We start from the raw sequence: 57,671 nt of genomic DNA on the forward strand, positions 1-57,671 counted from the left end.
CGAGCTAAAAGACAAACTCACCGCCCCGATAAAGTTCAAGGATCCAGAAACAGGGCAGATAGTCACCTTTACCGAGGAATACGCCAAGAAAATCAATGACAGGATCTCAAAGGACAGGAACTTCCAGGATCAGCTTATACAGATATGGCACCAGGCCGCGGTAAACAAGTACAACGAAGTCCTCAACGAAATAGGCGGCTGATTTTAACATTTTCATAACTTTTCTTTACCCTATTCCGCTGGACTTCAACTAGAGAATTTCAAAAACTTTTAAATAGTCTTCACAGAGACCGAGATGAGATGAAGAACCAAGGGAGGTAGCACCCAATGAAGGTCAGCAAGTGGAGCGAGAACTTTTTTGGGACACCTGTGTTCGACCCCGTAGTCGTGATTTCGTTCCTGTTCCCACTCCTCTACTTGATAGCATTCCTAATAATCCCCGTTCTGGCCATGCTAACCATAGCCTTCGAGTACAACGGCCATCTCTCTCTCCACTGGTTCAGTAGCCTGCTGAACGAGTACTACATAAACCTCCACCCCAGCGGAGAGTTCGCCAAGATCATCACCACAGGCACAGGGGAGAAGATATACTACATTCAGGGCATCGACTTCGGTGTCATCCTGAACTCCCTAATCGTCTCGATCAGCGTCATGATCCTCACAACCATACTTGGAACAATCTTCGCATTCGTCATGGCAAGGTACGACTTCCCAGGCAAAAATATCGTCAGGATTCTGCTATTCGTGCCCCTCCTCGTGACCCCCTTCGTCAACGTCTTCATCGTGAAGAAGATGTTCCTCCCCGAAGGGATAATCAACTGGCTGTTCTACGAGGTTCTTCACCTGTTCCCATACAGGATTTGGATAGACGGTCTGGTCGGTGTTGTAATAGCTCAGACCCTGACGTACTACCCGATAGTCTACCTCAACGCCTACGCGAGCTTCATCAACATAGATCCTACCCTTGAGGAGCAGGCGGAAAACCTTGGAAGCAGCGGCTTCCACCTTTTCAGAACGGTCACGTTCCCGCTCGCCCTTCCAGGAATAGCTGCCGGTGCCACACTCGTTGGAATATTCAGCCTTGAGGACCTCGCCGCCCCGATACTTTTCCAGAGCAACGGCCTTGCCAGAAAGCTCATGTCGTTCCAGATCTACAGCGCCTTCACGAGCGTTTTTAACGTTGGCAGTCCTCAGCTCGCTGCGCTTGCACTCGTAATGCTAGCCATAGCGATCCTCATGTTCCTTGGTATAAGGAAGTACGTCAGCATGAGACAGTACGCGATGCTGAGCAAAGGCGGCAGATGGAAGCCCCGCGTCGCCAAACCCAAGCCCTGGCAGGCGGTTCTCATATACTTCGTTGTGCTCCCAGTGCTCCTCCTCTCGATATTCCCCCAGGTCGGAGTCGTTCTCCTCGCATTCAGCGAGCACTGGGACGGAACCTGGCCTTCTGGCTTCACGACGAAGTACATAGAGAGCATCCTTACCCAGCCCGATATAGAGAGGGTCATAATAAACAGCGTGACGTACTCAACGATAGCCGTCATCGTCATAATCCTCCTCTCGCTGACTGCATCCTACGCCGCCAGCAGGTTCAAGAAGAGCAAGCTGGGCCCGGTCTTAGACAGCCTCTCCACGATACCCATAGCAGTCCCCGGAATCGTTATAGCGATGAGCTATTTCTTCTTCTTTGCGAAGGTGTTCCCGAACACACCGCTCGACCCGACCAACCTGCTCGGATTCAACCCGGCAATGGTGCTCATCCTGGCGTATTCGATAAGGCGTCTTCCCTTCGCCGCCCGTTCAATCGCCGCGGGAATACAGCAGATACACGTCTCCCTGGAGGAAGCTGCGCTGAACCTCGGTGCCAGCAGGTGGAAGGCGTTAACGGGAATACTGATACCTCTCATCCTCCTGAACCTCCTCGGTGGTGCAATGCTGAGCTTCGTCTACTGTATGAGCGAGACCAGTGTGGGCATCACCCTCGGTTCCATCAACCCTGAATACTACCCGATAACGGCGAGAATGGTCGAGCTCATGACGAGCGCCGTTGGAAGCGCCAACCTGGCAGCGGCCCTGGGCGTGTTCCTCATGACGGTCCAGATAATCGCAATAGTCCTTGCCAACGTGATAACCAAACAGAGGTACTCCTTCATTGGTATTACATGAGGTGGTTGAGATGGTGGAAGTCAGGATTGAAAACCTCGTTAAGACCTTCGGAGAGACCGTTGCACTCAAGGGCATAAACCTTCACATAAAGCACGGGGAGCTCTTCACGCTCCTCGGACCGAGCGGCTGCGGAAAATCAACGACCCTCAGGTCGATAGCTGGCCTTGAATACCCGGACAGCGGGCACATCTACTTCGGAGACGAGGATGTCACATATCTGCCCCCCAGCAAGAGGGGTGCAGTCCTCGTCTTTCAGAACTACGCCCTCTGGCCCCACATGACGGTATTTGACAACGTCGCCTACGGGCTTAAGATTAGGAAGGTCCCGAAGGCTGAGATAGAGAAGAAGGTCAAGTGGGCCCTTGAGCTGGTCAAGCTCCAGGGGTTCGAGGACCGTTACCCGACCCAGCTGAGCGGTGGTCAGCAGCAGCGTGTGGCCATAGCTAGGGCTCTCGTTGTTGAGCCGAGGGTTCTCCTCCTCGACGAGCCGCTCAGCAATCTCGACGCAAAGCTAAGGCTCGAGATGCGCTCGGAGATAAGGCGCATACAGCGCGAGCTCGGAATTACCGTCATCTACGTTACCCACGACCAGGAGGAGGCAATGGCCATAAGCGACAGGATAGCGGTCATGAACGTCGGAACGGTGGAGCAGGTAGGTACCCCCAAGGAGATATACGAGACGCCCAAGACCGAGTTCGTTGCCAGCTTCATGGGCAAGACCAACGTCATCCCGGCCAAGGTAGTGGAAAGGAATGGGGATAGGGTCACCGTTGAGTTTGAAGACATAAGGATTGACGGTCTCCACTACACAGAGAAGAGCGACAATGTGGTCGTGGTGATCAGGCCGGAGAGGATAAAGCTCAAACCCGTTGAAAACGCTGTCTCGTTCACCGGGACGGTTGACCTCATTGAGTACTACGGATTCTTCATAGAGGTCGTCGGCCTCTTCGGAGACACCAGGATCATCGCCAGAACCATAAGTGACAGGGAGATCTCGCACCTCAAGCCACTCCAGGAGGTCACGTTCTACGTCGACAGGGATGACATCATAGTCCTTCCGAGGCAGCAGCTTTAAGCTCGCTTTTCTATTCCCTTTGGGTGCCATGGGGAGCTCCTGAATACGCTCCAGGATGGGAAAGCCTACCAGGTTCTGCTCATAACCCATCCAACCTTCTCTTAAGCTGTGCCGATTTCTATATGATGGAGATAGAGATAGGTGTAACAAGGCTTCGGGTAGCAGCTAGAAGAGGGTTCGATGAGGTTGTCAAAAGGTTGCGGAAGCACATACTCGCAAATTGCTGAAGGTATTCTTACCTCGGAGGAAAGTCATAGCTCACAGAGGTCATTCTCAAAATAGCGACCAATCCTTTTAACACTCAAGTTGGTCCACCAAAAGAAGACTTATAACCTTCTCTTTTAAATTCATCCTGGTGATACCATGCTTGGGAGAAGAGCCTTGGTCTTCCTTCTGGTACTGATGGCAATAGCAGCAGCTTTTGCAGTTCCTCAAACCAGCGTCCAGGCCGCTAGCAATGTTGTGGTCCCGGGCCAGATAGTGCTTGACCCTCTTCCGGGAACACCGGCAGTAGGCCTCCCGGGCGATATAATCGAGGTTCATCCGGCTGAGGGCGTTAACATTCAGTCCCTCCAGATCGTATCGATACTCCACGGTCCCTACGACCTCCAGATCGTCGGAACCGAAGACGGTGTGGTCAAGGCCAAGATACCCGATGAGACGGTTCCAGACGTCTACTTCCTCGTCGTTAAGAGCGACAAGGGCGATGTAACTATTCCCAACGGGGTCTGGGTTATGGAGAAGGCCCCCACAGTACTCAGAATAGCCCACGGAAGCGACCTCCATGTCACAAGCGGATTCAAGATGGGCTTCGTGTGTGGGGACTACTTCCAGAAGAGCATCCCGGAGATACTCAACTACTGCAAGAACCCCATAGGAATGCACAGCTACACCGCCGCAGAGAGCTTCATGACGTACTACGCTATGACTGGCATTAGGGGTCAGAACGTTATAAACCTCATAATCAGTACGGGCGACGACGTGGACACCAGCGGTGACCAGGAAGGATACAAAATGTTCGACAAGGCGATCCTGCATGCCACGGCCGCAGGGACGCCCTTGATAAGCATAAAGGGTAACCATGACCATCCACCAACCTACTACAGCAAGTATGTCGGCCCCAGATACTTCTACAGGGTCATTGGGGACTTCCTTATCATAGGTCTGGACAGCAGGGGTGAAGAGAGACATCCAGAAATGGAGCAGCTCCAGTGGATGGAGGACGTTCTCAAGAGCCACCCGAACAAGACCGTCATCGTCCTCGTCCACCACCCGTTCTGGTACAGTACCCCCGATGGAAACTGGGGCGGAACTATAAAGGGCTACACCGCCTTTGACGATAACGACTGGAATGCCCTCACCAAGTTCGTCAGCTGGGACTGGGAGGGAAGGAACGGCGAGTACGACGACATAGCGAGGTACTTCCTCCAGATGGTTGAGAAGTACAACATCAGGCTCGTCCTTGCCGGCCACATTCACAGAGACAAACCGGTTTTGTACATAGATAAGAATGGTAACGAGCACTGGTTCTGGACCGTTACAACAACTGGCGCCCCGGACAAGACCAGCAACCCGCCGAGCGAAAAGGACAAGGCAAGGGGATACACCACACCGAGCTGGTATGGATCACAGGTCATCTACGTGTACTCCAACGGCACCGTTGAGTTCCCGCTCGCTGGAAACGTTCTCCACGAGGGCATAAGCTCCCTGCCTGTACCACAGAAGTTCGTAGTCTTCAGGCAGGAGGGACTGGAGGGCACGGCTGTCCAGTTCTTCAACGAGCTCAACGAGAGCGTCAGCGGCCCGCTTGTCATAAAGATACCCGCGGGCGCCAGTGTTGACCCGGAGAGCACGAACATAACGTACGAAGTTGTCGCCGAGAGGGAAATAGGCGGGGAGAACTACATGCTGCTGAACGTCACGATCCCCAGGGGGATCAGCCAGATAACCGCCGTCACAAAGAAGGACACCAAACCGCCGGAGGTCTCAATAGGGTACATTACCCCGAGTAAGCCCCAACCGGGCCAGAGGTTCTCGGTTTACATAAGCGCCAACGACAACGTCGGCATAAAAACTATGAAGGTCCAGATAATCGTCGGCGGAAAGGTTGTGAAAGAGCTTCCTGCCTTCTCCGTTAAGCCATCTGAGGTCAAAGCGACTTACTTCACTGAAGTAGATGGCGTCAACGCAACCACGTTCACCATAAAAGCCATCGCAACGGACTTCTACGGTAACACCAAGGAGGCAACCTATCAGGTGGGCACAGCCGCCACAACCAAGTCTACAGCTGAGACTTCAAACAATGAAGGAAAAGGGATCTGCGGGCCAGCCGCTATCGTTGCCCTCGCCGCAGTTCCCGCCCTCTTCCTGCGGAGGAAGTGAAGCCCTTCCTTCCTTTTCTTTCTCCCCCGTTGCGTATCGTCCTGGCCTCCTCAATCTCCCTCTTCAGGACTTTTGCTTCTTCCTCCACATTCCTGAACCTGAAGACCCTCGCTATCCTCTCTATTGCCTCAAGCTTCCTGACTATGCCGTCGAGCCACGTGAAGACGTCGCCGGGATAGACTATCAGGCCATAGACCTTCCTGAAGTGCTCGGCTATTTGAGTGGGATGCTTCCCGCTCCGTCTCAGCTCGATTATCAGGTTGCTCACCTTTTCCATCGCGTACTCGGTGCAGTCGTCTTCACCGCACATAAAGAAGTCCTGGTAGATGGTGAAAAGCCTCTCCGCCGCGTTGGGGCTTAGTTCGGGGATAACTCTGTCAAGCTCCTCAAGTATGGATGCAAAGCTCGAAGAGAAGACGTTGGCGCTTATCCTCCCCCTTACTGCCCCTTCAAGCTCCCTCTGAAGTGTTCCGCTCAGATAGAGGTTCTCAAAGGGCAGAAGCTTCACCGCTATCCACCGGGCGGGCTTTTTCCCGAGGCTGATCCTTATGAACTCGGCCTCCTTTGGCAGGAGAAAGCTCATGCTCACGGCCCTTCCATAGGGGGTTACCTCGACGAAGGGCCTCTTCAGCCTTACAAGCCCGAACTCCTCAAGTTTTTCCAGAACTTTTTCAGCGCTCTGGTTCGCCCCAAGACATCTGGCCTGAACTTCCTCGATGACCTCAAGCCTGTTGAAGACGCAGGAATGGGCAAGAACGTTGTCCTGTTCAAGTTCATCGCTCCACTCAACGGTTACCGGCTCTATCGGAGCCGTCAAAAGCTTAAACGCCACTTCATCCTCCGCCCCCTCCATCTGGGCAGAATACTTCCTCCCGGGCTCGACTATGAGGTAGACCTTTCCCTTCTCATGGTAGAGTGGCCTTCCGGCCCTTCCAAGCATCTGGTGGAACTCCCTAACGCTGAGCCACTTGTTGCCCATCGCGAGGCTCTCGAATATGACCTGAGATGCAGGGAAATCAACTCCAGCTCCGAGAGCCGCAGTCGTAACAACGACGTCAAGTCTCTGGGCCAGAAACTCCATCTCCGTGAGTTTTCTCTGCTTATAGGGCAGACCCGAGTGATAGGGCTTCGCTTTGAGGCCTTTGCTCGTGAGGTAGGCTGAGAGTTCGTGGGTTCTCTTCCTTGAGAACGTGAAGACTATGGTCTGGCCTTTGTAGCCCTGCTTCGACTTTCTCATTGCCTCCGCTTTGCAGAGGTTCGCTACGTGCCTCCACTTCTCACTCTCGTTTCTCGCTATTATCACGTGCCTCTCGAGATCAACGGGCCTCTCGTCGTAGAGGACCAGTTTTAACCCGAGTTCCTTGGCCAGTTCCTCCGGATTCCCAACGGTTGCGCTCAGACCTATAAACTGGGCGTGAGGATAGAGTTTTCTCAGCCTCGCGATGAGGCCATCTAGACGGGGCCCGCGCTCCTCGTCGTCCAGCGTGTGGATCTCATCTATGATAACCGTTCCGACGTTTCCTATCTTTCTCCCAGCTCTGAGCAGGTAGTCTATTCCCTCATAGGTTCCGACGATTATGTCTGCATCAATGTCGGTATCAACAACCACAAGCTCATCCTTCGTCTTTATCCTGCTCATGCCAACGCGTATGGCCACCCTGAGGCCGAGTTTGGAATACCTTCTCTTGAAGTCCTCGTACTTCTGGTTTGCGAGGGCCACCAGCGGCACCAGGAAGAGCATCTTTTTTCCTTCCATCGCCTTCGGGATTCCCGCGAGCTCGCCGATGAGCGTCTTACCGCTGGCAGTGGCGGAAACCACCAACAGGTTTTCGCCGTCAAGGAGGCCGTTCTTCACGGCCAAGCTCTGAACCGGAAGGAGTTCGTTTACGCCCTCCCCCTTCAGGACTTCCTTAAACCTCTCAGGGAGGGGTAGCTCATCGACCTTAAGCCTCTCAACCTTAACGTGCTTTGCCTTGAGCTCGTCCCACTTGGTAATCTCTGGATGCTTCGTCGGGTCAAAGCGCGGGTCGAAAGCGTATAGGACTTTGTCGAGGTCTCTAAACCTCTCCAAAAGCTTTTTAGCCTGGTCGAACATAGCTATGCTGTTGAAGCGGAAGCGGAGTTCTCTCTTGAGCTCGTCCTCGGCACAGCGCTCGCAGATGTACTCGTTGCGGTACTTAATCCTGTTGCCCTCTGTCAAAACCGTAATCTTGTCCTCAAGTAGGCAGAGGCGACACAGCTCGGCCTTCTCGACGTTCTTGTTCTGGAGCCTCCTTTTGAAGTAGTCCTCCCACTCGTCGGCGTTTACAAGCACTATCCTGGCCTGGCGGAGGAGTTTCTCTATCTCCTTTGGGTTCCGGTATTGGCTCCCCTCAAGAACCTTGAAGAGTCTTCCCTCGCGCATTATGAAGCGGTAAACTCTGTCAGCCTTAAGCCCCTGCATCTGGGAAAGCTTTTCGGACTCTTTCTCAATGAAGAAGGCCTCAAGCTCGTTCTTCTTTCTCCCTGGTCTCACAACGAAGAGCATTCACCCACCCTCCCACCGTTGAAGGTAGGAAAAGCTTATAAACGCACCTCTCAAAGTGGCGTTAGGTTTAGTGAGTTAAGGTCATAAGAGGTGATAATGATGGCTATCTGGCAGGGAAGATCACTTAAAAAGCCTTCAGGTGGAAGGATTGTCCTCGCTAGGAAGAAGAGGAAGAGGGAGCTCGGTAGAGAGCCGGCTAACACCAGGGTTGCCGAAGAAAAGGAGAAGAGGAAGATAATCAGAACCTACGGTGGCAACAGGAAAGTCCGCCTTATTGAGGCCCTCTACGCCAACGTCTTCGAGGGCGGAAAGGGTAAGAAGGTTAAGATCCTCAACGTCGTCGAGAACCCGGCCAACAGGCAGTACGCGAGAAGAAACATCATCACCAAGGGAGCCATAATAGAGACCGAGATAGGAAAGGCCATCGTAACCAGCAGACCGGGTCAGGACGGCGTTGTTAACGCAGTTCTCATCAAGGAGGAGAACGCCTGATTTTTCTTAACTTTTGAGTTCTCTTCTCAATTCAATTCAGCCCCGTGGCTTTTTATTTGCGGTTAGCGGGATAAAAAGCAAAATGTTAAAGGATTTAGAGCCTGCACCTTCCGTCAAAAAACGATGGCCTCTGGTAGGTCTTTCTCACAACCGGAAAGTCCTCACGGTAGTGGCTTCCCCTGCTCTCCTCTCTGGCAAAGGCACATTCCAAAACTCCTCTAGCCAAAAGTTTGAGCCTTGGATCAGCTTCCACAGACTCGAGCTTTTTAATGCCCTCTTTCAGCCTTCTGCCACTTCTAACGATCCCAGCATGATCCCAGAGGATTTCCCTCAGGGATTCAACGTCTCCAGCCTCGTAGCCGTGGTAGGGGACATCCCTGACTTCCCTAACGCGCGGCCTCTCCCTGGCAATCGTTCTGGCTATTTCCAGGCCGGAAACCACGCACTCAAGAAGGGAGTTACTGGCCAGCCTGTTTGCACCGTGAAAACCGTTACTGGCGGCTTCGCCTATTGCATAGAGGTTCTTTATGTTGGTTCTGTACCACAAATCCGTGGCCATCCCTCCTATTGTGTAATGAGCAATGGGTGAAACGGGGATTAAGTCCCTTGATGGATCAAGCCCTTCCTTAACCAGAAAAGCGTAAACCTGAGGGAACTTCCTCTTGAAGCTGGTTATGCTCCTCGCATCAAGGAAGACGCGTTTTCCTTCGAGCGTTTTCAGGTATATAGCCCTGGCAACAATATCCCTGGTTGAGAGTTCGTTCACGAAGCGTTCCCCGTCTTCGGTCACCAGCTTCGCACCGGCACCGCGGACTGCCTCGCTTATGAGCTTAACGCCGTTCTTCCCAATGAAACCAGTCGGATGAAACTGAACGAACTCAAGATCCCTTGCAAGGGCCCCCTTCATAATCGCGTCCCCAATAAGAAAGCCCAAGTTGAGTGGCGACCCCGCCGTGTACTTGAATAAACTGGTGAAACCCCCCGTTGCTATAACGGTCGCGTCAAACTTCATAAATTCTCCGTCAACGAAAACACCATAGGCTCTTTTGTGCTTAACGGCAAGTTCCTCAGCCCAGCCTTTGACGAAGTTAATTCCCGACTCCTTTGCGTGAAGGTAGAGGGTTTTCATCATGTGCTTTCCGGTCTCGTTCTTTATCGTGAACACCCTCGGAAAGGAGTGACCGCCTTCAGTTTCGTTCTCCTCAAACTTCAGGCCGAGTGAGAGAAAGAAATCATAAACCTCGGGGGATTTTGAAATGACGTTCCAGACCACTTCCTCGTCGTTGAGGTATTTTCCGGCTCGCATTGTGTCAGAGACGTGAAGGCCGGGAGAATCGCCCTCCAAGATGGACAGCGCTATTCCAGCCTGAGCCAGGTAAGAGTTCGTAGACTTTATCCCGGAATGAATTACAGTGACTTCATAACCTCTATTAGAGAGAACCAAGGCAGCAGTTAAGCCGGCTATTCCACCCCCGATTATACCGACTGAAACCATCGAACCACCGTTCACGAGTCAGGAGAACACCTTAAAAATTTGCCTCGGTGATGCGAAGTTGGATTTACAAACGTAAAGCTTATAAACAAATGAATACAGTTGTGCACGGTGATTACATGAAGAGAAAAATCGCAATAGTCCTGTCCTACGCCGCACCCGTAATCTTGGTTGTGGGTCTGCTCCTGATGCAGTGAGTATCCAAGGATATTTGCCGGATGTTCAAAAATTCCCGTTTCTCTGTTTAATTTTCTGTCGGATTTGCAACGATACTTCCGAAAAAGTCAAATACCCAAAGACTCACTTCACTGCGGTGATGTCCATGAAAGGTAACGGAAGAATGTTAGAGAACATAAGAGGAAAAGCCAGAAGGGGGGAGGGAGAAACCGTACGGAAGTGAAAGGGAGGGGATACTGTTTGAGGTACTGAAAGAAGGTCTGTTCTGGGCCGCATGGGGCCGCCCTTCTGAAGTGATGCCGTTTTTGAGGGGAAAACTTTTAAACAACGGTTATAACGACAAGGCCAAGCAGGAACTCCAGTGGCTTCTTAACCAGCTTGAGGCCTACTACAACTACGTCGCAAGCAAAAACAGCGTTGAGGAAAAACATCTGCAGGCAATGAAGTCCTTCTACAGGGAAATCCTTACGGTTTTGTCCCTTGACAGGGCTTAGCTTTTTAACTCCACTTTTCTACTCTTTTCGGGATGATGTGGGAAGTTTCGCCTGAGCGGTGATGAGACTCGCATGGGCTGACCACCATATTCTTTTTTAAGTACACTCCGTTTTCCAAAAAGGGAAGAGGTATGGAAAGAGAACTCTCAAGGTTCATTAACCGCCTCAAGGAACTGGTCGAGCTCGAGCGAAAGGCCGAGATAGAAGCCATGAGGGCAGAGATGAAACGCCTGTCCGGAAGAGAACGTGAGAAAGTTGGAAGGGCCATTCTGGGCCTGAACGGTAAAATCATTGGCGAGGAACTGAGCTATTTTCTGATTAGATACGGGCGTGAGAAGGAAATAAAGACCGAAATAAGCGTTGGCGACCTGGTTGTGGTAAGCAAAAGGGATCCCCTTAAGAGCGATTTGGTCGGGACGGTTGTAGAAAAGGGAAAGAGGTTTATTACGGTCGCCCTCGAATCCGTTCCAGAGTGGGCCCTTAAAGGAGTAAGGCTAGACCTCTACGCCAACGACATAACCTTCAAGCGCTGGATCGAAAACCTGAACAACCTCCACGATAGCGGGAGAATGGCACTAGAATTTTATTTAGGCTTAAGTGAACCGGAAGAGGGTGAAAAAGTTGATTTCACGCCCTATGACAAAAGCCTTAATGCAAGCCAGAGGAAGGCCATAGCCGGGGCTTTGGGCAGTTCTGACTTCTTCCTGATCCACGGCCCCTTCGGCACAGGGAAGACAAGAACACTGGCTGAACTCATAAGGCAGGAGGTTAAGAGGGGGAACAAAGTTCTCGCAACGGCCGAAAGCAACGTGGCAGTTGACAACCTCGTTGAAAGACTTGCCGATTCCGGCTTGAATATAGTGAGGGTCGGTCATCCGAGCAGGGTTTCAAAGCAACTCCACGAGACAACCCTAGCTTACAAAATAACCCAGCACGAGCTCTACGGCGAGCTGAGGGAACTGAGGATCATCCATCAGAACCTTAAGGAGAAGAGGGACACCTTCACGAAACCCAGCCCAAAATACCGAAGGGGGCTAAGTGACAGGGAAATTCTCAGGCTGGCATCCAGGGGAATTGGAACGAGGGGTATCCCAGCAAGGATCGTCAGGGAGATGGCCGAGTGGATAAAGCTGAACGAACAGGTGAAGAAAACTCTCGATGACGCAATAAAGCTGGAGGAAAGAATAGCTAGAGAGATAATAAAAGAGGCGGACGTTGTTTTGACAACGAACTCATCTTCGGGCCTCGATGTGGTTAGCTACGGAGATTTTGATGTCGCTGTGATAGACGAAGCCACACAGGCAACTATTCCAAGCGTCCTCATACCAATCAATCGTGCGAAACGTTTCATACTTGCCGGGGACCACAAACAGCTGCCACCAACCATACTGAGTGAAAGGGCCAAGGAACTTTCAAAAACGCTGTTTGAGGGACTTATAGAACGCTATCCCAAAAAGTCAGAGATGCTCACGATTCAGTACCGTATGAACGAGAAGTTGATGGAGTTTCCAAGCAGGGAATTCTACTCCGGGAAGGTCAAAGCGGCCGAGAGCGTGAGGAACATAACGCTCGCAGACCTTGGAGTTAAAAGTCAAACCCAAGAGAAGCCCTGGAGCGAAGTGCTCGACCCCGAGAACGTTTTAGTCTTCGTTGATACTTCCGAAAGAGAAGATCGTTTCGAGAAACAGAGAAAAGGCAGCGACAGCAGAGAGAACCCATTGGAGGCCAAAATAGTCGCCGAAATAGTCAAGCGCCTATTCGGGATTGGTCTGAAGCCAGAGTTCGTTGGTGTAATAACCCCCTACGACGATCAGAGAGACTTGCTAAGCACACTTCTTCCAGAGGATGTTGAAGTCAAGACCGTGGATGGATACCAGGGACGAGAGAAGGAAGCAATAGTGATCTCCTTTGTCCGTTCTAATCCTCGGGGAGAACTGGGTTTCCTTACCGACTTAAGGAGGCTGAACGTCTCGCTAACTAGGGCCAAGAGAAAGTTAATAGCCGTGGGTGACGCCTCAACCCTGAGTTCACATCCCACATACCGCAGGTTCCTGGAATTTGTCAGCAAGGAGGGGGTATTAGTGAGAGTGCAATAATAACATCCAACAATCTTCAAACCGAGGAAATCTCAAACACCTTCCCAAGCTTGGAGTTAAAACAAAATCCAAAATAAGGTTAAAACATCTAGAATTGTGGCATAACGTCGGTATTGAGCCAATTAAAGCCTGTAGAAAGTAAGAACATTGGAAATATTACAAAACAGGTAACGAACCCTCGAAAGGTTTATATCTAATGATGCCTAAAAATCAATAAATTGTTAAAAAAAGGCATAGGACATAGGGTAGAATTACAAATTGAAGTAGGTGGTTGTGATGACGCCATACAATGTACCCCGTGTTAAGTCCGGTATTCCGGGCCTGGATGATCTCATTCAAGGAGGATTTCCTGAGGGCACCACTATTCTAGTCACTGGGCCAACCGGTACAGGGAAAACAACGTTCGGAATTCAGTTTGTTTATAAAGGTGCCGAGCTGTACAATGAACCCGGTGTTATAGTCACTCTTGAGGAGCGAGCAAGCGACCTAAGAAGGGAAATGAGAAGCTTTGGGTGGGACCTCCGGAAGTACGAGGAGGAGGGGAAGATAGCTATTGTTGATGGAGTAAGCTCGGTAGTTGGACTCCCCAGTGAGGAGAAATTCGTACTAGAAGATAGTCTCAACGTTGAGGGCTTCTTAAGGTATATCTATCGCGTTGTTAAGGCAATAAACGCCAAGAGGGTGGTTATAGATTCAGTACCCTCGATAGCAATAAGGCTCAGGGAAGAGAAAAACATCAGGGAAATCCTGCTCAGACTTAACACAATACTCTTAGAGATGGGCGTTACAACAATCCTCACGACTGAGGCGGAGGATCCAAAGAGGGACAAGCTCAGCAGGTATGGTGTAGAAGAGTTCGTGGCAAGGGGTGTTATTCTCCTTGACCTCGTTGAGAAGGACGTCGAGCTTAAGAGATACATTCTCATAAGGAAGATGAGGGAAACCAAGCACTCCATGAAGAAATATCCCTTTGAGATAACAGAGGAGGGCGTAGTTGTATATCCAAGCGGCGAGATATACTGAGGTGATTCATTTGTCCATGGGCAGAATAGAAACGGGCATAATAGATGGCCTTATACAAAACGGAATTCCTGCAGGGAGTGTAGTTCTGATCCTTGGTGATCCCAAATCGGGTAAAACTACCTTCCAGATGCAATTCCTCTACAATCAGGTCATGCTCCATGGCATGCCCGGCCTTGCAATACTTGTGGACATGCCAAAGAGGGAGTTTCTTTCAATATCCAGAACATTCGGCTGGGATTTTTCCTCGGTATTGGACGAAGGGCTCTTTTTAGTGGACGCGTACTCCCACAGGATAAAGAGTGCCCCCAAGTTCTCATTTTCAGAGGATGTAATAATAGACGCCTCCAATCCCTTTGAGATAACGAAGTTCATCAGTGACATGACAAAGGGACTTGTTGCAGGAGGGCACAGTGGTCAGCTGGTTGGCATAATAACCTCCCTGACTCCACTTTTCTTCGAGAGCGATATAGTTGACATATACAAGTTCCTTGAGGAGCTGAAAGACATTGCCCATCGCTACAACCAAGTCTGGCTGGTAGAGATCAACAGTGGAATTGAGCGGCCTCAGGTGGAGAACACAGTAAAAGCCATCGTCGACGGCATAGTGGAACTCAGGATGTTCGAGGAAGGAAGAATACTCAGGAGGTATCTACGGGTGTATGGAATGAGGAGGACATCGCATTCCCTCGCATGGGTTCCGTACGAGATAACGCCGACGGGGATAATACTTCGCGGATGATAGTTTTTAATCCCCTACAGTAAAATTTTTAAGGGTTCCTGCCCGGAATACTTTGATGTTGGATAAAAGATACCTTACATTAGTGGTAGTGACGGCGATCTTAGCGTCCCTCATTCTCCTTCAAGGGGAAAAGCCCAGTGGAGAGAGCTTCATAGGGGTCTGCGTCAAGAGTTATGACTCATTTTCTGTTCTCTTCGATGGGAACCGCACCGTTCTTATCGATAGAAATCTCGATGAAGGAAAGCTCTACCTTCTCCGGGGAAGGCTTAGAAATTCAGAGAACAGGCTCTGGATGGATGTTTCAGAGGTTAAAGCCCTAGAAGTTCTTCCCAGGTGGCTTCAGAGGGTAAAAGGTTCGTACTGGGTTAGAAACGGAAACCCATACCTCATAGCTCCCGAGTGGATAAAGCTCTCAAAGCCCTTAGCCATAGAAAAAGGAAGCATCGTCGAAGTTAGCGGGATCTTTTACAACGGAGTTTTCCATCCTGTAAAAATCCAGAATTCAAAACAACCAACGAAGGAACTAAAAAGCGGTTTTCCCGCAGAAATTCGGGGTGTTGTGCTTTCGGTATCGTCCCCAGCAGTCCTCTGGAACGGGACTACAAAAATATATCTGTACCTTCCGTACGGTACGAAACTAAAGCTTGGCGAGATGGTTAAAGTCCTGGGAATAGTCAAAATTACTTCCAGAATAAACGTCTACGTAGATTCAAAGGAGGACGTTAACCACTTAGGCTACCCAAATCCAGTAGGGATAAACGGATCAAAGACAGGCGACCTTGTTAGAGGTATATGTAAAGTTACTAAGCCCATGAAAAGCGGTCTAAGGCTGAACTGTACAGAGTTAAGGCTTCTCGGCTTCAGTGCCAGGACAGGGGATGAGACAGAAATCCTGGCCCTCAACACGGGATCGACACTCAAATGCATCGACTGCAGGATTTCAAGACCTCGGGAGAGCCTGCCAAACAGCTTATGCTCATTTAGGGAAGGGGAAACGGCAAAGATACGCGGCAGGGTTTCATGGGTGAGGAGGTATTCAAACGGCTTTTCCCTAGCCAACATAACCTCTGAATCCTGCTGGGTTCTGCTCAAGCTTCCAAAGTCCCTCGGCGTTGATGTGAACACCAGAGAAGTCGTTACCGCGTACGGAACCTTCGTTACATACAGGGGAATGCCTGCCCTACAGCCGTGGTCGGGTGATGATGTTTGCTCGGGGAACTGTTAGAGGGAACTCTCCTTGGGATCTTCACCGGGATTACCCCCGGAATCCACGTCAATACTCTGGCCAAACTAAGTGGTTCGTTCTTTTTTCTGCTGGCAATGGGACTCACCCACACGTTCATCGATGCCTTTCCCTCAGCATTTTTAGGAGTTCCCGACGAGGAAACAGCCTTCTCAGTCCTTCCAGCTCACAGGATGATCCTTAGAGGAAAGGGAAATCTGTTGATAGAACTAGCCCTGTGGAGCAGTTTTCTTGCGGTTGTAGTGTCCATCATCCTTTGGAAGCCGTACACCCTGCTGGCGGAACTTTATAGGCCAAGGATCGGAAAGTACCTCGTCTTTTTGATCGCGGTGTTTCTAATATTATCCGCCGGCAGGAAAGCACCAAAGGCACTACTGATTTTTGTTCTATCGGGAATACTGGGTTATACAGCCCTGGAAAGGCTGTTTCTGAATGAACCGTACTATCATCTCTTCACGGGCCTGTTTGGAGTGCCAATTTTAATGAGTTCATTCCGGGAGAAGGCACCTCCTCAAGGAAAAGGAGAAAGACTTGAACTAAAGGGTATCCTCGGCCCCGTGGTGCTGGGTTCTATCTTGGGAATGTTTTCCTCACTTATCCCGGCCCTTACTGCCTCCATAGCTGCCTCAATGGTCGTCCCCTTGCTTAAAAAAGAGAGGGATTTTCTCTCGGTGGTATATTCCGTTAATACCTCGAACTTTTTGTTTGGAGTATTCAATTACATGGCCACTGGCAGGGAAAGAAACGGTGTCGTTGTGGCAATGGCCAATTCCAACTCAGCCGTTCCAGACTACATCAGCGTTGCAATGGCAACTCTCTTTGTTGGAAGCCTTGCACTTCTCATCGGACTTCCAATAGGACAGGCGTTTATGAAGGCCGTTGGCAGAATCCCGTACAAACCGCTGAACAGGACGATTCTCGCGGCCCTCTTGGGGCTCTCCTGGTATTTCGACGGGATCATCGGCCTCTGGGTTCTTCTCACAGCCTCTGGAATAGGCTATCTAGCGGGTCTTTTAAAAGTCAGGAGAACCAACTGCATGGGCGTACTCATAGTCCCCATACTGGCGGGATGAAAGAAGAGAAAAGGAAATCAAGCCGACTTCTCCTTTAAAATCTTCTGGAACTCGGAATAGTCGGTAACTATCTTCTTGCCATCGAGGGTTTCAAAATAGACCTTCTTAATTCTAATCTTTTTGGCATCCGTATACTTCATCTCAGGCGGGTCGTAAGAACCGGGCTCGACCACTTCGTCCTCAATAACGTACGTCTTAAGTTCTGGCTGACCGACGTACTTCCAAACCTCGTAGAACACCTCGGGATCGAGGTGGATCTCCCCCTCAAGTTCAATCCAGTCGGCCCCAATGTCCTCCAGAAACTCCTTAACTACCTCAAAGTGCATAGAACCACCCCTGGGGGTATTACACTCCAAAAGTTAAATACCTATCGCTGGACAACCTTGAACACGTTAAATCAGCACCCACAGCTTGCTGAATTTCCAATCCAAACAACCTTTTAAACCCCGGAAATCAAGGCCCACTGGTGGTAACTATGGCGAGGGTAATCGTTGACGCTCAAGCGGCGAGGGCTATAGGCAAAGGCGCGATGATAGTCTTCAAAAAGGGAGTTGTGAGAACTGAAGGTGACTTTGAACCGGGTGATATCGTTGAAGTCTACACTAGAGGGGGCAAGTTCCTTGGGAGGGGCTTCGTCAACCCCAACTCTAACATAATGGTCAGGCTAGTTACCAAGGACAGGGAGACCGAGATAAACAAGGACCTCTTCCGCGAAAGAATCAGGAAGGCCAACGAGTACAGGAAGAAGGTTCTTGGCTACGATAAAGCTTACCGCATGGTCTATGGCGAGGCTGATTACCTGCCAGGCCTGATAGTTGACCGCTTCAACGAGATAGCATCGCTCCAGATTTCAAGCGTTGGGATGGAGAGGTTCAAGCTCGACGTTGCGGAGGCAATAATGGAGGTTGAACCCGAAATCGAGACCGTCTTCGAGAAGAACACTGGAAGATCTAGGAGGAGGGAAGGTCTACCGGAGATAGAACGCGTCCTCCTAGGAAAGGAGAAGTATCGCACCATAATAGAGGAGGGCAAAGCAAAGTTCATAGTTGACATGCGCGGGCAGAAGACCGGCTTCTTCCTCGATCAGAGGGAGAATAGAATCGCTTTGGAGAAGTACGTCAAGCCGGGAATGCGCGTTCTGGACGTTTTCACGTATACGGGCGGTTTCGCTATCCATGCAGCCGTTGCAGGGGCTGATGAAGTCGTCGCGGTGGACAAGTCACCCTGGGCCATCAACATGGTCAAGGAAAACGCAAAACTGAACGGCGTCGAGGACAAGATGAAGTACATAGTTGGTTCAGCCTTCCCGGTCATGGAAGAGATGATAAAGAAGGGCGAGAAGTTCGATATAGTAATCCTCGATCCCCCCGCATTCGTCCAGCACGAGAAGGACCTCAAGCGCGGATTAAGGGCCTACTTCAACGTGAACTACGCCGGCCTTCAGCTCGTCAAGGAGGGGGGAATACTCGTGACAGCTTCCTGCTCCCAGCACGTTGACATGCAGACCTTCAAGGACATGGTCATTGCCGCGGCCGCTAAGGCCGGAAAGTTCCTCAAGATGCTCGAGCCTTACAGGACACAGGCCCCGGACCACCCGATACTGATGGCCTCAAAGGACACGGAATACCTGAAGGCGCTCTTCCTCTATGTTGAGGATATGAAGTGAGCAAAAGCTCCTTTTCCTTTTAGCATTTGGAGAAATCATTGGTGGAAACAAAAGCTATTTGTACACATTCTCGCGCTTTCCAAACTTGATTATCAGGATAAGAAGTTTCTTTCTCTGGAGTTCATAGATAACTCGATAGTCGCCCAACCTAACCCTGAATGTGTTTTCCCTTCCCCTAAGCTTTTTGACGTCGAACTTTTCGGAGGGAATGGGGTTAAACCTAAGCTCTTCGGCCAGCTCCCTAAATTTTTCACGCACGCTTTCGGGAGCATCCTTGAGCTTCTTCAGAACGTCCCTGTGAACGAGAACCTCGTAAGCCATTGGGGGCACCTCAAAGGCCCAGTTCCTTTTTAGCTTCTTCCCAGGGGACTCCGTTCTTCAGGGTTTCTTTGGAAAGTCTCTCAAGCTCCTCGAGTTCCTCTTCGCTTACTTCCTCCTCCTCGAGCTCACCAATCTTTAACTTGAGCAGCTCTTCCTCTATCTCATCCAGTTTTTTCCTCATGAGCTGAATATCACGGAGTATTAGGGAAATGTTAATGCTCTCTCCCATTAAACCACCCAACCAAAATTGGGTTTTCAAAACTTAAACCTTGCGAGCCTTTCAAGGGCATCCCTCGATTGGTTCATCTTAACCCCGGCAGAAAAGCATTTTAGTGTGGTACGCGTAACCCCCATAGAATACGGTGAGACCATCTTTGATACCCTTACAGCGGAGAAGCACGCAAAATACTCCTCGCAAGTGAACTCCTTTGAGCCCTACACAGGCCGCATCACCATTGAAGTCACGAGAGAAGGACTAATGAACCTCTTATAACAACATGAAGCCATATCCGCTTCACAAGCCAATAGAAATGCTAAAAAACAGAAATATGAAAGTCCTTGAGGTTTATACGGATATTCCGGATCAAAAACACGGGTTGTTTTCATCCGGACTAATAATCGTTGCGGGAAAGAATGGCCACGGGACGATGAGGAGAAAGCACCTCCTCTGAGACCGGCGTGAGTGCTGAGACGCCCACGGTCTGAGTCCCTAAAGCACTAAAATCAGGCTGTGCCTCCACCGGGTTCCGGCCTTGAAGCGGACATCCCTTACTGCGTAGCCCAGTTCCTTTCCCTTTTCCGTTATTGCCCTTATCAGCGGCTCCTTGTCGGGGAGGAAGAGTGCCACCTTTCCACCAGGCTTCAAATAGTCAAGCGCCTCCTCTATCAACCTCACCGAGAATCCTTCGCCATATTTGCCTCCTCCAACGCCTTCCCTTTCCGTTAAAACGCCCCTTGTAGGTACCTCATAGTAGGGCGGGGCGGAGAAGATAACGTCAAACCTCTTACCTTCTGGAACCACTCCGAGGATTATTCCTCCGTCACTCTTGATGAGCCTCACCTTCGCACGGTTCATTTCAATGTTTCTCTTGGCATACTCAAAAAACTCATCATCGAGCTCGGTCGCGGTAACCTTGCAGTTGAATATCTTTTCCGCCATAAGGGCCATTAAGGCAGTGTGCCCGGTTCCAATCTCTAAGACCTTCTCCCCTCCCCGGAGGAACGTCTTGAGGAACAGGTAGCGGGAAACAGGGGTCGTGACGAGGCCCCTTGGATGATACTCAATATCGAGTCCAAAGAGGGCTTTGGCTACAGTCCTGTTGTAGAGTATTCTCGCTTCCCTGTTCGAGAAGTCGAGCTTTCCACGGTCGTCGAGGTATTTTTCAAGCTCGGGGAAGAGCTTGATGACCTCCCTAATCGGCAGTCCAAGCTTTCCGTCCTTCCAGAGTGGCATGGAAAAGGTTGGGAGAGAAATTTAAAAGCTCACCCCTTCGGATTCACCAGTCTGCCCATGAAGAGCCATTGTGAAAAACGAAGCACGCGGAAAAGAAAAGCTCACAGAAGTGCCAAAGCAGCCATCACCTTGGCATCTTCCACCATGTTGTCAATCTTCGCGTACTCGTTGGGCTGGTGGGCCATCTCATCGATGGTCGCCCAGACGACGGCGGGAATGCCGAGCTTCCTGAAGAATGCTGCGAAAGTTCCACCGCCTATTCCCCCGACTTTAGCATCTTTGCCCCTTAGTCTCTTGATTGCCTCCTTGAGGAGCCTAACGATCTCACTGTCTGGATCAGTTGGAGCAGGGGCGTCCAGCCTCTGGAGAACCTCAACGTCTATCTCCGGAAGGATTTTCCCATCGATCTCTTTCTTATATTTCTCCGTTACTTCTTTGGCGAGCCTTTCAACGTCTCCGAGGATTTCGTCGAGGCTGTAGTCGGGCAGAACCCTGCAGTCGAAGACCACCTCGTGCTCTCCGGGCGCTATGTTCGGACTATCTGCCGGATTCTTGACCATGGTAGGTTCAAAGGTGCTCTCAGGCGGCTCGAATAGCTCGTCTCTCTTGGAATACTTCTCGTGCAGGAACCCGTCAAGATGATAGGCGAGGTCGAGCGCTACTCGGTGGGCGTTGAGGCCCTTATCGGGCATGCTCGCGTGAACCTGCTTCCCCCTGACCTTGAGCTTGAACCAGAGTATGCTCTTCTCCGCTACCTCAATGAAGGTTCCATCCTCGTTTCCTCCATCGGGAACTAAAACGAGGTCATCCTTCCTAAAGAGCTCTGGGTGGTTCTTTATCAGCCACTCGACGCCGTAGTGACTTCCAGTTTCCTCGTCGCTGACGAAGGCCAGGATTAGGGTTCTCTTCGGCCTTATCCCGAGGTTCATCATGGCTTTAACGGCATAAAGGGAAGCGACGAGGCTCTGGCCGTTGTCCTCGCTTCCCCTGCCATAGACCTTTTCGTCCTTTATGAGGGGCTTAAACGGCTCGGTAACCGTCCACTTGCTCAAATCCCCCGGCGGAACCACGTCGAGATGCGTTAGAATCCACAGCCTATCGCTCTCCTCACCTTTTTCGCCGTAGTAGTAGGCCAAGATGCTCGGCCTGACGCCGTTCTTGGCCCTTTCGTCAGGGGCATTGTAGACTTCCACCTTGTCGAAGGGCCAGTCCCTGATTATCTCGAGGAGCTTCTGGGCCTTGTCGTATTCGCCCTCTCCGCCATAGTCGGGACTTATAGCGGGGATGCTGATCAGTTCAACGAGCGTTCTCACCATGTCGTCCCGGAGGTTTTCGATCTCCTGAGTGACCCTCTCAAGGGTTTCGTTCATTTCAATCACCACCTAGAATATATCGCCAGCCCTTTTAAACTCAACCAGATACCTTTTCCTCAGCTCTAAAAGAAACGTCACTAGGCGCTCGTAGAGGGGCTCAACTTCCTCCCCGAAGCGCGCCTTCAGAGCCTTTCCTATCTCCCCGATGGTTCTTCTGCCATCGCAGAGCTCCCAGATGTATGCCCCTATTTCGTCGAGCTCTATCCTCCTGTAGTCTCCGTGAAGCTTTCTAGCCAAGAAGTCGAGCTTCGACTCCATGGGGACGAGGAGGTAGTATTTTCCCTCGATCTTCCTGAGTTGAACTTTCTCGTTGCGCGCTGGGACAAGGTTAAGATACTCCTCCACACCCTTTCCCCCGTAGATTGCTCAAAAATAAATGGAAGAAAAAATTTACTTGCTGTTCTTGCCGATGTTGTATAGCCAGCCGAGGAGGCCAAGGAGGAAGACGACGCCTATGACATTGCCCACGAAGGTCGTCGTAACTGACGGCGCGACGTCTGCAACTATTAGTCCCGCGAAGATTATTCCCATGAGTGCCTCGCCGGCTATAAGCCCAGCAGCACCGAGGGTTCCCGCGTCAGTGACGCCCTCTTTCCTTTTAGTAGCCCTGTCAACTGCGTACCTTGCGATACCTCCGAGGAGTATTGGAACACCGAGTTCGAGCGGGAGGTATATGCCAACTGCAACTGGCATGACAGGGGTTCTGAATTTTGAGCCCATCTTTGCGAGTATCTCGTCGAGGATTATGAGAACAACCGCTATGCCTGCACCGATGAAGACCATATTCCATTCAAGGGTTCCCTCGAAAACACCCTGTGTAACCTTGGCCATGAGGAATGCCTGCGGGGCCGCGAGAGCGTTCTCTTTGGCCGTTGGGGTTCCTTCTATACCATAGGCCTGGATTAGAAGGTTGAGCACAGGGGCCATAACAAAGGCCGCCGCGAAGACACCAATGACCTCAAAGACCTGCTGCCTCTTGGGGGTCGCACCGACGAGGTAACCTGTGGCGAGATCCTGCATGGTGTCTCCCGCTATAGCGGCTGCTGTACACACTACCGCTGCCACGAGAATTGTAGCCACCATCCCCTCAGTGCCAGAGAGGCCGAGGGCCTTGAGGATGAGGGCCGTGAAGAGGAGGCTCATGATGGTGATTCCCGAGACGGGGTTGTTCGATGAACCAACGACACCCGCGAGGTAGCCGGCTATCGCGCTTCCGAAGAAGCCGAGGATGAGCATTATGACTGCCATTATTGCCGCAATCCCTATTGAGTCAAGGATGTGGGCATAGAGAAGGAACAGTGGAATCACGAAGGCCGCTATGAGCATCAGGACGTAGTTAAGCGGTAAGTCCTCCTCGGTTCTGGGAAGGGTTCCTCCGGCCTGTCTGTGCTTGGCCGCCTCAAGTCCAGCTCTGATGCCCCTCGATATTGGCCCCCTGAGCTTGATAAGGCTCCAGAGGCCGCCGACGACCATTGCACCGACACCCATGTACCTGATCTTGGTGCTCCAGATGGTCCAGGCGAGGTCTATGGCGCTCAGGCCATCGGGGTTACCCGTCTTGGCCGCGTAGATAGGAATGGCTATGAACCAGGCGATGGCACCGCCAAGGAAGACGAGGAAAGCTATGTTGAGGCCGACGATGTAGCCGACGCTTATAAGGGCAGCCGAGAGGTCGCTTCCGAAGTAGAAGACCCTCTTTCCAAAGAACTTGGCGCTCTCAAGCGTTCCTTTCCAGACGCCTATGCTTCCCAGGAGCTTGTAGACTGCACCAAAGAGACCACCCAAGAAGATAGGCTTTGCGTGGCTTCCGCCTTTGTCTCCCGCGATAAGGACTTCAGCACACGCAGTACCCTCAGGATAGGGGAGCTTCTCCTCTACTATGAATGCCCTCCTAAGAACTACAGTGAAGAGGGCACCAAGGGAACCGCCGAGGGCCGCTATTATGGTAACTATGTAGTATGGGAAGGTCGTGTAATATTCGAGCACCACGAGGGCCGGGAACGTGAAGATGACTCCAGCCGCGAGGGACTCACCGGCGGAAGCCGCCGTCTGTACCATGTTGTTCTCGAGGATGTTCCTGTCTTTGAAGGCAAAGAGTATTGCCATCGATATAACAGCCGCAGGGATGCTGGCGCTGACTGTCATACCGGCGTACATTCCGAGGTAGGCGTTTGCCGCACCCATTACAATCGAGAGCACAACGCCGAGCACAAACGCCTTAACGGTGTACTCCGGCAGGGATTTTTCAGGGGGTATGTAAGGTTTGAACTCCACTTTTATTCACCTCCCGAAATTTGAAAAGCATAAATATCTCCGTGTTTTGGGTTGAAAAACGTTTCGTAAACTGAGCTACCATAATGCTTGCACTACTCGTTATGGACATTTGCAACAAGATGCTACAACAACATATCCGCCCAATACTACTCAGAATAAATATAACAGCATGTTGATCTAACAATTCATGAATCAGCATTTTCATACATAGATGCCCACTTTTTCCAGCGATACTCCTCGGCCAATGCCCTTATATACGGTGGAAGGTGATATTCCTACGTCCGCAAAGGGAATGGAGGTGAGTCAGTGATCGAGATAACATTCCTCGGGAGCGGCGGCGGGAGGTTCATAACTATAACGCAGTTCCGCTCCACGGGGGGTTTCCACATAAGGGCCAGCAGGAACATCTACGTTGACCCCGGGCCAGGGGCTCTGGTTAGGAGCTGGCGCTACAAGCTCGACCCAAGGAAGCTCGATGCAGTCTTCGTCTCCCACAGGCACGTCGACCACTGCAACGACCTCGAGGTCATGGTTGAAGCTATGACTGGCGGGGCTCTCAAGAAGAGGGGGACACTGATAGCGTCCAAAAGCGTCGTCTACGGCGACGAAGAGCACACGCCTGCGATAAGTCAGTATCATATCAACGTCCTGGAAAGCGTTCACATACCGGAACCGGGGAGCAAAATCTCTATAGGGGACGAGGAACTAATAATAACCCCCTCAAAGCACTCTGACCCCACCACAATTGGATTTAGGATGAAAACTGCCTACGGCGACATCTCGTACATACCCGATACGGCCTACTTCGATGAGCTCGTCAGATGGCACGACGGGGCGAGAGTTTTGATTGCAGCCATAACCCGGCCGAGGGACATGGGCATTCCGTACCACCTCAGCACTGACGATGCCGTAGAGATGCTCAAGAGCATGGAGAGAAAACCAGAAGTCCTGATAATGAGCCACATAGGAATGAAGATGCACTTCGCCAACCCCTACAAGGAGGCCAAGTACATCGAAAACATCACCGGAGTCAAAACTTACGTAGCGAAGGAAGGATTCAAAGTAATGATAAACAAGAAGGAGATAGCCGTGAGGACTCTCAGGCCCGCGAGGTTCGTTTGAGCTTTTCAACTTCTTCTTTTACTATCGTGTAAGCCATCTCGAAGAGCTCGTCCCTCCTTTTTTCGGTCGGCCCTTCGACGACGACCCTTATCTTCGGCTCGGTTCCGCTCGGCCTGACGAGAACCCACGAGCGGTCTCTGAGATTGAAGCGGTAACCAGAAATAGTGAGAACTTCTCCGATCTCTTCTCCAAGTTTCTCCTTAAGCTTCTTGGCAGAGTTTTCGACAACTTTTTCCTTCAGCTCGTCTGGGCAGGCAACGTTGGCCTTTCTGATGTAGTAAGTCGGAATGTTTTCGGCCACTATCTTAGAAAGCGGGCCTTCCTCGTCTATTATTTTGAGCAGGAGACCCATCGTCACAAAGCTGTCAATCCAAGGGCCAAATTTCGGGTGAACCAGTTTCCAGGGCTCGCCGGCAAAGATTGCTTTATAGCGTTTTATCCCGTCGTGGGGCTGGCCGAGGGGGACGCGAACGACTTTTCCGCCCGCTTTTTCGACGACCTCGTCTATCCGGGAACCGGTGTTTATCGACGTAACGACAGTTCCACCGCCGTGCTCTTCCACATACAGCTTGGCGAATAGCGCTATTACAGTATCCTCGTCAATATAGTTTCCATTCTCGTCGAAAACCGCTATCCTGTCAGCGTCGCCGTCCTGGGCTATGGCCAGATCAACACCGAGTTCCCTTACTAGTTTTCCGAGATATGCTATGTTTTCGTACCTTGGTTCGGGCTTCCTGCCCGGGAAGTGGCCATCAACGTGGGCGTTAATGCTGAAAACCGTCGCGCCCATCTCCCTGAGCAGGTAGGGAGCAACCAAACTTCCAACCCCGTTTGCACCGTCGTAAAGAACCTTAAGGCTTGTTTCGTGATTAACGAAGTCGAGAACTGCACCGATGTAATCTGTAATGACGTCCAAACTCCTAAGAGATTTTATTTCGTTCCACTCTGCCTTTCTAAAGTTTCCGGAAAAGATTATCTCCTCGAGCTCCCTCTCCTGCTCCACGTAGAACTCCGTTCCGTCCCCGTTGAAGACCTTTATTCCGTTGTCGGTCGGCGGGTTGTGGCTTGCCGTAATCATGACCCCAGCGTCACCGTGCTCCCTCGTCGCCCATGCCAGGGCAGGGGTTGGAATGAGGTCTGCATCGAGAACTTCCATTCCGCTTGCGAGAAGGCCGGAAATGAGCGCGCTCTTCAGCATGACGCTTGAGGTTCTGCCGTCTCTGGCAACAACAGCTCTTCCGGTTTTGTACGTTCCGATGGCCATTCCAACTTTAAGCGCCAGTTCAGGGGCAACTTTCTTCCAAAGCATCCCTCTAATGCCAGCGGTTCCAAAGAGCCTCATACCACCACCGGGAACAAATTGAGAATAGCTTAAATATTTTTTACGTAGATAGCGAGACCCCTAAAATTCACAAGCTTCATACCCTTGGGCATGGTATCACCGCTCAGGGGCAGGATAAAGACGGGAACCCCCAGAACGTTGCCCAGATCCAGAATCGCACCCACTATCTCAGGGGTAGGTCTCACAGAGTAGACGGCCTTTGCCCCTTTGTAAAGCCCGAGTTCGGGATTAAAGACATCGTCTCTAAAGGCATTTATTCCAGCCTTCCTAGCGGCCTCAACCGATTTCTCGTTCCAGTCCACCGCCAGAACGTCGAAGCCGAGCTCCTTCAACCTAAGGGCAACCTTAAACTGGAAACCTATTCCAATCTCGACTACCTTTCCGCCGGGAACCCTGGAGGCGATGAAATCTGCAAAGTCTTTGAGGGGCATGGGATAAAAATTGAGAAAGAGCTTAAAAAAGTTTCAGAAGACGGCCTTTCCAGTGGCCTTATCAAAGACGTGGGCTTTTCTCATATCAAAGACCACATCCACTTCCTGGCCTTCCTGAACCCTTGACTCCGCTGGGAATTTGCCTACAAAGGTCACGTCCTCAACTCTCAGGTGAACTATCTTTTCTCCACCGAGGTTCTCGATTATGTCCACCATAGCCCTGGCCATGTTCTCCCCCGGTATCTTCACCTGGGCAAACAGGGCATCGTATATGTCCTCCGGTCTGATGCCAAAGATTACGTCCTTTCCAACGTAGTTCTTCTCCTCAAGGACTTCAAACTGATCCGGAAGGAACTTCAGGCGGAACTCGCCGAAGTCTGCGAACCCGTCTTCTGTGACGGTTGCATCCATAAAATTCATAGGCGGCGAACCAATGAACCCTGCCACGAATGTGTTTGCGGGTTTGTCATAGACTTCCTCCGGCGTTCCGACCTGCTGGAGTTCCCCAGCGTTTATGACCGCTATCCTGTCGCCCATCGTCATTGCCTCGACCTGATCGTGGGTAACGTAGATGGTTGTAACCCCAAGCTGCCTCTGAAGTTTCTTAAGCTCGGCACGCATTTTCACCCTGAGCTTTGCGTCAAGGTTACTGAGAGGCTCATCCATCAGGAATACCCTCGGTTTCCGAACTATGGCCCTTCCAAGTGCAACCCTCTGTCTCTGACCACCGCTCAGCTCTCTCGGCTTCCTGTTTAGAAGTTCAGTCAAGCCGAGCATCTCGGCAACTTCTCTAACGCGCCTGTCGATTTCATCCTTGGGAACTTTCCTGAGTTTCAGGGGAAAAGCGATGTTGTCATAAACCGTCATGTGTGGATAGAGAGCGTAGCTCTGGAAAACCATCGCGATGTCCCTGTCCTTGGGAGGAACGAAGACCCCTTTTTCAGGATCCGCAACAAGGGTATCTCCTATATAGATCTGACCCTTTGTGGGCTCCTCAAGGCCAGCTATCATTCTCAGGGTTGTTGTTTTACCGCAACCGCTCGGCCCGAGGAGTATCATGAACTCCCCATCCTTTATGTGGAGGTTCATGTTCTTGACCGCGGTAAAGTCACCAAACTGCTTCCACACGTTAATGAGCCTCACTTCAGCCATACCCATCACCTCAAAAATTTGAAAGGGGAGTCAGCGCCTCCTTCTGAGGAGGAGCGGCACTACCACGAGGGCAATTAAAGCCGCCGGACCGCAGATTCCACTCTTGCCCTTGGTCGTAGTAGTCGTCGTGGTGGTAGTCGTTGAAGTGGTGGATGTCTGGGTTGGGGCTCCTCCACCCTGCTCTCCGCCGGTTCCCTTGACTAAGGGTATCATGAGCACGGTAGCGAGCCTGCCGTTCTTGGTATCGTAGCTCTTGAGCTGCTCCTCTTGAGTCGGCTTGAAGTCGGGTGGAACGAGCTCATCAACAACCCTTGGAGCAACTCCAGCGATTACCGCATCTGGATCAGCGCCACCGAGCTTCCACTGCTCAGCCTCAACCGCCACGGGCCTCCACTTGTCTGGTCCATACCCATCCTGAGAACCAACGAGAACTGCTGCATAAAGCCCGTAGTCGTTTACCTCGGGCAAATATTTCTTCGGAAGCTTAACCACTATCGCGTTCCTCGTCGGGTCTGCACTGATCTGCATCTCTCCCTGTATCGCCGTTCCGTTCGGAAGCACTATCAGGTTGCCGTAGTCCCATCCCGCTATTCTCAGGGCGATGTCCCACGGATGAGTTGGATCTAGGTTAACGTTGCTTCCCGGCCCGTCTGGGAACATCTTTATGGCACTCGTGTTCCCTCCGTCCTTGAAGTCGAGGTAGACCTCGATTATCTGGAGGCTGAAACCGTTCGGACCATTCCACGGGTTGCCCCCGAGATCCTTGAAGTAGAACTCCAGCGTCCAAGCGTCATCGCCTTCGGCCATCTTGAACTTGAGCAGGTCGAGGTGACCTGGGACGAAGACCTGGTCGGTCGGATAGGTGTAGGTTCCCGGCCCGTGGTCATCTCCCTCCGGGTCTTTAACCACTATGCCCTGCTTGAGGAGTGGTATTGCCCTGACCGTCGCGAGCTTGCCGTTCTTGGTGTCGTAGCTCTTGAGCTGTTCCTCCTGAGTCGGCTTAAAGCCCGGAGGAACGAGCTCATCAACGACCCTTGGGGCAACACCAGCGATTACCGCATCTGGATCAGCGCCACCGAGCTTCCACTGCTCTGCCTCAACCGCCACGGGCCTCCACTTGTCAGGCCCGTAACCGTCTTGGCTTCCCGTGAGGACGTCTCCCCAGAGGCCGTAGTCCTCGTTTATCTGGATGTACTTCTTGGGAACTTTGACGACTATCGCGTTCCTCGTCGGGTCAGCGCTGATCTGCATTTCCCCCTGAATAACGGTCCCGTTGGCGAGGATTATCAGGTTGCCATAGTCCCAACCGGCAATTCTAAACGCCACGTCCCATGGGTGCTCTGGGTCGAGGTTAACGTTGCTTCCCGGCCCGTCTGGGAACATCTTTATGGCACTCGTGTTCCCTCCGTCCTTGAAGTCGAGGTAGACCTCGATTATCTGGAGGCTGAAACCGTTCGGACCATTCCACGGGTTGCCCCCGAGATCCTTGAAGTAGAACTCCATCACGTAGCTGTCCGTCTGCTCGAGGAGCCTGAAGCGCAGGAGGTCGAAGACGCCGGGCTTGAAGACGGCGTCAGTCGGGTAGGTGTAGGTTCCCGGCCCGTGGTCATCGCCTTCCGGATCCTCCATGTCGGCCAGAACAACGCCCTTGACCTGTGTGGGCAGTTTGAGCTCAACCGGTGTGCTTATGACCTCAAGCTTCCCGTCCTTCACTGTGGAGACTGCGAAGTAGAAGTCGCTCGGGTTGGCGAGGTACTTGAACGGCAGAACTACCTCAACACCTCCTTCGACCTTCTTAGCTTCGAGGTCCCCTAGCTTCTCGCTGTTCTCGTAGTCGGTGGCGTTGTAGATTTCCGCCTTTCCGTCCCTGTAAACCATGTGCTTGGTTATCAGCAGGCCAACACTGTCGGCAGAGAACGGGAAGAGGGAGTACCTCAGCTCGCTCGGCCTCTCTTGGAGCAGTGTGAAGGTGTTACCCATCCTCCTGTCCTTCTCCCAGATGCTGACCTCGAACTCATCTAGGCTACCCTTCACGACGAAGTGAATTCCATCGTCATCGAAGTAGACGTCAACTCCCTCCGCTACCGGAGAAAGGCTCGAATAACTCTTCGTTTCGCCCTTCTTCAGACCATCAAGGGCCCTGGTGGTGTAGGGCTCGCCGTCGGGGAAGTAGTTTCCGTAGAGGTAACTCGGCGGCTTAACTCCCGCGAGCCTGTACATCTCGTAGAGGTAAGTCTTGAAGTAACGGTCAAAGCTGTAGTCCTGTCCGCTGTCCTGGTCGCTTCCGTACCACCAGAACCAGTCACTGGCCTCCGCGCGGAGTAGATACTCGTAAGCCTTCTCCCACTCCTCGGAACTCATCTTGGCCTTGTTCTCCATGAGGGTCTTTCTCGCGAGGTACAGCCAGTACCAGCCGTAGTTCTCCTGGGGCTCGCCTATCCATGTCGAGAGCGTGCCGTCTATCCAGCTCGACTCTGGCCACTGCATCTCCTCCTTAACGCCGACCATGTCGTAGAGCTCCCCGAGGCTCTGGGCCTTGAGGAGGGCCTCTACCTTGTCCCCGGTGAGGTCAAGCCTCTCCATCATCTTGGGGGTGAGCTTGTTGGCCTTCTCCCCGTAGAGCTTGATGTACTCGCTCGGCGTAACCGTCCTTATCAGGCCGGCCTTCTGGAGCTCCTCAAGCTTCTTGTAGAGCTCGTTAAGGAATAACCTGCCGTCGTAGGGGTAGTGCTCCCACGGGTTCTCGCCGTCGAGGGTAACGACGTAAACGAGCGATCCATCGTAGTTCTCCTTCTGTATCTTAAGGAGCTCGTTGACGAAGTCCTCCACCGCTTGGTACTGGTTCATTCCAGCGTAGGTAAAGCCAACGCGGTCGCTCAGCGCGTGATCGCGCGGGAAGAGGTATATCTTCTTTCCATTGAACTCGGCAACCCAGGGCTTGTAGTAGTTCTCGGTGGTCTTCTCGACGCCGAGCCTGTCAAGAACGAGCTGGTCGGTCATCACCCACGTCCAGCCGTTTTCAGCCAGTATCTCGAGGGTCTTGTCGTTGAGAGCTGACTCGGCTGCCCAGCCGCCAACCGGGGTAACACTGCCACCTCCGAGGTACTCCCCGTAAAGCTCGTGGGCCTTTTTCACGTGCTCGTTGAAGTCGCTCTCCCATCCGAAGTCGTTGAGTATCGGCCCTATCGGGTGGGCGTAGGGGACGACGGTAACCTCAACGTTGCCGTTGCCGAGGAGGTAGTTTATCTTCTCGTGCTCCTCGAAGGTGTGGTTAAGGAGCCACATCTGGGCGTCGAGGACGGTCTTGACGTCGTCCCTGGTGTAGCCGCCCTTGTCAACCTTGTCGTAGAGGGCCTTGAGCTTCGGGTTGTCCATTATGTAGCCATAATCCGTCCAGGCAAGGTTGAAAAGGACGGCCAAATCAATGTAGTCCTGCTCGGTGAACTCCTTGGTAACTGCCACCTTCTGCTCTTCGAGAGGCAGGTTGGCGTACTTGGCCTTCGCCTGGAGCATCTTGTCTTTCAGCTCGGTGTACCTGTCCCAGAAGTCCCTTATCGGGTTGCCGTTTGGATCGGTTATCGGCTCCCCGTTCCAGGGTATCGTGTGGTCGAAGAACCCTCCTGGGGCCTGGAGCATGAACCACTTTTCGTCAATGGTTAGAGGCTCACCGTTGGCTATCTTCTCAGTTATTATCTGGTAGGTGTCCTTCTTTCCGTTCATGTAGTCTGCCAGCTGGGCTATGAGAGAACCAGAGAGGTCTATTGTCACGTGGACGTCCGGATATTTGCTCAGGTAGTGGGCCATCTTCCAGTAGTTGTTTGCGGCGTGGAGTCTGACCCATGGCCTCGTGTAGATGTCCTGAACCGGATCGTAGTAGTAGGGCTGATGCTGGTGCCACACGATTATGACGTTGAGTGGCTTTGGCTCGGCCGCCCCAGCGGTTTTCAGGTTCGCTCCTGCGATGCTTCCAACCACCAAAAAAGCAAGGAAAAGGGCAAATATTTTCCTCATGCTATCACCTCACTCCTTCAGGCCTCCAACCGTGAGACCGCTCCTTATGTAGTTCTGGGCAAGCATGAACATCACAAAGACCGGCAGGGCGAAGAGCAGAGCAGCCGCCGCGAAGTAGCTCCAGTCGATTCCCCTGCCTATGCCGCCCAGGAGAAGGTATATCCAGACCGAAAGCGGCTGGTTGTCCTGAGTTAATAGCAGGCTTGCAAGGAGGAACTCTGTCCATCCCCCTATGAAGGCGAATATTGCAACCGTTGCTATTCCCGGCAGGGCCATAGGTAAGAGGACGTACCTGATTATCTGGAGATAGCTGGCACCGTCCACCAAAGCCGCCTCGTCAAAGTCGGGGCTGATTGAGTCGATGTAACCCTTGAGTAGCCACGTGTTGAAAGGAACGCTTCCGGCCGCGTATATGAAGGAAAGCACCGGCAGTTTGTCGTAGAGGCCGAGCTTGACGACCATACCGTAGAGGGCTATAAGACCTGCTATTCCAAGACCTCCAGATACCTGCGTGAACATGAGGTAGAAGTACAGCACGTGCTCTCTTCCGAAGAACTTCATGCGCGAGAAAGCGTAGGCCGCCGGGACGACGAAGATCAGCGTCAGTATCACCGTCAGGGTCGCCAGGATAAGGCTGTTCTTGAGGTAGCCGAAGAACTTCGAGTTCACAAACTTGCCGAGGTACGTGAAATGCACGGTGCCGCTGTTCTTGGCAACGATGTACTTCTCCATAGGGCCGGAGACGGCTGTCCCCTCAAGACTTCCCTTGGTGAGGGTGACATTCCTTAGTATGCCGAATCCTATTGTTCCATCCGGGTTCATCCGCGTCAGGACGAAGAGTCCCTTAACTTCTCCCTTCAGCCATCCTTGAGTGTTCGATTTCGCAGAGACGTCGAATATCAGGTTCTTAACCGGAATTTCAAACGTTATACCAGTGAAAGGCCCGTACTTGACCTTTCCGCTGATTGTTCCCTCCGTCAGGTAGAGCTTGCCGTCCTGAATGCTGGCACTTCCCTCTATCGTCCCGATGAAGTCCTCGCTGAGCTTGCCGCCAGAGAAGCCAAAGAGCACCGCCCTGTAGGAGTCGAGACTGACGTTTCTCGGTATCAGGTGGAACTCAGTCGTCGCGAGGGTTGAACCCGGGCTTATCGAGACTGTGAAGATGTAGTAAACTGGGAAGAGGATGATGAACATCACCAGTATTGCCACAAGGGTCAGCGTGAAGCTCTTGAGAATCTCACTCTTCCGGCGCCCCATCATCCCTTAGCACCCTCCTGCAGTTTGGTTATCCTGACGTTGACGTACATGTAAACGGCCAGTATCAGCGTGGCGATTATCATAACCGCCGAGGCCCTTCCGTAGTGCGGGTTGGCACCGAAGGCTTTTCTGAATCCGTAGAGCAGCAGGAACTTGTTCTCGAAGAGACCGGCGTTGTAGATGTAGGGCACCATGAAGTACTGGAAGCTTGCAGCACTTGTCAGTATCGTTGCAAAGGCTATGGGCTTGCTGACTATTGGGATAACAACCTTAGTAAGCCTCTGCCAGTAGTTTGCCCCGTCTATGATGGCCGCCTCGACGAGAGTGTCCGGAACGGACTGGAGCGCCGCCGTTATGACGGTCATCATGAACGGATATGCCAGCCAAACCTCGATCATATTTAGGGCTACAAAACCCCAGAGGTCATTGGCCGTCCAGTTAGGAGGGTTGCTAACTCCTATTGATTTTAAGATAACATTAATCGGACCAAAAACAGGATCGAACATGAACTTCCATACTGTGACCGAGAAGAGGAGCGGCAGCGCCCAGGGTATTATCAAGAGCGAGCGGTAAACTGTCTTTCCCTTGACGTACTTGCTGTTGTAGAGCAGACTCAGGAAGATCCCCGCGAGCACCTTCAGAGTAACGCTTGTGGCAACGAATATCCACGTCCACATGAACGCTTCTCTGAATCCATCATCGCCAAGTATCCACCGGAAGTTCTCAAGACCGACGAACCTTAGTGGTCCAGCCTTACTTCCTGGGTTGTATATCGGAAAGTTCCCGAGCTGGGCGTTGGTGAAGGCAAGATAGATCGAGTAGATTATCGGCCACAGGTTGAAGAACAGGAATGCGACTATCCCTGGAAGTATGAGAAGCAAGGCAATCATAGTCGTTTTCTTCATTTTAAATCCCTCCAAAAAGGTATGAGAAAAAGGAAAGTGGTTTCAGCCATTCATATTCTCGAGTATCTGCTGCTGGTACTTCTTGAGTATGGCCGGTATGTCGGCGTTGGCCGGATCCTTCAGGATTTCTGTAATAGCCTTGTCAACACCATTCCAGACGGCATCCATCTTCGAGCTCTTCGGCATGAGGGAGGCATGCTGGACAGCCTGTCCAAAGCCGTAGATGACCGGGTCAGACTGGATCTCCGGATCGTCGAGAACCGGCTTGAGAACCGGGATGTATCCGAGCTTGAGTGAGAGCTCCTTGATGGCGTCCGGGCTGGTGGTGAACCACTTGACGAACTTCCAGGCGGCCTCCTTGTTCTTTATGCCCGCGGCGAAGTAGATGTTCTTGACACCGCCGTAAGGCCTCGGCCAGTACTCCTTGCCGTCCTTGGTGATCGGCGGGAGCGGAACAACGCTGAAGTCAATGCCAGCCTTCTTAACGTCACTGATGCTCCAGGGGCCGTTTACCATCATTGGAGCGCGGCCCTCGAGGAAGATGCTCTGCTGGGTGTTGTAGTCTCCAGTTGGAGCCATGTACGGCCATATCTCCTTGAAGAAGAACTGGAAGCCCTCAATGGTCTCGGGCTTGTCAAGACCGGGCTGCTCGCTCTTATCGTCGAAGTAGTAGCCTCCAAAGGCCTGGGCTATGCCTGAGATGAAGTAAGCGTTGATCGGCCAGGCGATTCCGTACTTCTCGTTGTCAGGGTCGTAGTACTTCTCCATGATGGCCTTCATCTCGTCGAAGGTCTTGGGCGGCTCGCTGACCATCTTCTTGTTGTAAATGACCGCAACGGTTTCAGCCGCGAAGGGCATGGCATAGTAGTGCCCCTTGTACTGGATGGCGTCGACTGCCATTGGAGCGAAGTCCTTGAGGATGTCGTCGGTGACGTACTCGTCAATCGGTTCAAGCATTCCAGCGTCGGCGAACTTTCCAATCCAGTCGTGGGCCCATATGAAGAGGTCCGGACCCTTTCCAGTGGGAATGGCGGCCTTGAGGGCGCTCTCAAGGTCAGGCTTCTGCTCAAAGGTTATGGTAACGTCCGGGCACATGGCCATGTACTCTTCGGCGAGGCTCTGGAAGACTTCGAGCTCGTTCGGCTGCATGGCGTGCCAGATGACCACGTTTCCACTGCCGCACTCAACTTCTGGGGTTGGAGTCTCGCTCTGCGTGGTAGTTGTTGTGGTTGTCTTGCTCAGACTGGAGGTTGTGGTCTTGCTAGGGCTGGAACTTGAGGTTGTAGTTCCACCCTCACCGCCCCCGATACAGCCACTGGCCACTACACCAAGAACAAGAATTCCCAACAGGACAAGGCTTAACAGGCTTTTCCTCATGGGCATCACCTTTCAAACTCTGCACTCTAGTATCATCATGAGTGATATATATATCTTGCGCTTCCGTGTTCAAGTTTGGTCTGGTGCTCCTTACACTACCTCGACGATACTTTTGTACACCAGAAGGGCCGATGTAGGTGGTACTCTGGGAAGGCTTTTCCCCCTGTAACTCAGTTTTATATCCTCCCCTGAGCAGTTTATAACGACAAAAACTTCCTCATTGTCCAGAACTCGTTTGTAAGCGAACCATCTATTCCCGGTGACCACAACCCTTAAATCTCCAAGGGCGAGGGGAGCGAGGGAACGCCTGAGGTTTATGAGCTTCCTGACTTTTTGGAGTGTCTCTTCGTCCCACAGCTCTTCTTTCCAGGGCATCAGCGTTCTCCCAGAGCTCATGCCCTCTCCAGAGCCCTTTAGACCGATTTCATCACCATAGAAAAGTGCAGGGATTCCCTTGTAGGTCATCAGAAATGCAAGGGCGCAGAGGTACCTTTTTCCGTCCCCGTTGACAAGGTCTATGAAGCGCTCGGTGTCGTGGTTGTCGAGGAAGTTGTAGGTGAAGTACTCCGCTGGACCATAGTAAGCGCTCAAAAGGTTCAGCTCGTTCAGAAACTCCTCTGCGTTGATCTCTTCAAACTCAAAAAACCTCAGAATTGCATCGTAGAGGCGGTAGTTCATAACCCCGTGAAAGACATCGAAGAGCCAGAGTCTTCCGTCGTCCATGACCTCACCAAAGAGATAAGCTTCCTCTGGAAGCCGCTTCCTGACCTCGCGCCAGAGGTCTGGCGGAACGCCGTGTGCAACGTCCAGGCGCCAGCCGTCGGCACCCCTCTCAAGCCAGAACTGCATAACGTCTGCTATGAAATCCACAACCTCGAGGTTGTCGTGGTTTAGCCTCGGCATCAACCAGACCGAGAAAAAGCTTTCGTAGTTCCAATTCAAACTTTTCAGCGCTCTGTACTTCTCAACCCATGGCATATCTGAGTCAAGGACATCGAGGAACTCCTTTGGGACCACTGGAAAACCCGTTATCCGGTAAAAGTTCTTATACTCGCTCTTCTCTCCCTTTTTAACAACGTCTTGGAAGTATGGGTGGAAAAAGCTCGTGTGGTGGAAAACGCCGTCAAGGACGAGCTTTATGCCCCTCCCCTTGAGAGCTTTCACGAGCTCCTCGAAAGCCTCATCCCCTCCGAGTCTCTTGGCCACGTGGTAGTAGTCGGTGATATCATAGCCGTGGTAGGTCATGGACTCGAATACGGGCGTCAGGTAGAGAGCATTGACCCCTAAGTCCCCCAGGTGGTCTATGTGCTCAACAATCCCCTTCAAGTCGCCTCCATAGAAGAATTCACCTTTCAACGGCAGCGTCTTCTCCTGAATTCCAACCGCGAACCTGTCGGGCATTATCTGGTAGAAGACGCTCTTCAGTGGCCAGAGAGGGGCGTTGAGTTTCCGTGGAACGGCTTTAAAGGGGCCGAGTTTTTTCAAGCTTCCGGATGCTATTTCGACCAGGAAGGAGTACTCCAACTCCACCGGTTCTTTCCACAGAACCGCTTCATAGTACTCAAAAAGCTCGTCCTCAGCTTTTTTCCACATCTCGATTTCCTCTCCGTTAACAGTTAGTATCACTGACCTGACAACGCCACGTTTTCCACTCAATATGAAATGAGTCCTTCCTGCAAAGTGGTAGAAGTAGAGCAGGGCTGGAGAGTGGTAGATATCCTCGTCACCAGCTACCTCCGCCACACTTACTTTCCTCTCGAACTTGTACGCAGGACGGCGGTAGTTCTCCGTTCTTGGGTTCTCCAGGTCGAGCTCGAACCTCCCCCCAAGGGAAAAAGCGTACCTCCAGAGCCCCTCCGGAAGGAGAACCCTCACTGTCCAGCGGTTTCCGCTCCTCTTCATCCTAAATGAGCCCTCGTTAAAGGCATTGAAGTTTCCCAAAAGGTAGGCGTACTTCTCGTTACCCGCGGAAATCGAGAACTCTACCTCGGCAAGTCTCCCAAAATACGGATCCTTAACGAATCCGAAAACCTTATACACTCAAATCACCCTGTATCACTGTTGATGAATAAACTGATACCAGTGAACTTAAATGTCTTTGGGGGTTGAGTCATGAGGGAAGACGAGATAATTGAAAAGCTCCAGAGGCTGGGCTTAACCAAATACGAAAGTTTAGCTTACATAACACTCCTCAAGCTTGGGCCGAGCAAAGCGACTGACGTTACCAAAGAAAGCGGGATTCCCCATACCAGGGTTTACGACGTTTTAAGCTCACTTCACAGGAAGGGCTTCGTCGACGTCATGCAAGGGACACCAAGACTTTACAAACCGGTCAATCCTGAAGTTGTACTTGAGAAGATAAAGGAAGACCTCATTGAAGACATTGAGGTCCTGAAGAGAGCTTTTCTCGATCTCTATCGGGAGGCACACGGTGAAGAGTTGCCGGAGATATGGACGATTCAGGGTTTTGAGAACACAGTTGAGAGGGCAGAGCACATAATCAGAACAGCGAAGTATGAAGTTCTCATAAACACGCCCTTTGAGTTCCTGAAGCTTCTCCAAAGCGAAATTAAAAACAGAAAGGACGTGATCTTTGTTATCATAAGCAACTTCGGGGAAGAAATACCCGAATGGCTCAGGCAGGACAACATCATACTGGCAAAAAGCGGTGGGGCACCATGGCTGATGGCAAGCTGGATAATCGGCGACGTCAACTACGCTCTCTTCTTCGGTGCCCTGCCAAGGGACAGGAGAAGGGAGAAGTTCTACTCATTCTGGGCCAAGAGCCCGAGGATAATCCAGAACTACATGCACTGGTTCTACACCATCTACTTCGACAACAGCGAGGTCATAAAACCCCTAAACTATAACGGTCTCTCAAAGCCCCTCTCACTTGTAAACATAAGAACGCTGATAACGGTTCTCAAGTTTGCGGGTCTGCCAAGAAAAGCAGAAATAGTGGGAAGGTACATCGACACCAAAGAACCCGTGAACCTTGAAGGTAAAATCGTCGACTATGAATACACTCCCCTAACAGCCAACATAACCTTCAGGTACAACGGCAGCGAGCTCAAGGTTGGCGGAATAGGAAGCTACTTTGAAGATGTTGAGGGGGAGAAGTTCATACTGCTGGATTGAGATCTTTTTATTACATTTAAAACGCACCTACCCGATCAAGTCTCATAGGAGGACAAAAGCAACATCTCACTTCTTTTTGGCACCCATACATTGTACGAGAAGTAAATTAAAATGGACACCTTCCAGGATTGAGCTTTGATAGCTTCGTTGACACCATAGATGACAATCCACGAGAAGTATCCAACAACCGCAATCTATATATACTTTCAGTATACACACATTTCGAGGTGCTCCAAATGAAAGCACTGTCGAAGAGTGCCGTGTTGAGTGTGCTTTTGGTAGGTTTGGTTGTTTTTTCTGTTGTGGCCAGCGGGTGCATAGGCGGTGACGAGACAACCTCAGACACCACCAAACTCAGTGGGAAGATCGTGTTCGCCGTAGGAGGCGCCCCAAACGAGATTGAATACTGGAAAGGAGTAATAGCCGCCTTTGAGAAGAAGTACCCCGGTGTCACGGTGGAACTCAAAAGGCAGGCCACGGACACCGATCAGAGGAGGCTTGACCTCGTAAACTCCCTAAGAGCAAAGTCAAGCGATCCCGACGTCTTCTTGATGGACGTTGCGTGGCTCGGACAGTTCATAGCATCCGGCTGGCTTGAACCACTCGACTCATACGTCCAGAAGGATAACTACGACCTGAGCGTCTTCTTCCAGAGTGTTATAAACCTGGCCGACAAGCAGAACGGCAAGCTCTGGGCACTTCCCGTTTACGTTGACGCTGGTCTGTTATACTACAGGACGGATCTTCTCCAGAAGTACGGCTACAGCAACCCACCCGAGACCTGGGACCAGCTCGTTCAGATGGCCCAGAAGATCCAAGAAGGAGAAAGAGCCAGCAACCCCAACTTCTGGGGCTTTGTGTGGCAGGGCAAACAGTACGAGGGCCTCGTCTGTGACTTCGTCGAGTACGTCTACAGCAACGGCGGCGAGCTCGGGCACTTCGAGAACGGGAAGTGGGTTCCGACCTTGAACAAGCCCGAAAATGTCCAGGCCCTCCAGTTCATGGTTGATCTCATTCACAAGTATAAAATCTCACCACCCAGCACATACACCGAGATGACCGAGGAGCCCGTCAGGCTCACCTTCCAGCAGGGCAACGCAGCCTTTGAGAGGAACTGGCCCTACGCATGGGGCCTCCACAACGCCAACGACTCGCCTGTGAAAGGCAAGGTTGGAATCGCCCCGCTCCCGCACTTCCCAGGACACAAGAGCGCCGCGACCCTCGGTGGCTGGCACATTGGAATAAACAAGTACTCCGACAACAAAGAACTTGCCTGGGCCTTCGTCAAGTTCGTCGAGAGCTACGAACAGCAGAAGGGCTTCGCCATAAACCTCGGCTGGAACCCGGGAAGAACCGACGTCTACAACGACCCGGACGTTCTTAAAGCGGCCCCTCACCTAAAAGACCTCCGGAATGTGTTTGAGAACGCGGTACCGAGGCCGATAGTTCCGTACTACCCACAGCTCAGCCAGATAATCCAGAAGTACGTGAACGCCGCACTGGCCGGCACCATGAGCCCACAGGATGCGCTGAACCAAGCCCAGAAAGAGGCAGAAAACCTGGTACAGCAGTACAGCTGATCCTTTTCTTTTATTTCTTTTCATTACTTTGAACTTTCAATGCGTAACGGGTGGTGCCAATGGGCAAAATGGAATACAGGGAGGAAAAGCTGGCTTACGGGATGCTCTTCCCAATGCTCGCGTTCGTCATCCTGTTCATAGTCATTCCAGTAATCGGTACCTTCTGGATAAGCCTTCATCGGGACGTAACGTTCATACCAGGCTTTAAGTTCGTTGGGGTGAGGAATTATATTCTCGTGCTTAAGAAGCCGGAGTTCTGGCACTCTCTTATGGTCACCGTCGCGTTCTCGCTTGTAAGCGTTACTCTGGAAACGATGCTAGGGCTCATCTTCGCCCTTATCCTGAACGAGGAGATAAAGGGCAGGGGGCTCCTGAGGGCGATTGTACTCATCCCCTGGGCCGTGCCCACCATAATCTCTGCCAGGACGTGGGAGCTAATGTACAACTACAGCTACGGCCTCTTCAACTGGATCTTCTCACAAGTTGGCCTAGGAGCCATCAACTGGTTCGGAACGCCAATAAGCGCCTTCTTCGCGGTTGTTTTTGCAGACGTATGGAAAACGACGCCCTTTATGACCCTGCTTCTCCTAGCTGGTCTTCAGGCCATCCCAAAGGACACCTACGAGGCGGCAATCATAGACGGCGCCTCAATGTTCCAGAGGTTCTGGCACATAACCATTCCCCTCCTAAAGCCGGTTCTCATAGTCGCAGTGACACTCAGAACAATAGATGCACTCAGAGTCTTCGACATAATCTACGTTCTCACCGGCGGCGGGCCGGGAGGAGCCACTACCTCAATATCTCTCCTAGCATTCAACTACTACAACCTCGGTGACTACGGTGTGGGGTCGGCAATCTCAATCATCACGTTCCTAACCGTTCTCAGCTTCACGGTAGTCTACCTGAAAATCGGCCGCTTCCAGGAGGGGTTGAAATGAACGAAAAAGGGCTAAAGAGGATCATGATCATTATAGGGACCACCCTGATGGTGTTAATCTGCCTCTTCCCGTTCGTGTGGATGGTAGTGATCTCCTTCACGAAGGACGCCACCTTTCTGGGCTCCTCGTACGTACACTTCCAGTTCACGATTAACAACTACAGGACGGTTCTAAGCGATCCCACGCTCCACTTCCTCGACTACTTTAAAAATAGCGTGATAATAGCGACCCTCGTCACGGTGGTTACCGTAACAATCTCCGCGCTCGGAGCCTACGCTGTCTCACGGATAAACTTCAGGGGGAGAATGGCAGTTCCAATATTCGTGTTAGGCCTTTCGATGTTCCCCCAGATAAGCCTCGTCGGTTACCTCTTCAAGTTCATTGAGAGGCTCGGCTGGATAAACACGTACAAGGCCCTGTTCTTCCCGTACGTGGCGTGGACAATGCCCCTGGCCCTCTGGATACTCCTGAGTTACTTCACCCAGCTTCCCAAGGATCTGGACGAGGCGGCCCTTATAGACGGGGCCTCAAGAATACAGGCACTGTACAAAGTCATTATACCCCTCTCCGCGCCGGCCTTATTCTCAACGGCCCTGCTGGTGTTCATAGCTGCCTTCAACGAATTCATGTTTGCCCTACTCTTTACGACGGACTACCGTGCCAGAACAGTCCCCGTTGGCATAGCCCTCTTCCAGGGCGTCCACGGTGAGGTACCCTGGGGGAACATAATGGCGGCCTCGGCCATCTCCACAATTCCGCTCGTGATACTGGCACTGATATTCCAGAAGTATATAGTAAGCGGACTGACCGCTGGAGCATTGAAAGGAGAGTGAGGTGAGAACATGTTTGAGGTTAAGAAGTTTGGAGGAGAAGGAAAGAAACTCCAAGACTACGCCAAAATAACGGGAGAGGAAGCCCTAGAAAGAATCCGGGAAAAAGCTGAGCTGCTTGAAGGAAGGAGCCTGGCCCACGTTAACTCGACCTCCTTTGGCGGGGGAGTGGCGGAGATACTCCACAACCTAGTCCCCCTGATGAGGGATGTCGGCCTCGACGCAAGGTGGCTCGTTATCGAGGGACCGGATGAGTTCTTCAACGTAACCAAAAGCTTTCACAACGCCCTCCAGGGTAACAAGGAACTAAGACTCACGGAAGACATGAAGAACCTTTACCTCAAGACCAATGAAGAAAACGCCAAGGACTTCGATTTGAGCTCTTTCGACTATGTTGTGATTCACGACCCACAGCCTGCGGCCCTGATAGACTTTTACGAAAAGAGGCAGCCCTGGATCTGGAGATGCCACATAGACCTGAGCGACCCCAACGAGGAGTTTTGGAACTTTCTGAGAGAGTTCGTTATTAAATACGACAGGTACATCTTCCATATGGAGGACTACGTCAGAAACGACCTCAAAAGGGAGAACGTCGTTATAATGCCCCCCTCCATAGACCCGCTGAGTGAGAAGAACATGGAACTCGAGGAAAAAGAGGTACTGAAGATCCTGGAGAGGTTCGACGTCGACCCGGACAGGCCAATACTCACCCAGGTAGCCAGGTTCGATCCATGGAAGGGGGTCTTCGATGCCATAGATGTGTATAGGAAGGTGAAAGAGAAAGTCCCGGACGTCCAGCTGCTCCTGGTTGGAGTCATGGCTCACGACGACCCAGAGGGGTGGGTCTATTTCGAGAAGACACTGAGGAAAATAGGAGAGGACTACGACGTCAAGGTGCTCACCAATTTGAACGGAGTGCACGCAAGGGAAGTGAACGCATTCCAGAGGGCCAGCGACGTGATTCTTCAAATGTCCATAAGGGAGGGCTTTGGCCTAACTGTTACGGAGGCAATGTGGAAAGGAAGGCCCGTTATAGGAAGATCTGTCGGGGGGATTAAACTCCAGATAGTGGACGGGAAAACGGGTTTCCTTGTGAAAAGCGTTGAAGAAGCTGCTGAAAAAGCGCTCTACCTCCTAAGGCACCCAGATGTGGCGAATGAGATGGGGGCAAATGGCAGGGAGCGGGTCAGGGAGAACTTCATCATAACAAGACATCTTGAGAGGTACCTCGACCTCCTAAACTCTTTTTAAACCCTTTACTTTATAGCCGGTGATGACGATGGAGGTACCTCCACAACTCGCACAGGCCCTGAACGGGATAGGCTTCACAAAATACGAGACCCTGACCTACTGGACGCTCCTGGTTTACGGCCCCAGCACAGCCAGGGAGATCTCCTCCAAGAGCGGGGTGCCCTACAACAGGGTTTACGACACCATATCCTCCCTGAAGAGAAGAGGATTCGTTACCGAGGTTGAAGGGAAGCCCAAAGTGTACGTCGCTTACTCCCCCAGGATAGCTTTTCTGAGGTTCAAAAGGGAGCTGGATGAGATAATGGCCCAGTTTGAAGAGGCCCTAAAGGATGTAAAACGCGAGGAGGAAAGGCCCGCCATATGGAGGAGCCGAGACTTCGAAGAGGCCCTTGAAATGTTCAGGGAGTCCCTCTCCTCAGCCGAGAACGAGGTTATAGTTGTAATTCCAAGCGAGTTCTTTGATCCCATTAAGGAAGATCTCATAGGAACGTTTGAAAGGGGGGTGACTGTCTCCATATACACCGATGAAACTCCCGATGTCTCCGAGTTCAAAGGCCACGGAAACCTTTTCCTCAGGAGATTCTACAAGCTCAACCACATAGTGGGTATGGTTGATGGAAGGGAAGTGATAACCGTCCAAAACGTGGCGTTCAACCCCCGCAACCCGCCGGCATTCAAGTCCACGTACCCGGAGATAATCTTCTCCCAATACAGCCTTATAATAGAAATTTTCAAGGAATCAAAGCTGGAAAAGGAGGTTCTCAAAAATCCCAGCGACCTAAGATTCTTCGCCATGTTCCACGCGGCGGATCTGGTTAAAAGACACTTGAAGGACAGCCAGATAAACGCGGTGATCTGGGGGAAGAACGTCAAAACAGGAAAGGAGGAAATCCTCCAGGGAATGGTCGTTGGATACACGCTCTCCCTCAAGGAAGCCATAAACAACATCCATGTGGAGACTGAGAGGGGTGTTGTAAAAGTCGGAGGAATGTTCGCAGTAGTCGAGGACTACGCGAGCACGGATATACGGCTCGGACTTGTTCCTTTGCAGTGATGAGGATTAAAAAGGGAAAACTGGGGTGATACTGATGAAAATCCTAATACTGGGGTTTGAGTACCTTCCCGTAAAGGTCGGTGGACTAGCTGAAGCCATAACGAGCATAGCGGAGGGCCTTGCCAGTTTGGGCCATGAAGTCGTCGTCTTCACGCCAGACCACGGGAAGAGCCTCGGAGAGCCCGTGAAGAAGTTCAAAGTTATCGCCTTCGGGGAAGAGGTTGAGATCGAGGTAAGAAAGCGTGTGCAGAACGGCGTGACCGTTTACTCCCTCGCCGGCGGTCTCCTAGGCGAACCCGACGTCTACGGCCCAGGCTGGGATGGACTGCTGAAAAAAACCGTTCTCTTTGGGAAGGCCAGCGCCGGACTGATGAACAGCCTTATTGGGGAGTTCAAGCCCGATGTAGTCCATGCCCACGACTGGCACACCGTTTTTGCGTTCGGCCTTCTGAAGAAGTACTTCGGGATAAGGAGCGTCTTCACGATCCACAGGCTCAACAAAGCAAAGGTTCCAGCGGGATACTTCCACGAAGCAAACTTCGGTGAGCTTGCCCCCTATCCCGAGATAGATCCGGAGCACACCGCCGCTTACATAGCGGACGTGGTAACTACCGTCAGCAGGAGCTACCTCTGGGAGGAGTGGGACTTCTTCAGGCACTTTGAGGGCAAGGTAACCCACGTCTTCAACGGCATAGACTGCTCCTTCTGGAACGAAGAGCTTCTCGAAAATGTGAATCTGTCAAGGGAAGAGCGCAGAAGGCTAATCTTAGAGCGCTTTGGCCTCTCAGATGGCAAAGCATTCATGTTCATAGGCCGCTTTGACAGGGCTCAGAAGGGCGTAGACACGCTCCTCAGGGCCATAGAGGTGCTCTCTAGTGACCCTGCCTTCAAAGATATGCGTTTCCTCATAATCGGCAAGGGCGACCCAGAGCTTGAGAAGTGGGCGAAAGAAGTTGAGAACCGCTTCCCCGAGAACGTCAGGGTAATCACCGAGCTCCTCCCAAGAGAGACCGTGAGGGAGCTCTACGGTTCCGTTGATTTTGTCGTTATACCATCATACTTTGAGCCCTTCGGTCTGGTTCAGCTGGAGGCGATGTGCCTGGGGGCTATCCCGATAGGCAGCGCCGTCGGGGGGATAAAGGACACTATCATAGACCTCAACGAGAATCCTGAAAATGCCACTGGAATACTCGTGCCACCCAGAGACGCCTTCGCGCTGGCCAAGGCGATGATAAGGGCAAAGAACCTCGATGAAGAAACGCTCAACCGCCTTAGGGAGAACGGGAAAAAGCGCGCAAGGAAGGACTTCACATGGCCGAATGCCTGCGAGAGGTACGTTAAGGCCTACCTCAACGAGATCGACAGGGCAATGTCATTCCTGCGCTAACGCCACCCGTACTCAGCCAAAAACTTCCTTTTCAATCTTTTTATCGTCCCCGAAACGCCGAGCGTTCTGAATATTGCCCGCGAACCGTTTACTCGAGTAACCAGCGTTAGAGCGAAGCGGAGCTCTTCCACGTGCTTCCTGTCCACTCTGACTATCCCGGTCTGGCTTTTCTCGTCGAACTTTATGAACCAAGGCTTAGCCTTAGCGGAGCCGAGGACACCGAGTGTTGAAAGGCTCGCCTCCCATATCGCTCTCTTTATCTCGTCCTTCGTGAATGCCCTCTCGCCGATGACCCGGAAGGCTATGTAGCGGTGCTTGTCCCTCAACGTCGGCGGCAGGTACTTCGGCTTCTCCCTCATCTTCACACCTTCACGGATTTGGCCACCAACCTTTTTAAGCCATGTCCTAAGGTGGGTTAGCGAGGTGAGGACTTTGGTCTGGGAGACGCCTTACTTTTCATACGCCGTGAGAGATCTTCCTAAGGGCTGTCAGCTCTGCGTTAGGGGCGAGAAGCTCGTCCTCTTCACCACCGGTGTCTGTCCAAGGGACTGCTTTTACTGCCCTCTCAGCCCGTGGAGGAGGGGGGACGTAGTTTACGCCAACGAGAGACCGGTTAAGAGCGCTGAAGACGTTATCGAGGAGGCCCTCCTGCAGGAGGCAAAGGGGGCAGGTGTTACAGGAGGAGACCCGCTCGCGAGGCTTGACCGAACTGTGGAATACATAAAACTCCTGAAGGAGAACTTTGGCGAGGACTTCCACGTCCACCTCTACACCACCGGCGCGCTGGCAACAAAGAAGAACCTCGAAAAGCTCTACGATGCCGGTTTAGACGAGATACGCTTCCACCCTGACCTGTTCAACCCCAACTCAAAGCTCTTCAAGGTTGAGATAGAGAACATAAAGAACTCCTTCGACTTCGACTGGGACGTTGGGGGCGAGATTCCCTCAATTCCGGGGCAGTTCGAGAGGATGAAGTGGTACGCCGAGTTTCTCGATAAGCTCGGTGCTAAGTTCCTCAACGTGAACGAGCTTGAGTTCAGCGAGATGACTCTCAAGACCCTCCTCGACATGGGTTACCAGCCGGTAAGCGACGAGAGTGCAGCCATAAAGGGCTCCCTTGAGACCGGCCTAAAGCTCCTTGAATGGGGCGAGGAAAACACCTCCCTGAGCTACCACCTCTGCACGGCAAGGCTGAAAGACGCCGTCCAGCTCAGGAACAGGCTGAAGAGAATGGCAAGGAAGGTTGTTAAACCTTACATGGAGATAACCGAAGAGGGGACGCTCCGCTTTGGAATAGCTGAATACGATGACCTCGACGAGCTCTACAGCTTCCTCGTGGAAGAGGCAGAGGTTCCGCCCGAGTGGCTCTACATCAACCGAGAGAAGGGCCGGATAGAGATGCCAGAGGAAGTTGCGGTTGAGCTGGCAGAGGCAATTGAAGGCGATGTTAGGTTCTTCATCGTGGAAGAGTACCCGACGTGGGACAGGCTGGAGGTAGAGAGGGTTCCGCTTCCCTGATCTTGCTTTCTAAAGTTGCCACTCCAGAGGTGTAAGTAACTTACTGAGGCATATACTTTGTGAGGGTTCCGAAAAAGTTATTTACCCTCAGGAATATTAACGGCCATGAGGGTCTTCATCAAGGACTACTTAATCCCGTGGCTGTTGTTGATCATGGTGTGGGTTGCAATCTGGATTTTCGTTCCAGGGGAGGAGAAAAACCTCTCGCTGCCGAACGTCCTCTCGGTTCTCGTCCTCCTTCCCTTATTCCTCCTCGTGGCCCTGTACTTCGTTGGAAAGACTCTCGAACGCTACGGCTACTCGCGAAAGGACGTTAGGAGGCTTCCAGAGATAATCGAGAAAACCCACGGGAGGCTCTACCTGTCCAAGGAAATCTTTGATACCATTGGATGGGCGCTCATTTTCTGGGGACTGTTTTCAACCGTCATTTTCATGACAGAGGGTCCCCTGTGGGGAGTGGCCAACGCCGTGGCGATGTTTGCGTGGATATTTGCGTTCTTTGTCCTGCTCGTCTCGATGGTAATCTGGGTGTTGGGATTTCTTCCTGCCCTCTACAAGCTCCTCACCGGTAGGGAGCTTAACAGAGATTTTCTTGTTGAGATGATGAAGCTCAATCTCGTTCTCACGGCAATCCTCATTGTGGTCCGGCTCATTGCTCTCCACGTTGGCGACGTCTCCGCTCCCCACTACGTCATGGAGCTAATAGCCTTCGGCAGAAACGACCGCGTTGTGAATTCTCTCTTCGAACTCTCTGCTTTAAACTTCCTCTTCGGGCTGGCCGGCCTTTATGGGCCGAGAAAAATCGGAAAAGCAACCGCTTTGCTCTTAACCCTTATCGTCTTCGGCCAGCTTTGGGTTACCTGGGGGTTGCTGTTCGGTTAAGGGAAAGCGTTAGTTATGTCGGGCACTATTCACGGACATGAGTGGATAGATACCCCAAGGAGGAGCCGGGGGATGAACTCTGAGATATCAGCTTGCGAGGTGGTATTCAAATGAAAAAGGGAGGATATCCCCTTCTGAACTTTTTTGTCGGAACTCTCTTCCTGACAATCCTGTTTCGCTATGCACTATCGCTTTCGTTTGGAAAAAGCCTCTCCTTTGCGGTTATTTTGGCGCTTCTCTACACCTCGGCCCACGTTTTCTGGGAAAAGTCGGATAAATGGAGAAAGTCGGGACTTTTAAAATCCAAGGGCGCGAGGTATCTCATCTTCTTCCTGAGCTCGTTTGGGTTTGCCCTTCTCCTATTTGGGCTTATGTACCTGGTCTTTACAAAACCGGGAACTTCGTTCGTTTCCCTCGTCAAGGGGCTCGCCGTTCTCTTTGCAGTAGGCTCCTCCCTGATGTTCCTTGCCTCAATGTTTTATAACAGGAACAGAACACCTGAAAAAATCACATATTCCTGGCGGAACTTTCTAAGGGAGCTTTCAGCGTCAATCCTCCTATTCACGATTGCCTACTTCTCCGGTGTTAGTTTGGAAAAGAGTGCTTCAATGGCACTTTATGTTTTTGTTGCTGCCAGCTGGTACTACTCCACGATGGCCCACAGGTACGTGATACCCGAGCAGATACTTAAACTCAGGGCAGTCATCAACTTCGCGGCAATTGCCTCCGGCTTGTACCTCTTCGTGATTGACAACGTGCTCATAAGTGGATTAGCGGGGGCACTTTTTGCCGTTGCCGAAGAAAAAGACTACTGGATAACTAGGAAGCTTGTAGAAACTGGACTGTTGAAGAGAAGATACGCCGAAAGTGGGGCTGGAGGTCTGTTTTATGCAGTCTCATATGGGTTTGGAGCCATGGTGGCTTTAATGGTGGTCACCGGAAATTGTAACGCATCTTTCATCAGGGACTTTCTGCTAACGATGTTCAGGCTGTTGTACCTGTTCACGGCGATTTTCCTTCCCTTCGGGACGTTTCTCGGGTGGGCAAGGCTGAAAGTTCACGGTGAATGAAGTGGAAAATGGACTTTTGTGTTCTTTTGCGTACTTTATTCTAGACTGGCATTGTAAATGGAGCAAAAGGAGAAACGTGCTCTGCTGGATGTTCGGAGACACCGAAGAGACTTTATGCGAGTAAATGTGAAATATTGGGAAGCGTTTGTGCAGATGCTTGTGATGCAGTTTTAGCTCCAATGATTTGTCCTCGGATTTGTGACATGGTATTCTCATAGTCTTGAGTTCATCAATCTTTTTAATTTTCAGAATCAGGACAGTGTGAGGGAGTTAAAATGAAATCTGGAAAAAGATTGGTAATAGAGGCTGTAACAGTCCCACTAGTAGCATGGGTAGTTATCTGGATGTTTCTCTATGTGCATCCAATCCCCAATATTCGGCGTGAGAATTTCAACGCTTCCTGGCTGATTACGGCGGTAGTTTCTCTCTTCCTTGTACTGGCTTTTATTGGCCTTGTACTCAAAAGGCGCCTGAGAAAGGCAGGTTTTACCGACTTAAAATTTAAAGAGCTTCCCAAAGTTCTTGAGAAGGTTAACCCAGAGATTATCAGTGATTTGATGTCAGGAATTTTTCGTGCCATTTTAATATGGGGTGCTTTTAGTTCTGTAGTTCTGATTAATGGCCCCGAGAAGGGAATAACCCTTGCTATGGACTATGCGTTGGTGTTTATAACTGTCGGACTTTTGTTGATTGTCTCTATGGTAATATTACTTATTTACTTATGGACATTCCTTCGATACTCTATGAAAGTTTAAATGAAAGCTTAACTGGAAAACGGCTCTCGCCCATCTTCAAGGAAGTTCTGCTGATTTCACTGGTTTCCGGGGGCTTTCTGGCCCTTTTAGGGTTTGTGTTCTCACATCCTGGGGCCTCAGAAATTGGAGCATTTCACTCTCTCTTAAAATTCTACGTAAACGGGGACCTACATAAGAACCTTCTGTTGCTTTCTGCTCTGAACGCTCTTTACGGCCTTGTCGGAATTCTAATCCTGCCCCGGAGAAGAAGGCTTGGCCTCTTAACTCTTCTAATGATTGCCCTGGCCCTTATTCCCCTCGTGATAAAGGTTTTTATCCAACTGCACTCATTGTAGTTTGGATTTATCAAAAACCCTGGTGGTCTCCATGAAGGGGAAAATTATCTTTAAGATTTTCATTTTCCCTGCGGTGCTCTTCACGGCGCTGTTTGGCTTCACCTGGGCGAAACTCGGCGTCATGACCCGTGAATGGGCTCTCATTACGGCACTTCTTTTTGTTCTCGTGGTGGGTTCAATGATCTTCTTCCTCGCCCGCATTCTGGAGAAGCACGGATACAGGAAAAGTGACATCAAGCGAATTGAGGAGATTCTTGAGGAGCACTGGGATGAACCGTGGTATTCAGGATACCTAAAGCACGACGTACAGGAATGCATAGCCCATCACCTCATTATCTGGGGACTTCTCAGCACGTCTCTTCTGTGGTTTCAAGATGTTTTCTTCGCCATCATGGCTTTAGTTGGTTTGGTTTTTCTCATGGTGATAATGTATCCCGTCTTTGTAACTATGGTAGTTTGGATTCTGGCTCTACCGTTGTACTTTCTCAAGAGTAGAAGGGCAGAGGATGCCTTTGAATTCATCGGTAAAACATCCCTTGTCACAACCCTCGCGATTCCCATTATCTGGGCCGTTTCCTCTTACGTCTCAACCAAAAACTACCCGGAAGACGTTCTTAGGATGTTCAACGCCGTGGTTAGAAACGCCGAGGGGTTTTTGCTCCTCTCAATCCTTAACACACTCTTTGGCTTTTCAGGGGTCTATCTCTCGCGCAGGGTTGGGAGGAGAGTTCTCGCGATTGTTCTGCTCTCACTTGCAGCGGCTATGCTCTTCATCGTCTGGAGCGTTGTTAAAATTTAAATTCTGCAGGATGTGTTTAAATGAAGTAGTCTGGGAAACGTTTGTTGGTGAGGGGCCACAATAGTTCCTCCTTACGATGATTTTTTCACCATTAGAATATATCTCCTGTCTCCTGAATAAGTTGAGGGTTCCGGGTGGAGGATCTGAAAAATGAACTTTTGTATCCTTTTGTTCACTCTTTTACTCTTGCTTCTTTCATTTCGTTCTCGTCGTTTTGTTATTGTTGGAAATTGAAAACTTTACGAAAAATAAAAGCATTGGTTAATCCAATTAGTAGAAGGAAAAGTTTATATAGCTTCATGGGTTACTAAATATGACCAACTGGTTGGGTGGTGGCCATGAACTGGAGGAAGACCGCGTTCGGAGTTTTCCTCATTGTCATGGTGTTGAACCTGCAGTTGATTGCGGCTCCTCAGGCCATGGCAATGAGCACGAACAACTCCAGCATAACCTTCCGCAGGGCGGTAGTTGCATGGTACGATGAGAAGGGCAAACTTCAGATGAACGTGACTTGGATCAACAAAGTTGTGAACTTCACCAACCTGACTAACGGCTGTCCGCTCCACGAGTCCAACGTGACTCCTAAAGTGAACGTTTCAGTGGTTACCTTATACAACATCACGGAGGAGAATGATCAGCTGCTGTTCTTCAGGCTGAACTTCTACAACAGCACGTTCAACTACACGATGTACGCGCTCGTTTACAGGGCAGAGAGGAGTCAGTACAACTTCACTTTGATCACAAGGATCCTCACAGACAAAAAAGGAGGGTACTGGCTCTTTGTTAATGACATGAACATTGCTCCAAAAGATGAAAACAGAATTCTACCTGTTGGCGACGTTATTGTTGTTAAGAATAACCTTACTCTCTCGGAGTACTACTGGACTCTTAATAAGGTTCTCATGGAGCTTAGAAAGCACGATGAGACGAAGTGGATCTGGGACAGGAGCGCCTACGAGCTGAGGCACTTATCACACCTAGTGAAGCTTAAACTACCAGAATATAATATCTACAAAACAGTGGGGATAAGTATTACTATGGATGATTCAGTAACTGCCTGTGTTTTCCCACTGAATTCTCTTATTTCAATAAAGTTTATATGCACTCAACCAGAAGCCCCCTCCTGGGTTATAGCCGGCGCCTGTTGCGCCTCTTTGTATGCAATAGTTATTGGCTGTGCTTCAGCATGTGTGCTCTCTGGTGGGGCCGCATGTATAGCTTGTATTGCGGGAGGTGTCTTCGCATCCTGGGCTTCACTCTCGGGATGCTATGGTTACTGCCCCTCAATGCAGGTATGCGTTTATGTGCTCTGGTTTAAAGTCACATGTGGAACATTATGGTGAGGGGAAGTAGTATGCATTGGGTAGAGTACGGAGCTTACGCAGGAATACTTGGAGGGGCAGTTTACCTCCTTTTGCTTTTTACGTTCAGGGAATCCTTTGTAGGCAGGAATAGGGTCTCGTGGGCGGTCCAGCTGGAGATGGCAGTCTTCATGATCCTCCTGGGTCTCATGAACTTGAAAGCTCGCAGTGGAGGCTCTTCCGAGTACTTGGGAGCAGTTGGATGGGTATGGCTGGTTGTGATCATACTCACAGTACTTATCGGCTTTAAGTGGCATTAGCCCTATAAACGATTGTATTTCCCTGCTCTGAATTAGTCAAGAATGTTGTGATTGTTGCATTAGGCGTAACAATTTTTGTTTTCCCCAATTCCCCAAATTGAAGACGGGAAACTAAACGGGGGTGAAGCCATGATCCCTGTCGAATACCTCCTCGGAGCTGGTTACGGTATTTCGCTGTGGTTGATAACATCTGGACTTCTAAAATACATTAAAGGGCCGAAGAGGTTCGCCTTCGTGCTTGAAAAAGATACGTTGAATCCCCTTCCAGAGGAGGAGCTTCCGGAGGATGTGAGGGAGTATAAAAACAGGCTTGAAGAATCATTTAAGCGGAGTGTACTTGAACGGACAAGAAAAACCGCCATTGTGGAGCTATTGATTGGGGTTGTTCTGTTAATCGTTACTGCGGCTATCACTTTAGCACTGGCGACATAGGCTATAAGCGTCTATTCCCATCAGCCGGAGGTGAAAAAATGAATACGCTGTCTAAACTAATTCCAATCCCATTCATGATCTTGGCGGTTGCATACGGCATATATGCAAAGGTGCTGTTACCCATCTTCGTTGGGATAGGGGGTATAGTGCTTTATGCTCTAAGCCTTAAAAGAGACGAAGAGGCCTCGGTAAAGCTAACGGGCCTCGTTGCCATGTTTTCCTCAATCTTTGCGCTCTGGGAGAATCCGGTTAGATATCTTGCAATAGTGGGCATTTTCCTGCTGGCAATCCTTGAATTCTCGGCGATGATGAGAAGAAGAGAAATAAAAAGGGCAACAGGTGGAGTTCAAAATTAGCCCTCCACCTTCTCAATCCCTATCTTTGCTTCAACCTCTGGCCACTCAACGACGTAGCCCTTTGCTTCTTCAAACCTAACCTCAACTGCTCTTGTCTCTCCCTTTATGTAGTCGAGGTTCTCGCTGAGAAGCTCGCGGTTCTCGTCGGTGGTCTCTATCGTGACCACTATCCTGTCGTTGACGTCGAGGTCAAGCCTCTTCCTCATCTCCTGTATCCTCCTCACAAACTCCCTGGCGAGGCCCTCAGCCAAAAGCTCCCTCGTTAGGGTCTTGTCGATGAACACCTTTCCGCCCTCGAACTCCTCAGCAACGAGGAAGTCCGGAAGCTTCTCCTCGACGGTGAGGTGCTCCCTCGTGAGGTGGAAGGTCTTGCCCTCGATTTCAACGTCCATCTCGCCCTTCTCGTAGAGTTCCCTGCCGTGTTCGTTTATCCACGCGATGACGAGCTTTGCGTCGCCCTTGAACTCCGGTCCAACTTTCGCGAAGTTCGGCTTTATGATGAGTTCGCGCTCGACCCTGCCGACCTTTACCTCCTTGGCGTTGAGCTGGTCCTTCAGCAGTCTGTTCAGCCTCTCGACGGCTTTCTTAACGGTCTCGTCCTCGGTCTCGATGATTATCCTCCTCACAGGGTAGCGGAGCTTTATCTTCGCCCTCTGCCTCGCTGATGAACCTGCCTCGACGATTTTTCTTACAACGTCCATCTCGCGCTCAAGCTCTTCGTCTATGGCCTTCTCATCGGCTTTTGGCCAGTCGAGCATGTGAACGCTCTCCACTCCAACGAACGGCCTCATGAGGTTCTGGTAGATCTCCTCGGCGATGTAGGGCGTAAACGGCGCCATGAGCCTGAGCAGAACGTCGAAGACCTTCCAGACGGTGTAGTAGGCCGCCAGCTTATCGGGGTCGTCGCCCTCAACCCACATGCGCTTCCTGATGAGCCTGATATACCACCTGCTTAAATCCTCGACGACGAAGTTGTAGATGGCCCTCGTTGCCCTCGTCAACCTGAAGGTCTCTATGCCCTCGGTAACCTCACCTATGAGGCTGTTGACCCTGCTGAGTATCCATTTGTCCTCCTCGCGGAAGGGAAGCTCCTCCGGCTTGAGCTTCGTCGGGTCGAAGCTGTCGAGGCTCATGTAGGTTGCGCTGAGCACGTAGACGTTCCACAGTATGTTGAGCATCCTCTTGACCTGCTCAAGGCCCTTCCAGCTGAAGCGGAGGTTCTCCCACGGGTTGGTGGCCCAGAGCATGTAGAACCTGAACGGGTCTCTGCCCTCCTTCTGGACTACCTCCTCCGGGCGGATTATGTTTCCAAGGCTCTTGCTCATCTTGTCGCCCTTCTCGTCGAGGACGTAGCCGTGCATGGCAACGGCCCTGTAGGGGACGGTGTCGAAGGCTATAACCGAGGCAGCCTGCTGGGAGTAGAACCACTTGGTGACCTGATCTTCACCCTCGACTATGAAGTCAGCGGGCCAGAGCTTCTCGAAGAGCTCCTTGTTCCTCGGGTAGTCGAGGGAGGCCCAGCTCGCTATTCCGCTGTCGAACCACACATCCACGACGTCCTTAACGCGGCGCATCTCCTTGCCGTTAACCTTTATGATGAAGGCATCAACGTAGGGCCTGTGGAGGTCTTCCGGCCCGAGCTTCTCCTCTATGACCTTTAGCTTCTCCTCGTAGCTCTCTGGCAGCTCTATCCTCTCGCCGTTGACCTCTATTGCCACGCTCTTTTCAACAAGCTCCTTAAAGCTTCCAACGACGTATATCTCGCCGTCCTCGCTCTGCCATATCGGGAGCGGAATTCCCCAGTAGCGCTGCCTGCTTATGACCCAGTCGCCGCTGTTCATGACGCCGTTGTCGTAGCGAACCTTGACCCACTCAGGGTACCAAATTACCTTCTCGTCGTTCTCCTTGATTATCTTGTCCTTGACCCTGCTGACCTTGAGGAACCACTGGTCGGTTGCCCTGAATATGAGCGGCGTCTTACAGCGCCAGCAGTGCGGGTACTTGTGCTCTATTTCTCCAGCTTTCACGAGGTAGCCCTTCTCGGTGAGGTGCGCTATTATCTCCGGATCGGCGTCCTTGACGTAGACACCCTTCCAGAAGCCCTCGGTGTAGCGTCCCTCGTCGTCAACCGGGCTGTAAACCGGCAGGCCGTATTTCTGACCAACCTCGAAGTCCTCCTCACCGTGGCCGGGGGCTGTGTGGACTAAACCGGTACCATCCTCCAGCGTTACGTGCTCACCGAGGATAACCCTGTGAGCCCACTCGTACTTCTCGCGGAACTCCTTTTGGGCTGGATACTCGTCCATGAGGACGTGGACGTAGCGGATGCCCTCAAGCTCCTCACCCTTGAAGGTTTCAACGATTTCACCCTTTACACCGACCTCGGTCAGAACTCTCTCAACCAGGGCCTTCGCTATTATCCAGTACTCCTCGCCCTTCTCGGTCTCGACCCTAACCTTGGCGTACTCGTACTCGGGGTGGACAGCTACAGCTAAGTTGGCCGGCAGTGTCCACGGTGTCGTCGTCCAGATGAGGAGGTACTCGTTCTCCCTGCCCTCAACAGGGAACTTCACGTAGATGCTCGGGTCTTTCCTGAGCTTGTACTCGCCGCGAACCTCGTGTTCAGCGAGGGCAGTCTCACAGCGCGGACACCAGTGGAGAACGCGCTTGTCCTTCTCCAAGAGCCCCTTCTCCCAGGCCCTCTTGAGCGTGAACCAGCCCGATTCGATGTACTCGTTCTTTATGGTCATGTAGGGGTTGTCCCAGTCCATCCAGACGCCGAGCTGCTTGAACTGCTCGGTCATGATTTTGAGGTTGTTGAGGGCGAACTCCTTACACTTCCTTATGAAGTTCTCGACGCCTATCTCGGTCTCTATATCCTTCTTGGTCTTAAGTCCCAGAGCTTGCTCGACCTTGACCTCGATCGGGAGGCCGTGCATGTCGAAGCCCGGCTGTCTGCGGACGTTGTACCCTTGCATCGTCCTGAAGCGTATCACCATGTCCTTGATGATCTTGTTCCACGCCGTGCCAAGGTGTATAGCACCGCTGACGTAAGGCGGCCCGTCGAGGAAGTAGTATTTGGGCCCGTTGGCTCTGCTGGCTTTGACCTTCTCGTAGACCTCGTTCTCCTTCCAAAAGCGCTCTATCTTCTCCTCAAGCTTCCCTGGACTGTACTCCCTAAACTCCGGCTCTTTAATCATTGAAAACCCCTCCAGAAGTGATAATCAATGCTAACCCAGAAGAGGGCCTAAGCCGCGAAACGGGCGAAGCGAAGGATAAAACACTCCCCCCTCATGGGTATCGGGCCAAAGTTGGGGATTTTATTTATAAGGTTTTTGGAATCTCTCCAAGGGGGATTATCGTGAGGATTGCCGTTGGCTCAACAAACCCGACCAAAGTTCTGGCCGTTAAAGAGGTCATGGAGATGATTTACGGGGACGTCGAGGTCTTTGGCGTTGAAGTCGAGAGTGGCGTGCCAGACCAGCCCGTTGGAATGGAGGAGACCATCAGAGGGGCGATGAACCGCGCCCGGCAAGCCCTGGAGAAGGGAAACGCGGACATGGGAGTTGGAATCGAGGCAGGCGTTTACCCAGTTCCGCACTCCCTCACGGGCTACTTCGACATCCAGTTCTGCGCTATCCTCGATAGGGAAGGCCAGATTACCATAGGCCACGGGCCTGGCTTTGAGTATCCGCCTTACGTCATCAAGAGGATAAAGGAAGGAGTTGAGGCAGGGAAGGCCATGGACGAGCTCGTCGGGGAGAAGGACCTGAAGAGGAAAACCGGTGCCATAGGCTACCTCACGCATGGAATCCTACCGAGAAAGGAGCTGAACAAGCTTGCCGTGCTCATGGCTATGGTTCCGCGGATGAATCCAGAGCTCTTTGGTTTGAAAAATGTGCCCTCCCCGACCGCCCCCCGCTCACCGCTCACGGGGGTGTGAGAGGGGAGGGCGTAGAAAGTTGTGTCTGAGAATTTTAAGCGTTTTCCACCTGCCTCTCTTCCTCAGGCTCACCCTTCCTCCTGCTCTCGTTCTTGATGACCTGGATGACATAATCTATG

53 protein-coding genes (2 of these 53 only partly in view) are annotated in these 57,671 nt (G+C 51.6%); 33 read left to right on the top strand and 20 right to left on the bottom strand.

The features are described from left to right. From A3K92_RS06160 to A3K92_RS06175, 4 genes are all read left to right on the top strand, one after another. On the top strand, positions 1-202 hold the final stretch of the coding sequence (locus A3K92_RS06160) for an ABC transporter substrate-binding protein (RefSeq protein WP_088885428.1). The gene continues 1,226 nt to the left of window position 1, outside the view; only the last 202 of its 1,428 coding nucleotides appear in the window; its start codon lies beyond the left edge, outside the window; it ends in the stop codon at positions 200-202. A gap of 125 nt (positions 203-327) precedes the next feature. Then, on the top strand, positions 328-2,166 hold the full coding sequence (locus A3K92_RS06165) for an ABC transporter permease (RefSeq protein WP_088885429.1): 1,839 nt from the start codon (positions 328-330) through the stop codon (positions 2,164-2,166). A 10-nt stretch (positions 2,167-2,176) separates the two neighbouring features. Then, complete coding sequence (locus A3K92_RS06170; protein WP_088885430.1) at positions 2,177-3,241, top strand: ABC transporter ATP-binding protein; 1,065 nt, start codon at positions 2,177-2,179, stop codon at positions 3,239-3,241. 363 nt (positions 3,242-3,604) lie between these two features. Next, positions 3,605-5,623 carry a metallophosphoesterase gene (locus A3K92_RS06175; RefSeq protein WP_088885431.1) on the top strand — a complete coding sequence of 673 codons (2,019 nt, stop codon included), beginning with the start codon at positions 3,605-3,607 and terminating at the stop codon, positions 5,621-5,623. Here A3K92_RS06175 and A3K92_RS06180 read toward each other — a convergent pair. Then, positions 5,574-8,150, bottom strand: coding sequence for a DEAD/DEAH box helicase (locus A3K92_RS06180; RefSeq protein ID WP_088885432.1), 2,577 nt, complete (start codon positions 8,148-8,150; stop codon positions 5,574-5,576). The genes A3K92_RS06175 and A3K92_RS06180 overlap by 50 nt on opposite strands. 99 nt (positions 8,151-8,249) lie before the next feature. Between A3K92_RS06180 and A3K92_RS06185 the strand changes: the two genes are divergently transcribed. Continuing rightward, positions 8,250-8,642, top strand: a complete 393-nt coding sequence (locus A3K92_RS06185; protein ID WP_088885433.1) for a 30S ribosomal protein S8e — start codon at positions 8,250-8,252, stop codon at positions 8,640-8,642. 94 nt (positions 8,643-8,736) lie between these two features. Here the strand turns inward: A3K92_RS06185 and A3K92_RS06190 are convergent, their stop codons facing one another. Continuing rightward, a complete protein-coding gene (locus A3K92_RS06190; RefSeq protein WP_088885434.1) occupies positions 8,737-10,137 on the bottom strand; it encodes an L-aspartate oxidase in 1,401 nt (466 codons plus the stop codon). Positions 10,138-10,607: 470 nt separating this feature from the next. Between A3K92_RS06190 and A3K92_RS06195 the strand changes: the two genes are divergently transcribed. The 6 genes from A3K92_RS06195 (at position 10,608) to A3K92_RS06225 (ending at position 16,979) form a co-directional block, all read left to right on the top strand. Then, entirely contained in the window at positions 10,608-10,805 is a 198-nt protein-coding gene (locus A3K92_RS06195; protein ID WP_232460840.1) for a hypothetical protein, read from the top strand. Between the two features lie 131 nt (positions 10,806-10,936). Next, positions 10,937-12,901, top strand: a complete 1,965-nt coding sequence (locus A3K92_RS06205; RefSeq protein WP_088885436.1) for an IGHMBP2 family helicase — start codon at positions 10,937-10,939, stop codon at positions 12,899-12,901. Between the two features lie 276 nt (positions 12,902-13,177). Further along, positions 13,178-13,924, top strand: coding sequence for an ATPase domain-containing protein (locus A3K92_RS06210; protein ID WP_088885437.1), 747 nt, complete (start codon positions 13,178-13,180; stop codon positions 13,922-13,924). A 16-nt stretch (positions 13,925-13,940) separates the two neighbouring features. Continuing rightward, on the top strand, positions 13,941-14,663 hold the full coding sequence (locus A3K92_RS06215) for an RAD55 family ATPase (RefSeq protein ID WP_088885438.1): 723 nt from the start codon (positions 13,941-13,943) through the stop codon (positions 14,661-14,663). Between the two features lie 55 nt (positions 14,664-14,718). Next, entirely contained in the window at positions 14,719-15,888 is a 1,170-nt protein-coding gene (locus A3K92_RS06220; RefSeq protein WP_088885439.1) for a hypothetical protein, read from the top strand. Beyond that, positions 15,870-16,979 (top strand): tripartite tricarboxylate transporter permease, encoded by a 1,110-nt coding sequence (locus A3K92_RS06225; RefSeq protein WP_088885440.1) that lies wholly within the window; start codon positions 15,870-15,872, stop codon positions 16,977-16,979. Before A3K92_RS06220 ends, A3K92_RS06225 begins: the two co-directional genes overlap by 19 nt. Positions 16,980-16,996: 17 nt before the next feature. On the opposite strand, the gene A3K92_RS06230 is transcribed toward A3K92_RS06225, so the two are convergent. Next, a complete protein-coding gene (locus tag A3K92_RS06230) occupies positions 16,997-17,305 on the bottom strand; it encodes a DUF5748 family protein (protein WP_088885441.1) in 309 nt (102 codons plus the stop codon). Between the two features lie 149 nt (positions 17,306-17,454). On the opposite strand from A3K92_RS06230, the gene A3K92_RS06235 reads away from it, so the two are divergent. Beyond that, on the top strand, positions 17,455-18,645 hold the full coding sequence (locus A3K92_RS06235) for a class I SAM-dependent rRNA methyltransferase (RefSeq protein WP_088885442.1): 1,191 nt from the start codon (positions 17,455-17,457) through the stop codon (positions 18,643-18,645). A gap of 54 nt (positions 18,646-18,699) precedes the next feature. On the opposite strand, the gene A3K92_RS06240 is transcribed toward A3K92_RS06235, so the two are convergent. Continuing rightward, a complete protein-coding gene (locus tag A3K92_RS06240; RefSeq protein WP_088885443.1) occupies positions 18,700-18,966 on the bottom strand; it encodes a type II toxin-antitoxin system RelE family toxin in 267 nt (88 codons plus the stop codon). A gap of 10 nt (positions 18,967-18,976) precedes the next feature. After that, positions 18,977-19,195, bottom strand: a complete 219-nt coding sequence (locus A3K92_RS06245; protein ID WP_088885444.1) for a hypothetical protein — start codon at positions 19,193-19,195, stop codon at positions 18,977-18,979. Positions 19,196-19,300: 105 nt separating this feature from the next. On the opposite strand from A3K92_RS06245, the gene A3K92_RS09415 reads away from it, so the two are divergent. Beyond that, on the top strand, positions 19,301-19,459 hold the full coding sequence (locus tag A3K92_RS09415; RefSeq protein ID WP_157722433.1) for a hypothetical protein: 159 nt from the start codon (positions 19,301-19,303) through the stop codon (positions 19,457-19,459). 55 nt (positions 19,460-19,514) lie between these two features. After that, positions 19,515-19,637, top strand: coding sequence for a hypothetical protein (locus tag A3K92_RS09675; protein WP_257789292.1), 123 nt, complete (start codon positions 19,515-19,517; stop codon positions 19,635-19,637). A gap of 38 nt (positions 19,638-19,675) precedes the next feature. On the opposite strand, the gene A3K92_RS06250 is transcribed toward A3K92_RS09675, so the two are convergent. The 4 genes from A3K92_RS06250 to A3K92_RS06265 form a co-directional block, all read right to left on the bottom strand. Further along, on the bottom strand, positions 19,676-20,419 hold the full coding sequence (locus A3K92_RS06250; RefSeq protein ID WP_088885445.1) for an RlmF-related methyltransferase: 744 nt from the start codon (positions 20,417-20,419) through the stop codon (positions 19,676-19,678). Between the two features lie 101 nt (positions 20,420-20,520). Beyond that, complete coding sequence (locus tag A3K92_RS06255; protein ID WP_088885446.1) at positions 20,521-21,789, bottom strand: M20 family metallo-hydrolase; 1,269 nt, start codon at positions 21,787-21,789, stop codon at positions 20,521-20,523. A 12-nt stretch (positions 21,790-21,801) separates the two neighbouring features. Continuing rightward, entirely contained in the window at positions 21,802-22,137 is a 336-nt protein-coding gene (locus tag A3K92_RS06260) for a PqqD family protein (protein ID WP_088885447.1), read from the bottom strand. A 45-nt stretch (positions 22,138-22,182) separates the two neighbouring features. Beyond that, positions 22,183-24,066: an OPT family oligopeptide transporter gene (locus A3K92_RS06265; RefSeq protein ID WP_088885448.1), complete on the bottom strand. Its 1,884-nt coding sequence runs from the start codon at positions 24,064-24,066 to the stop codon at positions 22,183-22,185. Between the two features lie 306 nt (positions 24,067-24,372). Here A3K92_RS06265 and A3K92_RS06270 point away from each other — a divergent pair, with 306 nt between their 5' ends. Further along, the gene (locus A3K92_RS06270) at positions 24,373-25,188 is read left to right on the top strand and encodes an MBL fold metallo-hydrolase (protein ID WP_088885449.1); all 816 of its coding nucleotides are present in this window, start codon (positions 24,373-24,375) and stop codon (positions 25,186-25,188) included. Here the strand turns inward: A3K92_RS06270 and glmM are convergent. The 8 genes from glmM to A3K92_RS06310 all read right to left on the bottom strand — a co-directional run bounded on the left by glmM (position 25,166) and on the right by A3K92_RS06310 (position 37,703). Next, complete coding sequence (gene glmM, locus A3K92_RS06275; protein ID WP_088885450.1) at positions 25,166-26,530, bottom strand: phosphoglucosamine mutase; 1,365 nt, start codon at positions 26,528-26,530, stop codon at positions 25,166-25,168. The two genes, A3K92_RS06270 and glmM, sit on opposite strands and share 23 nt — an antisense overlap. A gap of 29 nt (positions 26,531-26,559) precedes the next feature. Then, on the bottom strand, positions 26,560-26,961 hold the full coding sequence (locus tag A3K92_RS06280; protein WP_088885451.1) for a UPF0146 family protein: 402 nt from the start codon (positions 26,959-26,961) through the stop codon (positions 26,560-26,562). A 33-nt stretch (positions 26,962-26,994) separates the two neighbouring features. After that, positions 26,995-28,113, bottom strand: a complete 1,119-nt coding sequence (locus tag A3K92_RS06285) for an ABC transporter ATP-binding protein (protein WP_088885452.1) — start codon at positions 28,111-28,113, stop codon at positions 26,995-26,997. A 30-nt stretch (positions 28,114-28,143) separates the two neighbouring features. Further along, the gene (locus A3K92_RS06290; protein WP_088885453.1) at positions 28,144-32,124 is read right to left on the bottom strand and encodes a glucodextranase DOMON-like domain-containing protein; all 3,981 of its coding nucleotides are present in this window, start codon (positions 32,122-32,124) and stop codon (positions 28,144-28,146) included. 9 nt (positions 32,125-32,133) lie between these two features. Further along, a complete protein-coding gene (locus A3K92_RS06295; protein WP_088885454.1) occupies positions 32,134-33,384 on the bottom strand; it encodes an ABC transporter permease subunit in 1,251 nt (416 codons plus the stop codon). After that, positions 33,381-34,286, bottom strand: a complete 906-nt coding sequence (locus A3K92_RS06300) for a carbohydrate ABC transporter permease (RefSeq protein ID WP_088885455.1) — start codon at positions 34,284-34,286, stop codon at positions 33,381-33,383. Before A3K92_RS06300 ends, A3K92_RS06295 begins: the two co-directional genes overlap by 4 nt. Positions 34,287-34,328: 42 nt before the next feature. Then, positions 34,329-35,663 carry an extracellular solute-binding protein gene (locus A3K92_RS06305; RefSeq protein WP_088885456.1) on the bottom strand — a complete coding sequence of 445 codons (1,335 nt, stop codon included), beginning with the start codon at positions 35,661-35,663 and terminating at the stop codon, positions 34,329-34,331. A 90-nt stretch (positions 35,664-35,753) separates the two neighbouring features. Further along, positions 35,754-37,703, bottom strand: coding sequence for an alpha amylase N-terminal ig-like domain-containing protein (locus tag A3K92_RS06310; protein WP_088885457.1), 1,950 nt, complete (start codon positions 37,701-37,703; stop codon positions 35,754-35,756). Positions 37,704-37,775: 72 nt separating this feature from the next. On the opposite strand from A3K92_RS06310, the gene trmBL1 reads away from it, so the two are divergent. From trmBL1 to A3K92_RS06345, 7 genes are all read left to right on the top strand, one after another. Continuing rightward, on the top strand, positions 37,776-38,801 hold the full coding sequence (gene trmBL1 / locus A3K92_RS06315; RefSeq protein WP_088885458.1) for an HTH-type sugar sensing transcriptional regulator TrmBL1: 1,026 nt from the start codon (positions 37,776-37,778) through the stop codon (positions 38,799-38,801). A 236-nt stretch (positions 38,802-39,037) separates the two neighbouring features. Next, positions 39,038-40,381, top strand: coding sequence for an ABC transporter substrate-binding protein (locus tag A3K92_RS06320; RefSeq protein ID WP_088885459.1), 1,344 nt, complete (start codon positions 39,038-39,040; stop codon positions 40,379-40,381). A gap of 59 nt (positions 40,382-40,440) precedes the next feature. Then, complete coding sequence (locus A3K92_RS06325; protein WP_088885460.1) at positions 40,441-41,319, top strand: carbohydrate ABC transporter permease; 879 nt, start codon at positions 40,441-40,443, stop codon at positions 41,317-41,319. Continuing rightward, positions 41,316-42,152: a trehalose/maltose ABC transporter permease MalG gene (gene malG, locus A3K92_RS06330; protein WP_088885461.1), complete on the top strand. Its 837-nt coding sequence runs from the start codon at positions 41,316-41,318 to the stop codon at positions 42,150-42,152. The genes A3K92_RS06325 and malG overlap by 4 nt, the downstream gene beginning before the upstream one ends. Before the next feature lie 9 nt (positions 42,153-42,161). Beyond that, positions 42,162-43,400 carry a trehalose synthase gene (gene treT / locus A3K92_RS06335; RefSeq protein WP_088885462.1) on the top strand — a complete coding sequence of 413 codons (1,239 nt, stop codon included), beginning with the start codon at positions 42,162-42,164 and terminating at the stop codon, positions 43,398-43,400. Positions 43,401-43,422: 22 nt separating this feature from the next. Beyond that, positions 43,423-44,454 (top strand): HTH-type sugar-sensing transcriptional regulator TrmB, encoded by a 1,032-nt coding sequence (trmB, locus tag A3K92_RS06340; RefSeq protein WP_232460841.1) that lies wholly within the window; start codon positions 43,423-43,425, stop codon positions 44,452-44,454. Positions 44,455-44,488: 34 nt separating this feature from the next. Further along, positions 44,489-45,841 carry a glycogen/starch synthase gene (locus A3K92_RS06345; protein WP_088885464.1) on the top strand — a complete coding sequence of 451 codons (1,353 nt, stop codon included), beginning with the start codon at positions 44,489-44,491 and terminating at the stop codon, positions 45,839-45,841. Here A3K92_RS06345 and A3K92_RS06350 read toward each other — a convergent pair. Further along, the gene (locus A3K92_RS06350) at positions 45,838-46,200 is read right to left on the bottom strand and encodes a ribonuclease P protein component 2 (protein ID WP_088885465.1); all 363 of its coding nucleotides are present in this window, start codon (positions 46,198-46,200) and stop codon (positions 45,838-45,840) included. The genes A3K92_RS06345 and A3K92_RS06350 overlap by 4 nt on opposite strands. A gap of 73 nt (positions 46,201-46,273) precedes the next feature. On the opposite strand from A3K92_RS06350, the gene A3K92_RS06355 reads away from it, so the two are divergent. From A3K92_RS06355 to A3K92_RS06395, 10 genes are all read left to right on the top strand, one after another. Then, positions 46,274-47,359 (top strand): radical SAM protein, encoded by a 1,086-nt coding sequence (locus A3K92_RS06355; RefSeq protein WP_088885466.1) that lies wholly within the window; start codon positions 46,274-46,276, stop codon positions 47,357-47,359. Between the two features lie 105 nt (positions 47,360-47,464). Further along, complete coding sequence (locus A3K92_RS06360) at positions 47,465-48,241, top strand: hypothetical protein (protein ID WP_088885467.1); 777 nt, start codon at positions 47,465-47,467, stop codon at positions 48,239-48,241. Positions 48,242-48,351: 110 nt separating this feature from the next. After that, on the top strand, positions 48,352-49,311 hold the full coding sequence (locus tag A3K92_RS06365) for a potassium transporter Kef (RefSeq protein WP_088885468.1): 960 nt from the start codon (positions 48,352-48,354) through the stop codon (positions 49,309-49,311). Between the two features lie 275 nt (positions 49,312-49,586). Continuing rightward, positions 49,587-50,066, top strand: a complete 480-nt coding sequence (locus A3K92_RS09610; RefSeq protein WP_232460842.1) for a hypothetical protein — start codon at positions 49,587-49,589, stop codon at positions 50,064-50,066. Beyond that, positions 50,033-50,401: a hypothetical protein gene (locus A3K92_RS09615; protein ID WP_232460843.1), complete on the top strand. Its 369-nt coding sequence runs from the start codon at positions 50,033-50,035 to the stop codon at positions 50,399-50,401. The genes A3K92_RS09610 and A3K92_RS09615 overlap by 34 nt, the downstream gene beginning before the upstream one ends. Before the next feature lie 31 nt (positions 50,402-50,432). Next, positions 50,433-51,200 carry a hypothetical protein gene (locus A3K92_RS06375; protein ID WP_232460844.1) on the top strand — a complete coding sequence of 256 codons (768 nt, stop codon included), beginning with the start codon at positions 50,433-50,435 and terminating at the stop codon, positions 51,198-51,200. Positions 51,201-51,538: 338 nt separating this feature from the next. Then, entirely contained in the window at positions 51,539-52,543 is a 1,005-nt protein-coding gene (locus A3K92_RS06380) for a hypothetical protein (protein ID WP_232460845.1), read from the top strand. Positions 52,544-52,554: 11 nt separating this feature from the next. Next, positions 52,555-52,821 carry a hypothetical protein gene (locus tag A3K92_RS06385; protein WP_088885469.1) on the top strand — a complete coding sequence of 89 codons (267 nt, stop codon included), beginning with the start codon at positions 52,555-52,557 and terminating at the stop codon, positions 52,819-52,821. A gap of 129 nt (positions 52,822-52,950) precedes the next feature. Continuing rightward, a complete protein-coding gene (locus A3K92_RS06390; protein ID WP_088885470.1) occupies positions 52,951-53,253 on the top strand; it encodes a hypothetical protein in 303 nt (100 codons plus the stop codon). Positions 53,254-53,291: 38 nt separating this feature from the next. Next, the gene (locus A3K92_RS06395; RefSeq protein WP_088885471.1) at positions 53,292-53,609 is read left to right on the top strand and encodes a hypothetical protein; all 318 of its coding nucleotides are present in this window, start codon (positions 53,292-53,294) and stop codon (positions 53,607-53,609) included. On the opposite strand, the gene ileS is transcribed toward A3K92_RS06395, so the two are convergent. Further along, positions 53,606-56,809, bottom strand: coding sequence for an isoleucine--tRNA ligase (ileS, locus tag A3K92_RS06400; RefSeq protein ID WP_088885472.1), 3,204 nt, complete (start codon positions 56,807-56,809; stop codon positions 53,606-53,608). The two genes, A3K92_RS06395 and ileS, sit on opposite strands and share 4 nt — an antisense overlap. Positions 56,810-56,970: 161 nt before the next feature. Between ileS and yjjX the strand changes: the two genes are divergently transcribed. Next, on the top strand, positions 56,971-57,552 hold the full coding sequence (gene yjjX, locus A3K92_RS06405; protein WP_088885473.1) for an inosine/xanthosine triphosphatase: 582 nt from the start codon (positions 56,971-56,973) through the stop codon (positions 57,550-57,552). Between the two features lie 34 nt (positions 57,553-57,586). Here the strand turns inward: yjjX and A3K92_RS06410 are convergent, their stop codons facing one another. After that, positions 57,587-57,671: the 3' portion of a hypothetical protein gene (locus A3K92_RS06410; RefSeq protein ID WP_088885474.1), read on the bottom strand. 290 nt of this gene lie beyond the right edge of the window; only the last 85 of its 375 coding nucleotides appear in the window; its start codon lies off the right edge, out of view; its stop codon occupies positions 57,587-57,589.

The organism is Thermococcus gorgonarius (genome assembly GCF_002214385.1).
GTDB classification, from domain to species: Archaea; Methanobacteriota_B; Thermococci; order Thermococcales; family Thermococcaceae; genus Thermococcus; species Thermococcus gorgonarius.

Coding starts and splice junctions, on each gene's coding strand:
- A3K92_RS06165 (WP_088885429.1), top strand. CDS start 328: ATGAAGGTCAGCAAGTGGAGCGAGAACTTTTTTGGGACACCTGTGTTC.
- A3K92_RS06170 (WP_088885430.1), top strand. CDS start 2,177: ATGGTGGAAGTCAGGATTGAAAACCTCGTTAAGACCTTCGGAGAGACC.
- A3K92_RS06175 (WP_088885431.1), top strand. CDS start 3,605: ATGCTTGGGAGAAGAGCCTTGGTCTTCCTTCTGGTACTGATGGCAATA.
- A3K92_RS06180 (WP_088885432.1), bottom strand. CDS start 8,150: ATGCTCTTCGTTGTGAGACCAGGGAGAAAGAAGAACGAGCTTGAGGCC.
- A3K92_RS06185 (WP_088885433.1), top strand. CDS start 8,250: ATGGCTATCTGGCAGGGAAGATCACTTAAAAAGCCTTCAGGTGGAAGG.
- A3K92_RS06190 (WP_088885434.1), bottom strand. CDS start 10,137: ATGGTTTCAGTCGGTATAATCGGGGGTGGAATAGCCGGCTTAACTGCT.
- A3K92_RS06195 (WP_232460840.1), top strand. CDS start 10,608: ATGCCGTTTTTGAGGGGAAAACTTTTAAACAACGGTTATAACGACAAG.
- A3K92_RS06205 (WP_088885436.1), top strand. CDS start 10,937: ATGGAAAGAGAACTCTCAAGGTTCATTAACCGCCTCAAGGAACTGGTC.
- A3K92_RS06210 (WP_088885437.1), top strand. CDS start 13,178: ATGACGCCATACAATGTACCCCGTGTTAAGTCCGGTATTCCGGGCCTG.
- A3K92_RS06215 (WP_088885438.1), top strand. CDS start 13,941: ATGGGCAGAATAGAAACGGGCATAATAGATGGCCTTATACAAAACGGA.
- A3K92_RS06220 (WP_088885439.1), top strand. CDS start 14,719: ATGTTGGATAAAAGATACCTTACATTAGTGGTAGTGACGGCGATCTTA.
- A3K92_RS06230 (WP_088885441.1), bottom strand. CDS start 17,305: ATGCACTTTGAGGTAGTTAAGGAGTTTCTGGAGGACATTGGGGCCGAC.
- A3K92_RS06235 (WP_088885442.1), top strand. CDS start 17,455: ATGGCGAGGGTAATCGTTGACGCTCAAGCGGCGAGGGCTATAGGCAAA.
- A3K92_RS06240 (WP_088885443.1), bottom strand. CDS start 18,966: ATGGCTTACGAGGTTCTCGTTCACAGGGACGTTCTGAAGAAGCTCAAG.
- A3K92_RS06245 (WP_088885444.1), bottom strand. CDS start 19,195: ATGGGAGAGAGCATTAACATTTCCCTAATACTCCGTGATATTCAGCTC.
- A3K92_RS09675 (WP_257789292.1), top strand. CDS start 19,515: ATGAAAGTCCTTGAGGTTTATACGGATATTCCGGATCAAAAACACGGG.
- A3K92_RS06250 (WP_088885445.1), bottom strand. CDS start 20,419: ATGCCACTCTGGAAGGACGGAAAGCTTGGACTGCCGATTAGGGAGGTC.
- A3K92_RS06255 (WP_088885446.1), bottom strand. CDS start 21,789: ATGAACGAAACCCTTGAGAGGGTCACTCAGGAGATCGAAAACCTCCGG.
- glmM (WP_088885450.1), bottom strand. CDS start 26,530: ATGAGGCTCTTTGGAACCGCTGGCATTAGAGGGATGCTTTGGAAGAAA.
- A3K92_RS06280 (WP_088885451.1), bottom strand. CDS start 26,961: ATGCCCCTCAAAGACTTTGCAGATTTCATCGCCTCCAGGGTTCCCGGC.
- A3K92_RS06285 (WP_088885452.1), bottom strand. CDS start 28,113: ATGGCTGAAGTGAGGCTCATTAACGTGTGGAAGCAGTTTGGTGACTTT.
- A3K92_RS06290 (WP_088885453.1), bottom strand. CDS start 32,124: ATGAGGAAAATATTTGCCCTTTTCCTTGCTTTTTTGGTGGTTGGAAGC.
- A3K92_RS06295 (WP_088885454.1), bottom strand. CDS start 33,384: ATGATGGGGCGCCGGAAGAGTGAGATTCTCAAGAGCTTCACGCTGACC.
- A3K92_RS06300 (WP_088885455.1), bottom strand. CDS start 34,286: ATGAAGAAAACGACTATGATTGCCTTGCTTCTCATACTTCCAGGGATA.
- A3K92_RS06305 (WP_088885456.1), bottom strand. CDS start 35,663: ATGAGGAAAAGCCTGTTAAGCCTTGTCCTGTTGGGAATTCTTGTTCTT.
- trmBL1 (WP_088885458.1), top strand. CDS start 37,776: ATGAGGGAAGACGAGATAATTGAAAAGCTCCAGAGGCTGGGCTTAACC.
- A3K92_RS06320 (WP_088885459.1), top strand. CDS start 39,038: ATGAAAGCACTGTCGAAGAGTGCCGTGTTGAGTGTGCTTTTGGTAGGT.
- A3K92_RS06325 (WP_088885460.1), top strand. CDS start 40,441: ATGGGCAAAATGGAATACAGGGAGGAAAAGCTGGCTTACGGGATGCTC.
- malG (WP_088885461.1), top strand. CDS start 41,316: ATGAACGAAAAAGGGCTAAAGAGGATCATGATCATTATAGGGACCACC.
- treT (WP_088885462.1), top strand. CDS start 42,162: ATGTTTGAGGTTAAGAAGTTTGGAGGAGAAGGAAAGAAACTCCAAGAC.
- trmB (WP_232460841.1), top strand. CDS start 43,423: ATGACGATGGAGGTACCTCCACAACTCGCACAGGCCCTGAACGGGATA.
- A3K92_RS06345 (WP_088885464.1), top strand. CDS start 44,489: ATGAAAATCCTAATACTGGGGTTTGAGTACCTTCCCGTAAAGGTCGGT.
- A3K92_RS06350 (WP_088885465.1), bottom strand. CDS start 46,200: ATGAGGGAGAAGCCGAAGTACCTGCCGCCGACGTTGAGGGACAAGCAC.
- A3K92_RS06360 (WP_088885467.1), top strand. CDS start 47,465: ATGAGGGTCTTCATCAAGGACTACTTAATCCCGTGGCTGTTGTTGATC.
- A3K92_RS06365 (WP_088885468.1), top strand. CDS start 48,352: ATGAAAAAGGGAGGATATCCCCTTCTGAACTTTTTTGTCGGAACTCTC.
- A3K92_RS09610 (WP_232460842.1), top strand. CDS start 49,587: ATGAAATCTGGAAAAAGATTGGTAATAGAGGCTGTAACAGTCCCACTA.
- A3K92_RS09615 (WP_232460843.1), top strand. CDS start 50,033: ATGGACATTCCTTCGATACTCTATGAAAGTTTAAATGAAAGCTTAACT.
- A3K92_RS06375 (WP_232460844.1), top strand. CDS start 50,433: ATGAAGGGGAAAATTATCTTTAAGATTTTCATTTTCCCTGCGGTGCTC.
- A3K92_RS06380 (WP_232460845.1), top strand. CDS start 51,539: ATGAACTGGAGGAAGACCGCGTTCGGAGTTTTCCTCATTGTCATGGTG.
- A3K92_RS06385 (WP_088885469.1), top strand. CDS start 52,555: ATGCATTGGGTAGAGTACGGAGCTTACGCAGGAATACTTGGAGGGGCA.
- A3K92_RS06390 (WP_088885470.1), top strand. CDS start 52,951: ATGATCCCTGTCGAATACCTCCTCGGAGCTGGTTACGGTATTTCGCTG.
- A3K92_RS06395 (WP_088885471.1), top strand. CDS start 53,292: ATGAATACGCTGTCTAAACTAATTCCAATCCCATTCATGATCTTGGCG.
- ileS (WP_088885472.1), bottom strand. CDS start 56,809: ATGATTAAAGAGCCGGAGTTTAGGGAGTACAGTCCAGGGAAGCTTGAG.